The sequence below is a fragment of the Bacteroides nordii genome (assembly GCF_019930665.1).
In the GTDB taxonomy this organism is placed as follows: Bacteria; Bacteroidota; Bacteroidia; order Bacteroidales; family Bacteroidaceae; genus Bacteroides; species Bacteroides nordii.
This window is the reverse complement of the sequence record NZ_CP082886.1, coordinates 3748646-3806316: the sequence shown is the minus strand read 5'-3', so window position 1 is coordinate 3806316 and position 57671 is coordinate 3748646. Positions and strand designations below refer to the sequence as shown.

The following is a 57671-nucleotide window of genomic DNA, read 5'->3' as shown; positions in this document are numbered from 1 at the left end:
AGTATTGATGTTCCCGAAAGTGAGGTTATCCAACGTGTAGATGCTATGACAAATCACTGGATACAGATGTTGGGCTCAAGGGAGAAAATGGAGGAATATTTCTTCGAACAGCAGAATAAAACTCCGTCACAGATACGTGAAACTTTGCGTGAGAATGCGCGTGAAGGACTTACTGTGCAAAAAATGCAACAAAAACTTGTAGGTGATATCAAAGTGACTCCTTCTGAAGTACGCCGCTACTTTAAAGATTTGCCACAGGATAGTATTCCCTATGTACCAACTCAGGTGGAGGTTCAAATAGTTACTTTGCAGCCCAAGATTCCTATCGCTGAAATAGAGGATGTAAAAAGTAGGTTACGTGAATATACGGATCGTGTAAATAAGGGAGAAACAGAGTTTTCTACTTTGGCTCGTATGTACTCGGAGGACCGTGGCTCTGCTATGCGGGGTGGTGAAACGGACTTCATGGGTAAAGGTATGATGGACCCAGCTTATGCAGCGGTTGCCTTCAGCCTGCAAGATCCTAAGAAAGTATCTAAGATTGTAGAGTCTGAATATGGTTATCACATTATTCAGTTGATTGAAAAACGTGGCGACCGTGTGAATACTCGTCATATACTGTTACGTCCCAAAGTTTCAGAGAAGGAACTAATAGAGGCTTGTGCACGTTTGGACTCCATTGCTGATGATATTCGTGTTGGTAAGTTCTCCTTTGATGATGCTGCAGCAGCACTTTCTCATGATAAGGATACAAGAAACAATCATGGATTGATGGTGAATACTAATTCTAATGACGCCATGGCTACTTCTAAGTTTGAAATGCAGGAATTGCCACAGGACGTGGCTAAGGTGGTAGATAAATTGAACGTGGGTGAGATTTCGAAGGCATTTACAATGGTTAATGAGAAAGATGGAAAAGAGATTTGTGCTATTGTAAAGTTGAAAACCCGTATCAATGGTCATAAAGCAACGATTACAGAAGATTATCAGAACCTGAAAGAGATTGTTATTGCTAAACGCCGGGAGGAGATGTTACATAAGTGGATTCTGGAAAAACAGAAACATACGTATGTTCGTATCGATGAAAACTGGAAGAATTGCGATTTCAAATATCCAGGTTGGATTAAAGATTAATGAGAACTAACAACTTCTTTTTTAAATGCATCCTCACGGGGATGCTATGCTTGTTTGGTGTATACCTTCTTTGGGCACAGGGGCAGAAACCACAACAGAAGCCTCAGAAGAAAAAAACGAAAGTGGATCTTCTGCATGCTGATGAGGGGAGGGCAGACAAATTGGCCCGTCCGGATGTGCAGGTGCTTATCGGTTCAGTAAAGCTGCGTCATGATAGTATGTATATGTATTGTGACAGTGCATTGATCTATGAAAATACGAACTCATTTGAAGCATTCAACAATGTACGTATGGAGCAGGGGGATACCTTGTTTATTTATGGTGATTATCTGTATTATGATGGAATATCCCAGTTAGCCCAGCTTCGTGAAAACGTAAAGATGATTAATCGGAATACAACTTTGTTGACTGATAGTCTGAATTATGATCGTATTTATGATCTTGGATATTATTTCGAAGGTGGTACATTGATGGATGAAGAAAATGTACTTACCTCTGACTGGGGTGAGTACAGTCCTGCTACGAAGCAATCTGTTTTTAATCACGATGTAAAGTTGGTAAATCCACAGTTTATTCTTACCTCAGACACTTTAAAGTATAATACTTTGTCTAAAGTGGCCACTATTCTCGGTCCGTCTGAAATAGTAAATGAAAAGAATCATATTTATTCGGAACGGGGTATTTATAATACCTTGACGGAACAGGCTGAGTTGCTTGATCGTTCTGTGCTGACCAATGAAGGGAAACGAATGACCGGAGACAGTTTGTTCTATGACCGTAAGTTAGGTTATGGAGAAGCTTTTGACAACGTGATAATGAATGACAGCATTAATAGAAATATGCTGACTGGTGATTATTGTTTCTATAATGAATTGACTGACAGTGCTTTTGCTACAAAACGTGCAGTCGCTATTGACTATTCACAAGGAGATAGTCTTTTCATGCATGCTGATACTTTGATGATGGTTACATCTTATCTGAATACTGATTCTATGTTTCGTGAGATGCGGGCTTATCATAAAGTTCGTATGTATAGAACTGATGTTCAGGGCGTTTGTGATTCATTGGTTTATAATTCAAAAGACTCTTGTGTGACAATGTACCGTGACCCTATTCTTTGGAATGAAGGACAGCAGTTACTGGGAGAAGAAATTAAAATCTACCTGAATGACAGTACGATTGACTGGGCACATATTATCAACCAGGCATTGACGGTAGAGATGAAAGATTCGTTGCACTATAACCAGGTGTCCGGAAAAGAAATTAAAGCGTATTTTGATGAAGGGGAAATGCGGAAAGTCGATGTTATAGCCAATGTGCTTGTGATTTTCTATCCGCAAGAGGAGGATAGTACTATGATTGGTATGAATACTTCGCAAACCAGTTTGTTAACAATGCATTTGAAAGACCGTAAAATGAAAAGGATGGTCATGAGTCCGAAATCGGATGGAGTGCTTTACCCGATGGATCAGATCCCTCCGGACAAGATGAGGTTGCCTACATTTGTATGGTTTGATTATATACGTCCTCAAAATAAAGAGGATATATTTGAATGGAGAGGTAAAAAAGAGGGTGAAACATTGCGTAAATCTACCCGAAAACCATTAAATTCGCCCAAGCGTGAATTAATTAATATGAAATAGCTCTATGGGAATGTTTAACAGTGGTATGAGAAAGCCGCGTCGCTTTAATCATCAGTACATTTACGTGAATGAGCGGAAAGAGAAGCTTGATAAAATGGAAGAGCAGGCCAAGCGCGAATTGGGTATGCTATCTGAAAAAGAGTTCTCTCCGGAGGATATTCGTGGGAAGTTTGTGGAAGGAACTACTCATCTGAAACGTCGTAAGGAAAGTGGACGAAAACCCGTACATCTGGGAGTGATCCTTTTGATTATTGCCCTGTTGCTTTTTCTTTGGCATTATTTGCAAACCGGTAGTTGGGCGTTCTGATTAATGAGGAAGGTATGAATAATGATTTATAAAGTGAGTGTTTTCTATCTCCTAATTCCTGAATTCTAACTCCTAACTCCTAAATTCTAACTACTAAATATTATGAGTGATATCATTCATTTGTTGCCAGATTCAGTTGCTAATCAGATTGCAGCTGGTGAGGTGATACAACGTCCGGCATCTGTCATTAAAGAGTTGGTAGAAAATGCGATTGATGCTGAGGCTTGCAATATACATGTATTAGTGACTGATGCAGGCAAGACCTGTATACAGGTTATTGACGATGGGAAGGGGATGTCTGAAACGGATGCCCGTTTGTCTTTCGAACGTCATGCAACTTCCAAAATTCGTGAAGCATCCGATCTTTTTGCTTTGCGTACAATGGGATTTCGTGGTGAGGCGCTGGCATCTATCGCGGCTGTAGCACAAGTAGAACTTAAAACCCGCCTTGAGGCTGAAGAACTCGGAACGAAATTGGTTATTGCAGGTTCTAAAGTTGAAAGTCAGGAAGCGGTGTCCTGTCCTAAAGGGAGTAACTTCTCTATTAAGAACCTTTTCTTCAATATCCCGGCACGTCGAAAATTTCTGAAAGCCAATTCTACAGAGCTTAGTAATATACTTACTGAATTTGAACGTATTGCTCTTGTACACCCCGAAGTGGCTTTTTCACTTTATAGTAATGATTCGGAACTATTCAATCTTCCGGTGAGTTCTTTGCGGCAACGTATTCTCGCAGTTTTTGGTAAAAAGCTTAATCAGCAATTACTGAGTGTGGATGTGAATACAACGATGATAAAAATTTCGGGTTATGTAGCCAAACCTGAAACTGCTCGTAAGAAAGGTGCCCACCAGTATTTCTTTGTAAACGGGCGCTATATGCGGCATCCCTATTTCCATAAGGCCGTGATGGATGCCTATGAACAGTTGATTCCGATAGGCGAACAGATCTCTTATTTCCTTTATTTTGAGGTGGATCCTGCTAATATTGATGTAAATATTCACCCTACAAAGACCGAAATCAAGTTTGAGAATGAACAGGCTATCTGGCAGATTATTTCAGCAGCTGTCAAAGAATCATTAGGTAAGTTTAATGCTGTTCCTTCTATTGATTTTGATACGGAGGATATGCCTGACATTCCGGCTTTTGAACAGAATCTTCCACCGGAACCGCCGCGTGTACAATATAATTCGGACTTTAATCCTTTCAAAACTTCTTCTTCCGGATCGGGAGGAGGCGTTGCGGGGTATTCTCGTCAAAAAGTAGAGTGGGAAGATCTTTATGGCGGATTAGAAAAGGCCAGTAAAATGAATCGACCTGTTATCAATGAACCAGAGGCAGAACCTGACTATTTTTCCCCGGCAGAGCCAGAGGCTCCGGCAGTGGTTCCTTCGACTTTGTATGCTAATGAACCTATTGTGGAAAAGGGAAATTTGCATTTACAGTTTAAAGGGCGGTTTATTCTTACTTCTGTAAAATCCGGGCTCATGCTTATTGATCAGCATCGTGCTCATATCCGGGTGTTATTTGATCGCTATATGATGCAGATCAGACAGAAACAAGGAATGTCTCAGGGAGTTCTTTTCCCGGAAATATTGCAATTGCCTGTTTCAGAGGCTGCCGTATTGCAAAGTATTATGGACGATCTTTCTGCTGTGGGCTTTGAACTTAGTGACCTGGGTGGAGGAAGTTACGCTATTAATGGTATTCCTGCTGGTATTGAGGGGCTGAATCCGGTAGAACTGGTGCGTAGTATGTTGCACACGGCAATGGAAAAAGGTAACGATGTGAAAGAAGAAGTACAGAGTATTCTGGCACTGACTTTGTCTCGGGCTGCTGCTATTGTTTACGGTCAGGTTTTGTCAAACGAAGAGATGGTGAATCTTGTAGATAATCTGTTTGCCTGCGTGGCCCCTAACTATACTCCCGATGGCAAAGTGGTACTTTCCACAATAAAAGAAGAAGAGATAGAGAAACTCTTCAGATAGTGCTTCCCGCACGGGGAGGTACGCCAAGCGGTGGTTAATTGATAAAAAAATGAGCTAAATAGATTTGTGTTTTCTATGTGGCACACGGATGAGCCAGATCAGGCAGATGACGACGGATCAAATTTTCTTTTCCCTGATTACCAATAAATGAAAAGACCTGTTGTCATCTGCCTGATCTGGCTTATCTGTGTGCCATAGAAATAGAACGCAGTTTTACTTAAAGCTGATTAATAATGTGTCAATATGCCAATTCATCAATTAGATTAAAGCTAATCATAAAGTAGTATGCCGACTGCTTCATCAGGCTCTTCACTCTCCTTTTCTCACAAGAAAAAACATAAAATCATCTATTTTCAGAACCTTTTATTTCCCTTGGTGTTATTTAAACAGTTTCAATAGGAAAAATAATAACCACTTTAACTATTTAGGTATATGAAAAAGATTCTAATGTTGCTGGCATTTGCCGGCGTTACTGCTGTAGCTTCTGCTCAGCAAGTTACTGTAACTGAATTCGAAGAAATTCAGGTTCAAGACAAATATCAAGTGTTGACCAACCCGTTCTGGAGTAACTGGTTCTTCTCTGTTGGCGGAGGTGCTCAGGTGCTTTATGGAAATGGTGATAAAGCCGGAGCGTTCAAAGACCGTATCAGTCCTGTATTAAATGTTGCAATTGGTAAATGGTTTACTCCCGGATTGGGATTGCGTTTGCAATATAGCGGACTTGAAGCTAAAGGTTTTACATACGATAAAACTGCTCCTTACGTAACCGGTAATGAACTGGGTGACGGATATTACAAACAGAAATTTGACTACATGAATCTGCATGGTGATATCATGTTCAATCTGAATGCCCTTTTTGGCGGTTACAATTCACACCGTGTATATGAGTTGATACCTTATTTAGGAGCTGGTTTCACTCATGCTTACACAAGACCTCACGTAAATGCATTAACAATAAATGCAGGTTTGATAAACCGTTTCCGTATTTCGAGTGCAGTTGATATCAATCTTGAGTTAAGTGCTACGGGAGTAGAAGGCAAATTTGATGGTGAACATGGTGGCAAGCACGACTACGATGGTATTTTCGGAGCTTCTATAGGTTTGACTTATCGTTTCCCGAACCGTGGATTCCAACGTCCGTTCCCGCAGATTATCTCTGAATTGGAATTGAGAAATATGCGCGAACAGATGAATGCAATGGCTGCTGCCAATCTTACATTGCAACAGCAACTACAGGAAGCAGAAAGTCAGCCAACAACAGAAGTTGTGGAACAAGAGGTTATCGTAGATGCTAATATCGCTCCTCGTACCGTATTCTTTAATATTGGTTCTGCCGAGATATCTCCTCGTGAAGCAATGAACTTGTCTTATCTGGCTGAACAGATGAAGAAATTCCCGGATACTAAATATGTTGTAAACGGATATGCAGACTCTGCAACAGGTACTCCAAGCTTCAATAAAGAATTGAGTATGAAACGTGCACAAGCCGTTGTGAATGTATTGGTTAAACAATATGGTATTTCAGCAAACCGTCTGAGCGTTGATGGTAATGGTGGTGTAGATAAATTCGGACAACCTATCCTGAACCGTGTTGTATTGGTGAAATCTAACAATTAAAAGATAGGATTATATAAAAAAAAGAAAGCCCCGCTACCGGTTTACCGGTAGCGGGGTATTTTCATAAACGATACTTGACGTTTGTTTATTTTTCAGGAGTACTGAACTTCTTTACTTGTTCCGCTATCAGATCCGCATCGTCAAAGTAATTGATCTTCATAGATCTGCGAACGTCTGCCAGTGTATCGGCAGCGGCGGCTCTTGCCACTTCGCATCCTTGTTTCAGCATCTCATAGATGGCAGGGATATCTTTCTCAAACTCTTTCCGGCGGTTACGGATCGGCTCCAGTGTCTCCTGCATAATGGCATTTAAGAAGCGTTTTACTTTCACATCTCCCAGTCCACCACGTTGATAGTGGGCTTTCAGCTCATTCAGGTTCGGATAATCCGGCAGATAACGCTCGAAATGTTCCGGACGACAGAATGCATCAAGATATGTGAATACAGTGTTACCTTCTATCTTACCCGGGTCCTGTACACGCAGATGGTCGGGATCGGTGAACATGCTCATTACCTTTTTCTGTATTTCGTCGGCACTTTCGGAGAGGTAGATACAATTACCCAATGATTTACTCATTTTAGCCTTACCATCGGTGCCCGGTAGGCGCAGACAAGCAGCATTATCGGGTAACAGGATTTCCGGTTCTACCAAAGTTTCACCATAGATATAATTGAAGCGGCGTACAATTTCTCTTGCCTGCTCAATCATCGGTTCCTGATCTTCACCTACCGGAACAGTTGTTGCGCGGAATGCAGTGATATCAGCAGCCTGACTGATGGGATAAGTAAAGAAACCTACTGGGATACTCGTCTCAAAGTTACGCATTTGGATTTCCGTCTTTACCGTCGGATTGCGTTGCAAACGTGACACGGTCACCAGATCCATGAAATAGAAAGACAATTCACAAAGTTCCGGAATCTGTGACTGGATGAAAATAGTAGCTTTGGCCGGATCGAGTCCGCAAGCCAGATAATCGAGAGCTACTTCGATAACATTTTGACGTACCTTTTCGGGATTATCAATATTGTCCGTCAAAGCTTGCGCATCAGCAATGAAAACAAACATCTTACTGAAGTCGCCGGAGTTTTGGAGGTCTACCCTTCTTTTCAAAGAGCCCACGTAGTGTCCGATGTGAAGTCTACCTGTCGGGCGGTCGCCCGTTAATATGATCTTTTCTTTTCCCATTTTCTTTATACTTTTATATATTAGGTGCAGCTTATTTTCGCTTTGGCAAAGATACGAATAAAAAAGGATAAAATAAAAAGGTGGCTATTGCATCGTTTAGAAAGTCCAACCCAATCGGAGAACCGGTTCTATATAAGTCTTAACCTTTGTTGTAATAGCTTTATCGGTCGTTTCTTCGAGATAATTGGTCTTATCTGCCACTGCTCTGTAAGTCATTTTGCTTGATTTACGGTTTTCCAGTTTCAGCCCAAGCTCTGTACCTACATAGAGTCCTTTGTATACGTAAAAATCCAGACCGGTGAAAATTGCTGCATTGATTCCCCAGTAAGCTCTGTCATTCACGGCTGGCAACATATTTTCAATATCCAGTTCGTCTGCTTTTGAGTCAGGGGTAATGGCCCCATTGGTGATTTCACCTTTGAATGTAGTTGAGAGTTCATTAGAAACAGTTTCTAACTTAGTGGAGGCGAAATGACGGGTGAACCCAAAAGAACCTCCAACATAGACATTTACTCTTTTGCTGATATCGAAATGGCGTTCGTAACCTGCATCCAGACGGAAGTCTCCCACATTATATTTAAATTTGGTCGAAGTGTAATCCGCCTGTGTTTCGCCTTCTTCTTTATTTGTAAAGTTAGAATGGTCCAGATTGAATCCCAGTTTCAGGCGAATAGCGTCTTTGTCTGTTACGAAGTAGCGGAACTTTAGTCCGTCCAATTTGAACGTTTCTCCGTTTTGATCAAATGGGTTAAACTGAACTTCAGTACCAAATGAACCTTTACCTGGTTTGTTTTGAGCAGATAGGTTTGCTGCAATACATAATGCGGCAAACAGAATAAGTGTAAGTCTTTTCATGTTTTGAAATTATTGATGTTTACGAGGTGCAAATATAGGAAACAAAATGATGTCGAATACTACTTTGTAGGAAATATTCTTTCCCGAATCTTTTGTATTTATAGAAATAAGTCGTTACTTTGCACAAATTTTAAAAATAGCAATGAATCAACAGGAAATAAGAAGTAAGCAATATCTTCGTTCGGATGTTTTCCATCCGGAATCTGTATACTTCTTCTATTTTCTCCAAAAACGATATTTTAGTTCTTTGGTAATGCGTTAGTCCTTTTGTTAGGGTAACGCATTTTTTTTATGTGGTAACTTTAAGAAACAACAACATTATAACAACAAGAGAAATGGAAAAGGAAATGAAGAAAGTCCTGGTTCTGGGTTCAGGAGCACTCAAAATCGGACAAGCCGGGGAGTTTGACTACTCTGGTTCGCAGGCACTGAAGGCCTTGAAAGAAGAAGGTATCAGTTCGGTATTGGTTAATCCGAACATTGCAACCATTCAGACTTCTGAAGGAATTGCTGATAAAGTGTATTTCCTTCCCGTGACAACCTACTTTGTAGAAGAGATTATAAAGAAGGAACGTCCTGATGGAATTCTCCTTGCATTTGGTGGTCAAACGGCGCTGAATTGTGGTGCTGAACTTTACACAAATGGTATTCTCGACAAATATGGCGTGAAAGTATTAGGTACTTCTGTTGAAGCTATCATGTATACAGAAGACCGCGACTTGTTCGTGAAGAAGCTCAATGAAATTGAAATGAAGACTCCTATCAGCCAGGCGGTGGAGAATATGGAAGATGCCATTGCTGCTGCACGTCGCATCGGATATCCGGTAATGGTTCGTTCGGCTTATGCATTGGGAGGTCTTGGAAGCGGTATTTGTGCCGACGAAGAAGAATTCCTGAAACTGGCTGAAAGCTCATTTGCATTCTCCAAACAAATTCTTGTAGAAGAGTCTCTGAAGGGATGGAAAGAAATTGAGTTTGAGGTAATTCGTGATGCCAACGATCACTGTTTCACAGTGGCAAGCATGGAAAACTTCGACCCGTTGGGCATCCATACAGGTGAGTCTATCGTGGTAGCTCCTACCTGCTCGCTGGATGATAAGGAACTTACATTATTGAAAGAACTTTCTACAAAATGTATTCGTCATTTGGGCATTGTAGGCGAATGTAACATTCAATATGCTTTCAATTCCGAAACGGATGACTATCGCGTTATCGAAGTTAATGCCCGTCTGAGTCGTTCTTCTGCCTTGGCTTCCAAAGCTACCGGTTATCCGTTGGCATTTGTTGCTGCCAAAGTTGCTTTAGGCTATACACTCGATCAGATTGGTGAAATGGGAACTCCGAATTCTGCTTATCTGGCTCCGCAACTTGACTACTATATCTGTAAGATTCCCCGTTGGGACCTTACTAAGTTTGCCGGTGTATCCCGTGAAATCGGTTCGAGTATGAAGTCGGTGGGTGAAATCATGTCTATCGGTCGTTCTTTTGAAGAGATCATCCAGAAAGGACTTCGTATGATCGGGCAAGGTATGCACGGATTTGTAGGTAATGATGACGTGACTTTTGATGACCTCGACAAAGAACTGGCTAATCCTACTGACCTGCGCGTATTTGCTATTGCACAGGCTTTGGAGCAAGGATATACGATTGACCGTATCCACGATCTGACTAAGATTGATCCGTGGTTCCTTGGTAAATTGAAAAATATTGTTGACTATAAAGTGAAACTTTCTACTTATAGTAAAGTAGAGGATATTCCTGCTGATGTGATGCGCGAAGCGAAGATTCTCGGTTTCTCTGACTTCCAGATAGCTCGTTTCGTATTGAATCCGACCGGCAATATGGAGAAAGAAAACCTGGCTGTTCGTGCACATCGTAAATCGTTGGGTGTTCTTCCGGCTGTAAAACGTATCAACACAATTGCTTCTGAACATCCGGAACTGACCAATTATCTCTACATGACGTATGCTGTAGAAGGGTATGATGTAAACTATTATAAGAATGAGAAATCAGTAGTCGTTCTCGGTTCGGGTGCATATCGTATCGGTAGCTCGGTAGAGTTTGACTGGTGTTCGGTAAATGCTGTACAGACAGCTCGTAAGTTAGGTTACAAATCTATCATGATCAACTATAACCCCGAAACGGTATCAACTGACTATGATATGTGCGACCGTCTGTACTTTGACGAGCTTTCCTTTGAGCGTGTACTCGATGTGATCGACCTCGAACAGCCTCGTGGTGTTATTGTTTCCGTGGGCGGACAGATTCCGAACAACTTAGCAATGAAACTTTATCGTCAGTCGGTTCCCGTACTGGGTACTTCTCCGGTTTCTATCGATCGTGCCGAGAACCGTAATAAATTCTCTGCTATGCTCGATCAGCTGGGCATTGACCAACCGGCATGGATGGAGCTCACCAGTCTTGAAGAAGTGAAAGGCTTCGTTGAAAAGGTAGGTTATCCGGTGTTGGTTCGTCCGTCTTACGTACTTTCGGGTGCGGCAATGAATGTTTGCTATGACGATGAAGAGTTGGAGAACTTCCTGAAGATGGCTGCTGAGGTTTCAAAAGAATATCCGGTAGTTGTTTCTCAGTTCCTCGAAAACACGAAAGAGATAGAATTTGATGCAGTAGCTCAGAATGGTGAAGTGGTGGAATATGCCATCTCTGAACATGTTGAGTTTGCAGGTGTTCATTCCGGTGATGCTACATTGGTATTCCCTGCACAAAAGATCTACTTTGCAACAGCTCGCCGCATTAAGAAAATCAGTCGCCAGATTGCAAAAGAACTTAATATTTCCGGTCCGTTCAACATCCAGTTCCTGGCTCGCAACAACGAGGTGAAAGTAATTGAATGTAACCTGCGTGCCTCACGTAGTTTCCCATTCGTGTCTAAAGTACTGAAACGTAACTTTATCGAAACAGCTACCCGTATCATGCTTGACGCTCCGTACAGCCGTCCGGACAAGTCTGCCTTTGATATCGACTGGATTGGTGTGAAGGCTTCTCAGTTCTCATTCTCTCGTCTGCATAAGGCCGACCCTGTTTTGGGTGTAGATATGTCTTCTACCGGTGAGGTGGGTTGTATCGGTGATGACTTCTCCGAAGCCCTGCTGAATGCAATGATTTCTACCGGATTCAAGATACCTTCAAAAGAGAAAGGTGTTATGTTCTCTTCCGGTGCCATGAAATCAAAAGTTGATTTGCTGGATGCCAGCCGTGCTCTGTTTGCACAAGGATATAAGATTTATGCTACTGCCGGAACGGCTGCTTTCCTCAATGCACACGGTGTAGATACCACTCCGGTGTACTGGCCCGATGAAAAGCCGGGAGCAGAAAACAACGTGATGAAGATGATTGCCGACCACAAGTTCGACCTGATTGTCAATATCCCGAAGAATCATAGCAAGCGTGAGCTGACGAACGGTTATCGTATCCGCCGCGGTGCTATCGACCACAATATTCCGTTGATCACCAATGCCCGTCTGGCAAGTGCATTTATTGAAGCATTCTGCGAGTTGAAACTCGAAGATATCCAGATAAAGAGCTGGCAGGAATATAAATAAGCTTTTCTTGCTATAAAGAGTTCAGGGTGGTAATGCGTGGCATTATCACCCTGTTTTTTTCTTATGTGGAGGTACGTTGGGCAATCAAAGGGAAGGTAATTTATTTAAGTCGTAGTCGAACTCACAGAGAGTCGTAATGAAGCGTTGTTAAACATGTAGATGTTTAACAACGTCCCTCATCGGGAAAGATAGACTTCCTTTGCTTGGTAGAGATCGTTCATCGGTGAAGGATAAATAACAGCATTAGACTGGTACACCTTCCTTATCTTTTAGATGTACCTTCTTGAAAGAGGATTTGTTTGTAAAATAGTATGTTAATACTATATACACTATCATTGCGGGGCTTCATCTTCCTCCGAAAGGGTGAGGGTAAAGGGTAGAGGAGATATACTGACACAACATATTCATTTTTGAATTCATAGTAGATCGAAATTCGTATGAATTCTGAAGAAGAAACAAGGGTTTTTGAGGTGGATAAAGTACGTGAAATTTATGGGCCAAATGTAATTGTAGAAATGATTTTCTTTTCCCCTGTAGAATGACTGCCTATTGATATTCTTTTGCAGTGGTTACTTTCTACAAAAAGCGTAAGCGGTTTATTTATATAATTTAGCCGTAATAGTATTTTGCCTTCTTTGTCTGCTGAAGCACTTTGATCCGGAAATATAGTTTTTCCCTCTTTTGTTAATTTCCCATCTTGGAAGGAATAACCTGTAAAACCTGTAAAATGCTGATCGTAATATATATACAGTTTAGAATAAGAATCGGGCATTAAAATATTAGGATTTTCTTTTGTTGTATAGAAAACACTAACTTCAACGAGTCCGCTCTCATCTTCAGTCTCTATATCTATGCTTTCCTTATTGCAGGATATGCATAATAAAAATAGGGTGGTCAATAGTAATAACAGCTGTTTCATAATTTCATCAAATAAAGCAAATTATTAATCTTGTTCTGTTATTTTGATTAAGGTGTAGAATTCTTCCTAACCTCGTTTGTTTACAAAGTTATAAAAAAAAATGAGTTTAGCTTTAGTTTGATAAAAATATTATTGTTTTAAATGAATATTCTCTGTTGTTTCTTAAATAAATCTGATGTCTAAAGTTTGCATTCTTCTTCATCCTCCGAAAGAACAACCGGGTTGGTTACTTTCTTAGATACCTCCTTAAATTCTTCTTTCTGTTGTTCTCTATATTGCCGTGGAGGCATATTATACTTCTGTGAGAATATCTTATAGAAAGTTCCGCGATTTATAAATCCCGATTTGTCCATGATTTCTTCTATTGACAAATTAGTAGTAAGCAATAGATTTTTCGCTATGGCCAATCGATATTCTTTGATGATATCGGCAGGAGTCTTTTCTGTAATCTCCTTCAGCTTTCGGTAAAAATGCCGGGTACTATACCCTAAGGAACTGCTTAAAAATTCAACAGACAATTCATCGTTGGTAATATTCTTATCAATCAATTGCATCATTTTCTCAAAAAACACCTTATTCTCTTTGTGTAAGAATTGCCCGTCGTCCAGCTTGAAAGTACTGAGTATTGAATTATAATACTCCTTCAATTCTTTTTCCCGCAGGATAAGCCGTTCTGCCAGTTTCATCAGATACTCCGCATTGAAAGGTTTGGTGACGTAGGCTTCTGCTCCGGACTCAATGCCCTTCATCTGATCGTTCACACTATTGAGCGCCGATAATAAGATTAATGGGATATGTGTAAGCAGCTTGTTCGATTTCACTCTTTTTGCGAATGATATTCCGTCTATATCCGGCATCATTACATCTGAGATAATCAGATCGGCAGATTTGAGTTCCAGTTGTTCTATCGCTTTTGTTGCATTATCGAATGAAAGCACATTGTATTTGCCTGCAAACAAATCGGAAATAAACCATAACATAGAAGGATCGTCATCGATAATGACTACCGTTTGTTTGGAAGGGTCATAAGTTGCCGGTATATTTTCTAATTCAACCGGTTTGTTATCTGCCTGTACAGGTGGTTCTGTGAGTATACTTTCTTCGGGAACAGAAGCTGTTGTAACAGCCAATGCCGGCAGAGTAACTTCAAAGGTGGTGATCTGACCGGGGATACTTGTTACCTGAATCTGCCCGTTCAGAAGGTTTACCATGCTATGGCAAATGGCGAGTCCCAATCCGTTTCGGGGGGAAATACCATTCTTGTTTTGCACTTCAAAATTGTCCAGTATCTTGTAGCGGTCGAATATCTTGGTTAGATTCTCCTTAGCAATTCCCTTCCCCGTATTTGAGATACGAATGCAAAGCTGTCCTTCTGCTATACGTTGTTCTACGATTATGCTTCCATTCTCCGGCGTATATTTGAAGGCATTGGACAATAGATTATTTACTATCTTATTGAAGCAACTGGCATCCGAATTCCAGTAAACATCTTCTTCTATTTTCAATTGATAGTTTATCTTTTGACTCTCGGCCAGTTCACAGAAAGATTCGGCTATGTCCTTCGTCTGTTCGGATATAGGGAGCTGTTTTATTTCAAGTGTTTTATTTCCGGTTTCCAAACGACGGAATTCTATTAACTCCAGAATCAATGCATTCAGCTTCTGAGCGTTCTGTAGAATCATCGTGGCATATTTGTGAACATAATTATCCGCTTCCGTATGTGATAATATCTTCTGGCAGGGACCATAGATCAAGGTTAACGGAGTGCAGAACTCATGAGTGACATTGGTAAAAAAACGAAGTTTAGACTCATACAATTCATTGCGTTGTTGGCGGTTCATTTGCTCGATCATGCGATCCCTTTTGTGCCGATACCGCTTAATTAACATGTAAATACACCCGGATACGAATCCGATAAATAGTATAAAGTAAATAGAGTAAGCAATAGTTGTTCTATACCAGGGAGGGATGATACGGATAATGAGGGATTGGGGCGTGCTTTCTTCTCCCGTGATATTGCTCCGGTATTTTACTAATAGCGTATACTGCCCGGGGGAGAGATTAGAAAAGACAGCTGTGGTAGAAAGTCCATTCTCTATCCAGTTTTCACTCAAACCGTCAATCTTGTAAGAGTAAGTGTAATTATTTCCATTGACATAGTCGATAGCTATGAATGACAGGCTGAAGAAGTTCTGGCTATAGTCCAGCTCGAGTACCTTCTGTTTGTTGTCTTCCCTGAAGAAATCATATATATCATATTCCTTGCCAAAGATAGACAAACGATTGAATTGCAGGGCAGGCATATATTCTATGGCAGTGGAGTTGTTCTCATTAATCGTTATAAAACCGTTCGTACCACCAAAGAAAAGAGTATTCGTACGTTTGTCTTTAAAATAAGCTCCGTCACTGAACTCCGTTACTTTCAGATCATTTCGCTGATGATAAGTCTGCACAGCATTGGTTTGGATATTAAATCTCACCAGACCTTGGTTGGTACTGATCCAAAGATTCTGTTCCCTGTCTTCAAGAATACCATGAATGGTGTTATTGAGAAAACCGTTGTTCTCATTATATATATAATAATCACCTTTATAAATGCGTGTCAGTCCGAAGCTTGTACCGAACCAATATCCCGCATCATTTTTCAGAATAGCAAAGATATCATTTACAGTCTGGCTTTTTATCGCCTGATCAAACAGATAGGTTTTCATTTGCCCCGTATGTGTATTGATCCGATAGGCTCCGTATCCGCGGTTGCCAAACCACATGACGGAATCACTTTCCTGGAAAGAGACAAAAAAGTAGTTGGATGCGCGTTTTCCTTTATCCAGGACAATTCTCTCCGCACGCTTCACAGCGAGGGAACTACCGGAACCGTTTAAGGACACTTTCACAATACCTTCTCCTACTGTGGCAATCCAGAGGGTACTATCGTTTTGTTCGCAGATAGAATGGACATACTTTACTGTTTTTCCTTCTGCCAGAACGGGGAACTGTTTTATTTTCCGGTCCGGATACGAATAGTAGTTTATACCGTTCTCGGTTCCTATCCAGAGTCTTTTCCAATGACTCGGAGCAAAACAATAGACAGAGTTGTCTGTAAGTGTACTGTTATTGGTCAGCAGTTGTTCTGTTTTGAGGCTTATATCCGTCTCTGCCTCCGGATGATAGTTGAACATGCGTAATATCCCATTTCCTTTCGTTCCGATCCATAGCGTTTGTTCATCATCAAGATAGAGTGCGCGAACCGGATTGTTTATCTGATAGGCCGGTGTATTTAGCAGTGTATTCTTTATCGAAAATGTATCGGCAAAATACATGTACAATCCTTGTCCGTCTGTACCTATCCAGATGATGTCCTGGAATTTATCTTTCAGCAGACAAAATATTCCGGTCCGGATATCGGTAGGTTGTATGATATACTTTATTTTCTGGTCGGGCTGATACTTCAGTTGGATCAGGCCGCTACTCTTAAATCCGATATAGTAATCATTCTGTTTCTTTATGATAGAGGATACTTCTCCACGTTGATGTATCTCGGACTCAAGGTCGACAATATAATATTTCTTTTGGCTGTTCAAGTCATATTCATAGAAAGCGTAAGTATTATCAATGAAGTAGAGCAGATTATTTTCGGCTGAAGCCCAGAGTAACTTCTCCGGGTGATTGAAATGATTGTGTGGTGAGAGTTTTATTTCGTCCTTCTCTTTTTCTATCGCATAACTTTGGTTGCTACCGTCTGATGAGAAAATCCAAAGAATGTCTGAACTGTCTGCAACTATTTGCAGGACATTCTCAAAAACAACCGTTCCTACATCTAACTTCCGGAACTCATTGTCGCGCCGGTTGAAATAATAGATGTTGCCGTCATCTTTGATGATATATACATCTCCCGCGGCACTTTTTGTCATTTTATTGATGTCTTTGAACTCCTTGAAGCTCTGAATTGTCTGCTGGTGAGAGTCGAAACGGTCAAGACCATAATTGGTCTGTATCCATAATACATCTTTTTCGGTCTCCATTATGTTGCCTATAATGTTGCCGGAGAAACCAATGCGGGAATTTGTAGGTTTGTACAGTCGTGGGGTAGTACCATCGAAAATGTTTAATCCGTCACAGGTTCCTATCCACATTAAGCCATTGTTATCCTGGCAAAGGGATAGAATTGCACTGTTTGACAACCCGTTCTGACTGGAATATTGCCGCAGGTTGTATGCGTTGATTTCACTCGTTATACTAAGTAGGAATAGTAGAAGTGAAAAGGTATAGTATAGATAGGAGGTTCTCATAAAATGTAGTTGTGTGTCACGATTAATATAAAGAGTTCCTGTACTTGCTGCAAAATTAAATAAAAAAGAGTGATAATGGCAGAAAGGGAATTTAAAAAGTATACGATTTTATGACATATATGTTTATTTCTCTGTCTTTCGGCTCTTTAAGTACACTAATGTCATAAAATTGTATACTGATAATCTAGTCTGAGCCATAGTTTTGTGACATCTGATTAGAATAACAATAGGGTATAGTATAAAGGGGTAAAAAAGATTGTTGCCGGGATAACAATTCTGTAATAAGGTGGGTATGATGATACCCCGTTTTTTTTAGATTTAATATACTGGTTTAATAACATGAAGAACATTCTTTTCTTTATCGGTCTTATTTCGCTGATAACTTGCCGACTTTCGGTACAAGAGTTAAAATCATCGGATTGCAATTGGTAGCGGATTTGCCATCAGCTTATTCGAAATAATGGATAGCAAACAGAAGAAATGAATTATTTAATGAATATCAATACTATTAATTAATAAAGTAAATATGAAGGCAGGATATTTTTTAGTAGGCTTGTTATGTGCTGCTTCTTTGGTAGGTTGTGTCCACAAAGAGCAGGTAAATATGAATCCTAATTTAGCCAGAGCGCAGGAAGCATTAGATTCTATCTATCAGTGTTATTCACGGCCGGGTGTTAATCTGTTGCGGGAGAATTACCCTTTTGATGAGCAAAGTAATGTTACTTATTTAGCATCCGAAGAGCAGGCAAATCTACCCAACCAGTATTCTTATCTTTGGCCTTACTCCGGCATGTTCTCTGCGGTAAATGCGATGTATGAGGCAAGTGGTAAAAAAGAATATAAGGAATTGTTGGATGAAAGGATTTTGCCCGGATTGGAAGAGTATTTTGATATAAAAAGAAAGCCTCACGCTTATTCATCTTATATTCGCACCTCTTCTCCTTCAGATCGGTTTTATGATGACAATGTATGGTTGGGTATTGACTTCACGGATATTTATCAAATGACCCAAGAGGCTGCATACCTTGAGAAAGCTCAGTTGATATGGAGATTTATCCAGAGTGGAATGGATGATCAGCTGGGTGGAGGTATCTACTGGTGCGAGCAGAAAAAAGAAGCTAAACATACGTGCTCCAATGCACCGGGATCTGTTTTGGCATTGAAACTTTTTAAAGCAACAAAAGATAGTATCTACTATACGCAGGGAAAAGAATTGTATGAATGGACGAAAGCCCATTTGCAGGACTCTACAGATTATCTCTATTTTGATAACATTCGTCTTGATGGTAAGATAGGAAGAGCGAAGTATGCATACAACAGCGGACAAATGATGCAGTCTGCCGCTTTACTTTATCAGTTGACCGGACAACTGGAGTATCTGGCTGATGCGCAGAATATTGCTAAAGAATGCTATAACTATTTCTTTATGGACTTTACACCTGCTACCGGTGAATCTTTCAAGCTACTGAAAAAAGGAGATATCTGGTTCAGTGCTGTCATGCTGAGAGGTTTCATCGAACTCTACCAACAGGATCAAAATAAAACGTATCTGGATGCATTTAATAAGAGCCTGGAATATGCCTGGAACAATGCCCGTGATGATAAGGGGTTGTTTAGCGTAGATTTGAGTGGAAACGACAAAGATGATAAAAAGTGGTTGCTGACACAGGCCGCTATGGTAGAAATGTATGGTCGGCTCGCTGGTATTAAAGAATTGATTAACTAAAATATAAAGACGAATGAAAAAGAAAAACATCAGTTTGTGTGCTATCACAGCCGCTCTATTTTTCGGAAACCATGCAAATGCAGCCGACTTTGTTGTGGCAAAAGACAATACAGTTGTAATCAACCAGGCATGTCTGGCGGCCGCTTATAAGAGTAACCGCCCGGAGATGAAGAAGCGATTGTTTACCTCTAAAGCGGTAGAGGCTGAAATTGTGCGGGTTAAGAAGTTGTTGACTAACCGGAAATTGTCCTGGATGTTTGAAAACTGTTTCCCAAATACGCTCGAAACGACTGTACATTACCGTACAACGGATGGTCAACCCGATACTTTTGTATATACGGGAGATATTCATGCCATGTGGTTGCGTGATTCCGGGGCACAGGTTTGGCCTTATATACAGTTGGTAAACAAAGATCCGGAACTGAAAAAAATGCTTGAAGGAGTCATTCGCCGTCAGTTTAAGTGTATCATTATTGATCCGTATGCAAATGCTTTCAATGATGGAGCGAAAGGTGGCGATTGGATGAGTGACCTGACGGATATGAAACCGGAACTCCATGAACGTAAATGGGAGATTGATTCTCTTTGTTATCCGCTTCGATTGGCCTATCAATACTGGAAAGAGACAGGAGATGCCAGCGTCTTTGATAACGAATGGATACAGGCCATCACCAATATTCTGAGAACATTTAAAGAGCAGCAGCGTAAGGATAAGGTGGATTATTACAAATTCCAGCGTAAAACGGAGCGTGCGCTCGACACGCTGAATAATAATGGGTTGGGAGCTCCTGTAAATCCGGTAGGATTGATAGTCTCTTCTTTCCGTCCGTCGGATGATGCTACAACACTGCAATTTCTTGTTCCGTCAAACTTCTTTGCCGTATCTTCACTTAGAAAAGCTGCAGAGATATTGACTGCGGTAAATCAGAGAACTGATCTGGCTCAGCAATGTACGGACCTTGCGCAGGAAGTGAAAGGTGCACTGAAGAAATATGCAACCTATAATCATCCCAAATACGGAACAATTTATGCTTTTGAAGTAGATGGTTTCGGAAATCAGCTGTTGATGGATGATGCGAATGTACCCAGTCTGATAGCTATGCCTTATCTGGGCGATATGGATGTGAATGATCCGATCTATCAGAATACGCGTCGTTTTGTATGGAGCAAAGACAATCCGTATTTCTTCAAAGGAAAAGCCGGAGAAGGTATCGGAGGTCCACATATCGGTTATGATATGATCTGGCCGATGAGTATTATGATGAAAGCTTTCACAAGCCAGAATGACGAAGAGATAAAGACTTGTGTGAAGATGCTTATGGATACGGATGCAGGTACAGGGTTTATGCATGAATCCTTCCATAAAGATGATCCTGCCAATTTTACCCGTGCCTGGTTTGCATGGCAAAATACACTGTTTGGTGAATTGATATTGAAATTGGTTAATGAGGGGAAAATTGATTTATTGAACAGTATACAATAATTTTCTCTTTGTACTATTTTACCTTTGATAAAGAGATAGAATATATAAACTGTTTTTTTACATAATTTCCTATCTCTTTATCATACTTTTGATTTATTGTGTTGAATAAGAAGCGTAATTAAAAGACTTTTTCCTGCTTCAACACATACAAATCAGCAAGTGCTCCTGTGATGGGCTGTTTGTCTGCATCCAGCATTACTATCCGGCCTTCTTCCACCTTATAATAAGATTTATCTCCTTCTTTGGAAGTCGTAGTCAATATATTGCCTTCTACTATGAAAGTACCTGCTTCATCAAATTCCGCATCTTTTCTTTCCTGGTAAATATATTTCTGTGTATACGTATGATCCTTGTTGAAAACCAAAGTAACATCTATCCCCGGACAGTCAGCTGCGGGAATTGTTCCTTTATACTCTCCAAAATAATCAAGTGAGGTTTCTGCATTGTGCATATCTGCTACCTGTGTAGTATCTGCACTCATACTGTCGGCATTGTTTGTTTTTTTACTGTTTGTACACCCTGTCATAATAAAAGCACAGAGTATTGCTGCAAAATAAAACTTCTTTCCCATACTGATTGTTATTTTTATTAAATGAACAACAAAGGTACAACTAAAAAGTTTAACTTTGCTCTAAACTAATATCAATCGTAAATCCTCATTTGTGATTTGCCAATTATCATTTATCAATCGTAAATCGTAAATTATTAAATCGTAAATCCTCCATTTATGCTTATACTTTTATCCTGCGCCAAAACCATGAGTGATGTTTCAAAAGTGAAAGTCCCTTTTACTACTATACCTTGTTTTCAGAAAGAAGCGGCAGAAATTGCTTTAGAGATGTCGCAGTTTTCTGTAGAAGAGTTAGAGCATTTGTTGCGTGTGAATCCTAAGATTGCTGTCGAGAATTACAAACGTTATCAGGCTTTTCATTCAGAGGATACTCGTGCGCTTCCGGCCCTGCTTGCCTATACAGGTATTGTTTTTAAGCGGTTGAATCCGAAAGATTTTTCAGACGACGATTTTCGCTATGCACAGGAACATCTTCGGTTCACTTCATTTTGCTACGGTTTACTTCGTCCGTTAGATCTAATCCGTTTGTATCGTCTTGAAGGAGATGTAAGACTCCCTGAGCAAGGTGGTAAAACTCTGTTTTCTTATTGGCAGTCCCGGCTTACCGATTCATTTCTTAAAGAGATCAAAGCCACCGGAGGCGTGCTATGTAATCTGGCAAGTGATGAAATGCGTGGTTTGTTTGACTGGAAGCGTATAGAACAGGAAGTGACGATTGTTACCCCCGAATTTCATGTATGGAAGAATGGCAAACTTTCTACTATTGTAGTTTACACCAAAATGTCTCGTGGGGAGATGACACGTTTTATTCTGAAAAACCGGATAGAATCTCCGCAGGATTTGAAAGCTTTTCACTGGGAGGGATTTGAGTTTAATGAACGATTATCAAACGAAAAGAAATTAATATTCACTAATGGAGCAACAGAATAAGATGAGTGAAGTAGACAAAATGCGTAATGGGCAACTGGCTGATATGTCTGTGCCGGAAATGCAGGTACGTTTTGAGAAAGCTAAAAAGTTATTGGCCCGTATGCGTGGGTTGAGTACTTATGACGAGGAATATCGTCCCTTGCTCGAGGAACTGATACCGGATATCCCTGTTACATCTGTTATTTGCCCGCCTTTTCACTGTGATCACGGTGATGGTATCCGGCTAGGCGAATATGTATTTGTCAATGCTAACTGTACTTTTCTGGATGGTGGATATATAACGATCGGAGCCCATACATTGGTGGGCCCTTGTGTGCAGATTTATACCCCTCATCATCCGGTGGATTATATAGAACGGCGTGAACCGAAAGAATATGCTTATCCGGTCACGATCGGTAAAGATTGCTGGATTGGTGGTGGCGCTGTTATCTGTCCCGGAGTGACGATTGGAGATCGTTGTATCATTGGAGCAGGGAGTGTAGTAACTAAAGATATACCGGCTGATAGTGTTGCGGTGGGCAATCCGGCACGGGTTGTAAAGAAAGTAAAATAGCCGGGCAACTTATCAGATTGTAAGAAATAAGAGAGGTGAAAAGGTGATTTATTATCTTTCCATCTCTTTTTGTGTATATTAGTGCAATCTTTTGAGAAAATACTTCAATTTCTTCTATAAAAAAAGAGGTTAATTTGTAATCGTTAATCTATCATTAATATATAAAGACGAATGCAATGGGAAAGACACTACTTCTTTTTAAATCTCTTTTGATGAGCGTGTGCACGCTCACACTGACCACTCAGGCACAAAGTTTATCTGATGTAACCAATATCAATGTAGACGAATGCTATATTTATGATTCATTTTTATCAGCGGACTGGGGAAATGAGTCCATGGCGCCCGGCAACGGAAGTACTGCGAATGATTATTGGGCTAAAAGTTGGATTACAGGAACCCGCAAGGTCTACAAGGGGGCAGAGGTGGCAAATATTGGTGGAACTGAACTTGAATATATAGTGAAACAAGTGCGTCCAGGAAATTATAATAGCTCTATCGGCATGCTGAATATGAAAAATTTATATAGAGCCGATGCATCGGAAGTATTTAGAGAATCTCATATAACCAGTAGTTTGATTTTACCGGAATTGCCCAGTGTCGGTAAGGTGGCCCTGTTTCTGTTGAAACCTTATAAATCAGGCGTATCAGATGGCATTGCACTCGATAAAAAAAACGCGGATGGTTCCTGGACAGAGGTGATACAGGTGAAACACCCTTCGGCAGATGGCTGGGTCTATCTGCATTATATTAATAAAGAAGCTATTATCTCTCAGGTTCCGGTGACGTATCGGATTCGTTCTTATTCATATAACTCAAGAACCGCAGAAGGGTATGGCCCTATTTTGGGAGGCCTGATTGTTCAGAAATATCTGGAGAATGACAATTATACCAAACCGCTTACCCGGCCTTATTATCCGTTAGGAAATAACTCATCTACTTTGTCGAATGCCAAAAAACTGGTAGATACTTATACGGAAGCTGAATGGTTGGGATTAGTTCCCACACAAGCTCCCCGTAGTTTGCAGCATAGTCCGGCTTCTGTTAATAGTACGGATTGGACATGGGATCCCGCCCAGCCGGATCAAATAACCTGTAAGGCTACCGGTACTGTGTTTCCAAACAGTAATTATACGGTTTTATATGCCAATGCAGAGGTTATGACCGGAAAGATCATTAAAGTCCCGTATTATAAAACGTCCAAAGGCAACACCTATGTACAGGCTCAGATTGATTATGGAAAAACAGCTTTTATGACCAAGAACTTACCCATTTTGGGAGCCGCCTACCAACTGACAAAAGATGAAAAGTATGCCCGTTATGTGGCTTTGGCTTTAGACAAGTGGGCAAATGCGGTGCCTGATTTCTTTATGACCGAAGGTTGGAATAAAGACCGGATTGTGAATAAGAGTGACCTTTCGAAATATCAGAACGTACAACGTGCTTCGGATCATAACGGGTTGACTCATGAATTTCATGAGGGAGAACTACTATCGTTTGATCGTATTTATGAAAGTCAGGCGCTAAAGGAGCTTTCGGCAGAGAGAGGCTACGATGTACGCCGGCATATTGTTGATGATCTGTTCCTTAATATAGGATTATGGGTGATTGACCAGCCGATGTCTACTCATCAATCTACCAATCTGGTGGGACATATTGGTGTACTGATTCAGGTGGCTGCTATTATTGAAGACGAAGTAATGAAAGAAAAAATCATTGATTTTGTCGATCGTTATTATACGTTGTGTATTGCAAACAACTTCAAGCGTGACGGTATGTATCCTGAGTCCTTCTCTTACCACAGAGGATATGCCGATGAGAACTATGCAAACGTTAAGCTGTTGGAAGATTATTTCAGTATGTTTGAACCGAAAACTGACGCGATGCGCCGTATTGCTGCAAAATCCCTTACACGTAAGGAGTTTACTCAGCGTACGACGTTGGTTCATAAACAGGTTGGATTTCCGAATGGAGATATGGCTCCGTTTGATGATACCACGGCCGGATACAGTGATAAGCGAACTTCTACCAAATCTTATTTATTGCCAGCTTACTATCATGCCATGTTGGGAGCAGGTACGGGCGATCAGCAGATTCAATCGAATATCGGAGCGAATGATAAAGCCAATCATGTGGGCAATAGTGTGATGTCTATGACCCTTTATGCCAATGGAGAAGAGCAGATTGGTGATATCCGTTACTCCCGGCTTCCAGGACGCGATTATACGAATAGTGTGACGGCTCATAACCTGGTTGCCGTTGACGAAGAACTGACCCAGTATTTTACATCAGGCCGCCAGGTTCTTGGCAATAGTGGACACGTATTTACAAATGGTTACTTCACCTTGTTTGAACCGGGGCTCGATGGGGTTGCTGCAACAGAGGTTTATAGTAAAACGATCCGTCCGGGAAAAGTAGAACGTTATCAGCGTATTCATGTTTTGAATACGATTGATCCGTCTCGTCCTTATCTGCTCGACTTATTTGTGGTAAAGGGAGGAACGAAGCACGACTACCTGTTACACGGCTCTACACAGTATGATCAGACGATTGAAACCAGCCTGTCTATGACGAAAATTAACAGCCAATACCCACTCTTGCCAACCGGAGTAACCTATAAAGATCCGGTGGTAGAAGGTGATAAAACAAACTGGTATGGTGCTTTTCGTGAAATGTCAAAAGCGCAATCTCCCGGAGAATGGAACGTGACTTATGTACAGGATGCCTCCAGAGGTGTTAAGATTTTTGCTGTGGATGATGCCCGGTCTACGGTATATTTAGGTAAGTCGCCTAATTCCTATCGTCGTGCTACCGGAACAACGATGTATGAATATTGGCGTCCGGCTTTGGTGGAACGCCGCACCGGAAACAGCGGTATGCGTAGTTTGTTTACCCATGTGATGGAGGCGTATAATGGTGGTTCTAAGATTGTTTCGGTAAAACAAGTTCCGTTAAATCAGAATAGTGAAGAATATGTGGGAGTGTCTGTCACCTTTACCGATGGTCGTGAAGATGTGATTCTTGTGAATCTGAACAATGCGCTGATTACAGGTATTGATCCGGCTGAGAAAATATCGACAGCCGATGGGCGCTATGCAATGGAAGGTAAGATAGCTGTTTTTTCAAAGAGTAAAGACGCAGAGAAGGCGAAGAGTATTTTGATTAACGGTTCCCAGTTATCCGTAGGAGAAGAATCGGTAGAAATAGAGAACTACAAATATTCCGGAACTATCACCTCTACTGTACGCAAGGAAGACGGCGCTTCCTGCAATGCTTTTGTTACCGATGCTATGATTCCTGCCGGTGATGAGTTAAAGGGGCGCTGGATGTCGGTTAAATTTGGATCTTATAAAGTGATTAACCCACCTTCGGGTGCTGTGAAAACACAGGAAGATATGAATGAATTGTTTCAAATAGACCATATAGAGCAGGTGGGCGGCCAAACTTATATTGTAACCGCCGAAGACCATTGTTTGAAGGTGGATGGTGCAATGGCTGAGGAGATAATGCGTCCGCAACGTCAGTTTACAGGGGCTACGACATTTACAATCTTAAAGAGCCAGTCCGGCCTGTTTGGAGGAGGTACAGGATTGTCTGCCGTGCCCGCCGAGAAGAACGTACAAATCTATCCGAATCCGGTAAAAGATGTCCTGCATGTGCGTGCCGATCAGGAAATTAAGCGTGTGATCATCTATTCACTGACCGGTTTTGCTGTGCGTGAACTTTTGTTTGCGGGACAAACAGAAGTTACTGTTCAGGCAATGGATCTGGCAGAGGGCAACTATATTGTGACAATTGAGTTACAGGATGGTTCTGTAAAAAATGAACGGCTGATGATTACGCGTTAGCTTCTTAATTAATAAGTTGTTATAAGAGGGCCAAAAGTAGAATTCGCTATTATTAAAACGCAGGTTAACGCTAATTTACGCAGATTTAATTTAATTTTTGCGTAACTTAGCGTTAATCTGCGTTTCTAAATTTATATATTAATAGCTTTCTCAGTTTTTTGACACCTTCTTGTTATTTATACTGTTTTTGAATAAGAGTAGTCGTATGTTATATGATTAAATCTTCTGCAAAACCTTGCATATGATTGTAAATCTTGCTAATATTGCATGTAGACTTCTCTGGTGAGTTGAATATAAACAGACTCTTATAATCTATTTTTATCATATCATAGAACTATGACTAACCAAAATCTGATAGCGCAATGCAATGAGGCAGTCATTCATTTTGCGGACGAATGTATAAAATGGCAGGAACAAATAGAAGTACTTTCTTCTACTATGGACGAATCTCTTGCAGTTCCATTGGGAAAGAAACTGTGTGCTTTGTCTGCATCCCGGGAAGAAATGGATATTTACCGTCGGATGTTTGCTGCCAACGAAGAGTGTAGTCCTATGAATGTCGGAGAGATATGCAGAAAATACATTAATGATTATAATAGTGATAAGAATCACAAAAAATATCATAATATGTATCGGAAAAAAGACGCTCGCGAAGTAAGAACAAGAAGGTTGAATCAGATTCTGATAGCTCCGGATATAGAGACACCCGAACAAAAACGAGAAGCCTGGACTTTGTATAATTATTCGCCTTTATTTAGGTTGGTATTTACGCAAATACTGGATAATGCTGTTAAATATAGTATGCCAAACACTACTATTGATATGCAGATGGAAGTGCATGATGAATATAAACAGATTACTTTTTCTAATTTTGGCCCCCGGCTGGAAGAGGACGAAGCAAAGCGTGTTTTAGAACATGAATATCGTGGGATTAATGCTCAGTATTTGACAACTGAAGGACATGGATTGGGGTTAAGCATAGTGAAAGAAATAGCCGATTCGCAGGAGGTACAGGTAATAGTGGAAAGCGGTGAAGAAGCCAGCAACAGTTACGATAATGTACCTTATGAACTTTTTTCGATTATCTTAGTGTTCCCTCATCGTGATACCCCTGCTTCAGCTCCTGCATTTCTGCAGGATATTTCAGATAATACAGCGATAGGTATCTATCTTCATGAAATGAATCGTGTGATACGTACCTGCTATCGGAAATTATCGGATATCTGCAATTGGGCTACTTCTAACCGTCAGGAATTGCCCGAAGAGATGTTTTTTATATGCAATTGTATGCGGGTCTCCTATTTGCATATGCAGGCATTATTTTTTTATATTGATTATCTTCTGCTGCCACCAGACATGTGTGTGTATGGCAATCCGTTGGAAAAGACGGTTTCGCTGGATACAATTCTGAATAATATATGTGTGGCCTATCGGGATGAGCTAGAATATGATAAAGACTTTTTGCCTTCTTTTTCTTTTCCGGCCAAAGAACTTCTTTTATATATTTATTTGAATGGCATTGTATATCATTTGTTGGAACATCGTAAGGTGAAAGAAGAAAAGTTGGAAATGAATATTGATATTGAAACAAGTTCTGTTGTTTTCCGGGTGAAAAGTGGCTTTAATGATTTAGGAAGGAATGAAAAGCCCGTTTCTCTGGCAGAAATGGAACATCTGGACTGTCATAGATGGGGCTTTTATAATTCCATATTGCAAAACACAACAAGCGGATTTACATCAGTTATTAATAAAACAGTAATCTTGTATATAAAATAGATATGAAAAATTTCTTAAAGGAAGTTCTGAAAACAACGCTTAGCACTTATTTTGCATCTGTTGTCACAGGTGTAGGTGGTGTGTCATCTTTGATTGCATTATTTCATGATGTATCAGGATATTATGTTATCTATTTATGTGCTTTATTGCTATTTCTTAGTGGGTATTGCTTTTATTTGTCAAAGCAGAATAAGGCAAATACAAAGCGGGAGGAGACTAATATCAAAGTAACCAAATGTTCTTCTGTAACTTCTTTAAAAGAGAGAACATTCAATATTCTTGCTATTGATGACCAATATAAAACGCGGCAGTATTTGAAAGAAAATTTTCAGAGCGAATGCCTCACAGTGATAGAAGCTATTCCTACCCCTTTGTTTGCTGAGGGGTTTGATATTATTATATCCGATTTGATAGGTGCCGGTCCCGGTAAAAAAGAGAATGCAACGCAAATATTACAGGGAATACGAAAACGTTATCCTTATAAATATCTGATAATCATGTCGTCTGAACCGTTGCTTCTTGTAGAAGTTGCCCAATGGGCGGATGCAACTATAACAAAGACTGAGACGGACAGTTTGTATGAGAAACTTTCAGTTGCATTGCTAAAAGCAAAGGAAGAGTTATCCAACCCCCAAAAGCGTTGGGAGAATCTAAAGGTACAGGGAGCGATTTTGCAGGACTCCTATAATAAAGAAGAGGAATATAGTCTATTTCTTGCTTCACATCACCCTTCTACCCTAATTAAATGATACCATCATTGAAACGCAAATGATCGCAGATTAAATGGCTGTGCTATACGTAAGCTATGATACTCTTTGCGTGAATCTGCGAGTTTCTGCGTTTCAACAATTAAAACTCAGTGAAACTCTTTGGTGAGTCTTATTTTACTTTTTTCTTTCTTCCTCCACTCTCTTTTTCCATCTTTGAAATGATTTCATGAGGGCATCTTCGTGTTTGTCTTCAATGTGATATTTATCCATAAATAGTAACAGTGATTTTTTATACATGATTCCGTTACGGAATTTATTTTTCAGCATGATACTGTGTAACTCAGTCTTCAGCATTGTTTCTATTTCCTCTTCGATGATGATGACACTGTTGTGCCCCAGGTAATTGTATGTTTCGGGTTCTTTCCCATATCTTGGGGCGGGGATTATGAGAGTCAGATTCCCGGTTTCCCGCCATGATACGTCTCGTGGACGTTTAACTGTGAGGTTTTTGATGACATGATACAAGTTTTCGATACTTTTTAACCTGATAGCATTGAGCTCCGTGACTACGCTGTTTTGATAGCGTACATACATGTAAGCCGCCAGATAGGGCTTTACATAGATGGTTGTTGTGACCATTTTGATTAGATTTTATGTAACAATTCTTTTATCTTCATGGCCGTCTTCGACGGTTGAATTCAGTGCCATTGTGTTGAGAAAAAATCAACACTTTTTGGAGCTTTTTGGCACTTCTGTAAGAAGTTGTATATCAAATGGTTACAAGGTCTATTTCTTTCTCGTAGAGAAATATTGTTTTTCTCTACGAGGAACGGGGCTTTTCTCTACGAGGAATCGATTAAATCTCGTAGAGAAATATGTGCTTTCATAAAATCCAAACCACAAAAGTAAAATAAAATCTATTTCATGTATTTTCTTGTTTTTGATTGGTTTAGTTGTTTTGTAATAAAATATGAGTGTGTGGTTGCGTGTTGGTTTATATCGTACATATGTATGAACGAATGTTGGTAAATGAGATGGTTTTTCTCGTTTAATCTATTAACTAAATTTAAACAAGAGGATTTGAAATGGGAGTGAACTCATTTAGCTGGGAAAGTATATTTTCTATTTATACTTGTTGTCAGAAAAATGCGAGTATTTGGAGTGTTTTTCGGAATATTATTATCAGTACAAAGTAAGAGTGAAATAGGGGATTCTTAATTGTTGATTAATAGTCGTTTGATATTATTCTTTTATTTGAATAGTGTTTCAATAAACGTTCGTTTATTGGCACAAAAATATGTCCTTTTTTTTAATGTACAAAATATTTTTCAATAAAAATGATCTGATCATATCTTAACCTGAATGTATCTTATTGATTCATAGTAAATTGTGTGTATATACATAAGAATAATTAGTTTATTATTAATTTAACCTGAATAGGAATAAAGGTCTTTCTAAAATAGTGTGCCAATAAACGAACGTCTATTGAAACGCTGTTTGGTGTTAAATATCTTGTTTATAGTTATTTATGTGCTAATAAGTATAAAATAGTGCATAATACATATCTCCCCTCTTTATGTTTTGTCTCCTGTGATAGGGAAACTATTGAGGGCTAGTGTATTTTAAGAATTGATAATCCATTTTATACACGTTTGACCGGAAGGAGTTTTATTACCCCGGTGTCCCCAAAGAATATCCAATTGTGAACAAATCCACAGACATCTGTTGGTATCCACTTCGTGTCACTTATAGTCGTGAGCTACAGTTGAAAGAAGTACTTGATGCCGAGCGTATAGAGAATTTCATTCCGATGCATTATGAATACGTGAAACAGGGAGAACGTAAGATACGAAAATTGGTTCCTGTTGTACATAACCTTGTGTTTGTTCACAGTTCCTTTGTTTGTATTGATCGTATCAAACGCTCTCTTGGTTCTTCTTTATCTGTACGCTATATCATTGATCGTGAAACGAATCGTCCACTTATTGTTCCGGATTCGCAGATGCGCAGTTTTATTGCAGTTTCTGGTAATTACGATGAACAGATTGTTTACCTTGATCCTGCCCTTACCTCTTTACGGAAAGGGGATCGTGTACGTATTGTCGGTGGTATTTTCGAAGGGGTGGAAGGAGTTGTTATCCGTGTAAAAGGCGATCGCCGTGTCTCTGTTTGTATCAAAGGCATTATGGCTGTGGCTACTGCATATATTCATCCTTCTTTGATAGAACTAATTCCCGATACTATTTGTGAATAAAAGAAATTGATTCGTTCCGTATTTTCTTATCAATTGTCACCTGTATAAATAACTAAACTGTAAATCTATCTATATGTTGTCTTTTCAATCACAAGTTGATACGTTGTACCGTACGACCCGTGACCTTCTTAACATGGGTTTTGACGGGACTCCTCTTTATTCCAATGAATTTTGTGCGCTTAATACAGAAGTATACCGTCAAGCTGAGGCTCTATTTGTATTGAGAGGTTCCAACATTGAAGAGGAAGCGCAACGCTGTTATGTTTTATTGACTGCTTATCATGCAACTATCTACGATCATGGTAATAAGAATCTGAAAATTCAGTCCTTACTTGATCGTAGTTGGCAATTGTTCGAACAACTCCCTGCTTCCTTGCTGAAGTGCCAGCTTTTAGTGGCCTGTTATAGCGAAGTTTTTGATGAAGATTTAGCTCAGGAAGCACATGCTATTATGAATAGTTGGACCGGACGTGAATGGACTAAGGCGGAATGTGAAGTTTCCGATTATTTGGATAGTCTGGAAACTAATCCTTGGCCTGATTGGGAAATTGTAGAATGAGTCATATTGTAATTTTATGGAATTGTTTAATAGCTAATTTATGAGAATAAAATTTCTGAATAATTGTTTGCTGTGTCTGTTGACGTTTTTGGTATCTTGTTCTGCTCCCAAAGAGGTGCTTTACTTGCAGGATATAACTTCTTTAAAGGAAGAAAATATTGATAAGAATTATGAAGTTATCATTCATAAGGATGATTTGTTGGCTATTCTAGTGAACAGTAAGGATCCTGAGTTGGCTTTGCCTTTTAATATGCCTTTAGTAAGTTATCAGATTGGGAGTCAAAATCCCGGTCAACAACGTCTTTTGGGTTATCTTGTCGATCAGAACGGTGATATCGACTTTCCAATCTTAGGACGGCTTCATGTGGAGGGACTGACCCGTATGCAGGTTACCGAACTGATCAAACAAAAACTCATCAGTGAAGATTTGATCAAAGATCCTATTGTCACTGTCCAGTTCTTGAACTTTAAAGTATCTGTGATGGGTGAAGTAGCCCGTCCCGGTACATTCGATATTTCCGGTGACCGGATAACTCTGTTGGAAGCGTTGAGTATGGCAGGCGATTTGACTATTTATGGCCGTCGTGACCGCGTAGCCGTTATTCGCGAAAAAGATGGTAAACGCCGTATTCTGTATCACGACCTTCGTTCTTCTGATATTTTTCAATCACCCTGCTACTACCTACAACAGAATGATATCGTGTACGTGGAGCCTAATAAAGCCAAGACTGGCCAGAGTCGTATTAACTCCAATAATTCGGTGGGTGTTTGGTTGTCTGCCGTTTCGGTATTGGCGTCTATCACTTCTTTGATGGTAACTATGTTTAAATAATTCCGGATATTAAGAAAAAATCAATGAATACTGAATACAAAAACAATGATGTCCGCAAACAAGAGCCGGAAATTAATATCACCGATATTCTCCATCTTATATGGGTTAATTGGTATTGGTTTGTATTGTCTGTTTTGGTTTGTGGTGGGATAGCTTTCTTTTATTTAAAGTCTTCTTCCAAAGTATACAGTCGGAAAGCATCCGTTTTGATTCGTGACGACTCCAAAGGTGGTGGAATGAGTGAATCGGCGGCTTTCTCTGACCTATCTCTTTTCGGTGGTAAACGTAATGTGGATAATGAGGTACTTGTTTTTCAATCCCGTCATTTGATGGAGGAGGTTGCGCGGCGTTTGCATTTGGATATGAGCTATAAGGTGAAGAATGGTCTGCGCAATGATGAACTTTATACCCATGCTCCGGTAACCGTTTCTTTTCCGGAAGCGGAGGAACGGCAGGTTATAAAAGTCATGGTTACTCCTGTTGATTCTGCTACGGTGCGTCTTTCCGGATTCTCTTTAGCTGTAGGGGGTGGGGGCGTTCATTCGGAAGAGGTTTTGGATGTACATCTGAATGATACCGTTTCTACTCCGATTGGCCCGATGGTTGTTACTCCTACGTTGTACTATACGGATGTATTTTACGGTAAGCCCGTAAATGTAGTCAAATCCAATTTGGAGAGTGTTATCGAAGGGTATCGTGCCAGATTGAAAGTGTCTCTTGCCAGCAAGACGGCCACCATTATCAATCTTGTCTTGGATGACGTCTCTACTGCCCGTGCGGAAGACATTCTGAACATGCTTATTGCTGTTTATAATGAGGATGTTATCAATGATAAGAACCAGATAGCCGTAAATACTTCCAAGTTTATCAATGAGCGTCTGATCATCATCGAACGTGAATTGGGAAGTGTGGATGCCAATATCGAAAGCTTTAAACGTGAAAATCAACTGACGGATATTACTTCCGAAACTGGCATGTATCTTGCCAATACGAGTCGTTATCAGCAGGAAGGTCTCAGCTTGGAGAATCAGTTGAGTATAGCCAGATACATTAAAGAGTATTTGACGGATCCTCAGAAAAGTTCGGACCTGATTCCTGCCAATACGGGTATATCGGATAACAGTGTCGAATTCCAGATCAAGGAATACAATGATATCCTCTTGAAACGTGATAAATTGGTGGTGGGTAGTAGCAGTAAGAACCCGATTGTGATGGATCTGAACAACTCTCTGAGTGCAATGAAGCAGACGATTATTCGTTCGGTGGATAATCTGATTGTCGGCCTGAATATCCAGTTAAAGAATATCCGTGAACAGGAAGAGCAGACCACGAAGCGAATTGAGGCCGTTCCTGCCCAGCAGAAATATGTGCTTACAGTAGAACGCCAGCAGAAGATCAAGGAGGAACTTTACCTTTACTTGTTGAATAAGCGTGAGGAGAATGCCTTGACACAGGCTATTACGGAGAGTAATGCCCGTATCATAGATGCTGCTTCGGGTAGCAGTGCTCCGGTGGCACCTAAAACAATGACAATTTTCTTGGCTTCCATTGTTTTAGGTTTAGGTATTCCCATGGGTGTATTCTGGTTGTTGAATGTGACGGATACGAAAGTCCGTACCCGTAAGGAATTGGATGAAGTTTTAACCATTCCTTTCTTAGGTAATATTCCCCGCCATGGCAATAATAATAAGAGTGAAGATTCGGATGGTATTGTTGTCCGTGAGAACAGTCGTGATTCGGTTTCCGAGGCTTTCCGTATCATTCGTACGAACATGGACTTTATGCGTATGAAGTCTGATAAATTGCAGGTTGTTATGTTTACTTCCGCCAATCCGGGTGCAGGTAAAACCTTTGTCTCGAGTAATCTGGCCATGAGTATCGCCCAGACGAATAAAAAAGTTGTTCTGGTTGACGTTGATATCCGTAAGGGAACATTAAGTGGTATTTTCTCTAACTCTTCCAACCGTATGGGACTGACACATTATCTTTCGGGAAGTACGGATAAGTTGGATGATATCATTGGTAGGAGTGAGGAGTATGATAAGCTGGATGTCATTTTCTCCGGTCCCGTACCTCCCAATCCTGCCGAATTGTTGTTGAGTGAGCGTTTCGACCGTCTGATAACGGAACTTCGTAAACGTTATGATTATATCATTGTGGATAATGTTCCTGCGGGTATGGTTGCCGATGCTTCCATTGTGAACCGTGTGGCCGACCTAACTATTTTCGTAGTCCGTTCGGGTGTGATGGATCGTCGTCAGTTGCCTGAATTGGAGAATATGTACCGTCAGGAACAACTTCGCAATATGTCGGTGATATTGAATGGAGTTCCTTCAGATCATAAGGGCTACGGTTATGGCTATGGTTATGGCTACGGCTATGGTTATGGGTATGGTTACGGTAATGAAGATCATAAACACAAAAAAGGGAAAAAAATACGAAACTTTTTTTCCCATTTTCTAAAATGATAAACAGTATTTTTTTATTCATACAATTCAAGAAAAGCATAATATCATTTCTGAATCCTCATACATTTGAATAGATCGGTCTGGATTAAACTCACATGCATGTAGAGAAGATTGCGGATAGACTCAAATGAGACTCAACGAAGGACTCACGTTTCGCTCTAATCTTAATTAAAAGGAACAAAAGAGAAAACTTTATTTTTCCCCTTTAGACAGAGAGGTTTTCAAAAGTAAATTAAGGATCAAGAGTATATAAAAGGAAAACAATATTATATGTTTAACTTAGAAAAATTCATAGCTGACTCAGTAACGTCTCGTTCAGTCAGTATGTTTGCAGCAGATATTGAGGCAAACAAGGGAACTCTTACTACTGAAATTAAAGGTAAGAAAGTATGTGTGATTGGTGGTGCCGGTAGCATCGGTTCATCATTCATCAAAGCAACTCTTCGGTTCGAACCTGCTTCGGTTGTAGTCGTTGACCTCAACGAGAACGGACTTGCAGAGCTTGTTCGTGATGTTCGTTCGACTGAAGGTCTCTTCGTACCAGAGGAATTTCGTTGCTACACACTCAACTTCGCAGATCCTATTTTCGAGCGCATTTTTTGTGAGGAGAAGGGTTTTGACATCGTTGCCAACTTCTCTGCTCATAAACACGTACGTTCTGAAAAAGATAAATACTCAGTTCAGGCGCTGATCGAAAACAACGATATCAAGGCTAAGAAGTTGATGGATCTTCTTACTATCTATCCCCCTAAACACTTCTTTTGTGTGTCAACCGATAAGGCTGCAAATCCTGTGAATATCATGGGTGCCAGCAAGCGTATCATGGAGGATCTCGTAATGGCTTATAATAAGTTTTTTAAGGTTACTACAGCTCGCTTTGCTAATGTAGCATTCTCTAACGGTTCGCTTCCTGATGGTTGGATACATCGTTTACAGAAGAAACAACCTCTTGCAGCACCTTCTGATGTAAAGCGTTATTTCGTATCTCCAGAGGAGTCTGGCCAAATCTGTATGCTCGCATGCATTCTTGGTAAGGGCGGTGAGGTGTTCTTCCCTAAATTGGGCGAAGACCAGATGCTCACATTCTCATCTATTTGTGATGATTTCATAAAGGCGGAGGGCTTTAAGAAGGTTGAATGCGATAATGATCTTTCCGCAAAGAAGTATGCAGCTGATATGGACTACGAATCAGACGCATACCCTGTTGTTTATTTCAAAAGCGATACCACTGGCGAGAAAGCATACGAGGAATTCTATGTACCAGGCGAGAAGATCAATATGGAACGTTTCATGGCGCTTGGTGTTGTTGAACAAAGCACACATCGTAATATGGACGAAATTAATCAGTTCTTCATTGACTTGGAGAAGCTCTTTGTAAATGTAGATTTCACCAAGGCTCAGGTTGTTCATGCTATTAAGAAGTTTATTCCTAATTTCGAACATGAAGAGAAAGGAAAGAATCTTGATCAAAAAATGTAAAATGAATAAATAGATAATAGTCATGGTTGATTATAAAAATACAATTGACTTTATTAAGTCTATATATGGCAACCAAGAGTTTATTCCTTTGGCTGTTCCTGTTTTCGTGGGTAATGAAAAGAAATACCTCAACGAGTGTATTGATGCTACCTTTGTTTCTTCTGTAGGTAAGTTTGTTGATCGTTTCGAGGAGGATATGGCAAAATATACAGGTGCTAAGAAGGCTGTAGTTTGTGTGAGTGGTACTAATGCGCTTCACATGGCTTTACAGCTTGTTGGCGTAAAGAAAGATGATGAAGTGCTTACACAGGCTTTGACTTTTATTGCAACCTGTAACGCATTGAGCTACATTGGCGCTCATGCAGTATTCTTGGATGTTGAGCATTCTACAATGGGGCTTTCCCCTGAGGCAATGAAAGAATGGCTCCAGAAGAACGCTGAGGTTCGCAAGAACACCCGCCTTGGTGAAGTTGACAAGAGCTGTGACTTCGCATACCATGAAGATAACCTTGCATGTTACAATAAGAATACAGGTCGCAGAATCAAAGCTTGTGTGCCAATGCATTCATTTGGCCATCCAGTTCGCATTGAGGAGATTGCTGCTCTTTGTGAGGAATGGCACATTGAACTTGTTGAGGATGCAGCTGAATCAATCGGCTCAACATATAAAGGCAAGCATACTGGTACCTTTGGTAAGGTTGGTGCTATCAGTTTCAATGGCAACAAGACCATAACCACTGGTGGTGGTGGAATGATGCTCTTCAATGATGAGGAGTTTGGTGCTTATGCAAAGCATATCACTACTCAGGCTAAAATCCCACATCGTTGGGAGTTTCGTCATGATCATATTGGATATAACTATCGTATGCCAAACGTGAATGCAGCTTTGGGCTGTGCTCAGTTGGAGAATCTTGATAAGTATATAGCAAGCAAGCGCAAGATTGCAGCTGAATACGAAGCCTATTTCAAGGATGTACCTGAGATCGAGTTCTTTGTTGACTCACCTGATACCTTCTCTAACTATTGGCTCAATGCAGTTATTTTGAAAGACAAAAAGGCGCAAATCGACTTCCTCACACAGACAAACGATAATGGTGTGATGACGCGTCCCATTTGGGAGCTCATGAACCGTCTACCAATGTTTGAGAAATGCGAGAATGACGGCTTGAGGAATACTATCTTCTTTGCGGATCGTGTTGTCAATATCCCAAGTTCCGTACGCCTTTCTGATTTACCAAATAAATAATGCACAAGCCTTTAATTTTTATTGGAGGTGGTGGTCACTGCAAATCAGTGATAGAAGTTGCAGAGAGTGCAGGATATAGCATTCTTGGCATTCTTGATATGCCAGAAAATGTGGGTAATGAAGTACTCCCCGACCATAGGGTTATTGGTACTGATGATGACATATCTACTTATGTTGATAAAGCAGAATTTGTCATTACTGTTGGTTTTATCAAGAATCCGGCTATCCGCATTAAACTATTCAATAAGGTGATAGAGGTTGGAGGCAAGTTGGCAACAATTATTGCTTCAACTGCACATGTTTCAAAATACGCTACATTAGGTAAGGGTACCGTTGTGATGCATCATGCATTTGTGAATGCTGGTGCTCAGATTGGCAACAATGTCATTATCAACACCTTTGTAAATATTGAGCATGATGCATATATTGGTAGCCAATGTCATATTTCTACAGGCACAATGATAAATGGTGACTGTAAGATAGGTAAACGTGTATTTATTGGCAGTCAGTCAGTTCTTGCCAATGGTATTACTATTGGCGATGATATTATCGTTGGTGCAGGTTCTGCTGTTAGAAAATCAATATCAGAAAAAGGTATTTATGCAGGTAATCCTGCTATCATTAAAGTAAGGACTAAATAATGGCACATACATTAATTATTGCTGAAGCAGGTGTCAATCACAATGGCTCTATACAGATCGCTAAGAAATTGGTAGATGCTGCTGTAGAAGCAGGTGTTGATATCATCAAGTTTCAGACATTCAAGGCTGATAAATTGGTGTCTAAGGATGCTAAGAAGGCTGAATATCAGAAGCGGAATATTGGGGATGGCAATGATTCCCAATATGACATGCTCAAAAAATTGGAGTTGTCTCATGAGGATCATCAGACGCTCATTGCTTATTGCAAGGAGAAAGGTATCCGCTTCTGGTCAACTGCTTTTGATTTTGATAGCATTGATTACTTGCATTCGTTGGGATTGAACCTTTGGAAGATTCCTTCAGGCGAAATCACCAATTATCCTTTCATCCGCAAGATTGCCAAATACAGGGAAAATGTTATCATGTCAACTGGTATGTGTGTTGGAGAAGATATTCATAAAGCTATCAATGTTTTGAACGAATTCGGCGTAGGTAAGGATCAGATTACCGTTCTGCATTGCAATACACAATATCCAACACCTTTTGAGGACGTAAACCTCAAGGCTATGTTGACTATCAAAAAGGACTTTGATGTGAATGTAGGTTATTCTGACCACACCCGTGGTATTGAGGTGCCTATAGCAGCTGTAGCTCTTGGGGCATCTGTCATCGAGAAACATTTCACTCTCGACCGTAATCTTCCTGGTCCTGATCATAAGGCATCACTTGAACCGGCAGAATTGAAGGTTATGGTTGGTGCTATTCGCAATATTGAAAAGGTTTTGGGTGATGGAGAGAAGAAAGTAACTGTTTCTGAACGAGCAAACATTACTGTTGCCCGTAAGAGTATTGTGGCTGCTTGTCCTATCAAGAAAGGGGAGTTGCTGACTGAAGATAATATTACTGTTAAACGTCCTGGTACTGGTATTTCTCCAATGCGCTGGAATGAGGTTATTGGAACTGCTGCCACAAAAGATTATTCAGAAGAAGAGCAAATTTCGTTATGAGAAAAATATGCTTTGTAACAGGTAGTCGTGCAGAATACGGACTTCTGAGCGGTTTGATGAAATCCGTTAAGAATGATTCTAAATTACAACTTCAGATTGTTGCAACCAACATGCACCTTTCTCCTGAGTTTGGGTTTACTTATCGTGAAATCGAGAAAGAGGGTTTCACAATAGATAAGAAAGTGGAAATGCTGCTTTCTTCCGATACTGCTGTTGGTACTGCTAAATCAGTGGGACTTGGAATGATCAGTTTCGCTGATGTTTTCGAGGATATCAATCCGGATTTGATAGTAATCCTCGGAGATCGCTATGAAATGATTGCAGTAGCATCTGCTGCATTATTCCATAAGATTCCTATTGCTCACCTTCATGGAGGTGAAATTACAGAAGGCGCGTATGACGATTGTATTCGTCACGCTATCAGTAAAATGAGTCATCTACACTTCACTTCAACTGAAGCTTATCGCAACAGAGTTATTCAGTTGGGTGAACAGCCGGAGCGTGTATTCAATGTGGGAGCTATCGGAGTTGAAAATATTAAACATGTACCTGTGATGAGCAAGCACGAACTTGAAGCAAGTCTTGATTTCAAGATGAGTGATAAATGCATTATTGTAACTTATCATCCTGTGACTCTTGAAGATAATTCTGCAGAACAACAAAGTAAGGCACTACTCAGTGCCCTCGATTCCCTTGAGGATTATAAGATTATATTTACTTATCCCAATTCGGATACTAATGGTCGTGTCATCATTGAGAAGATCAATGAATATGCTACTACACATCCAGAGAAAGTTAAGGCTTGGCCTTCATTGGGCTTAAAGCGATATCTTTCAGCACTGCATTATGCAACAGCTGCAGTTGGCAATTCATCAAGCGGAATCATTGAGGTTCCTTCCTTCGGCATTCCTACGCTTAATATTGGTGATCGTCAGAAAGGTCGTATTGCTGCAGATAGTGTTTTTAATTGTGAAGCAACTGAATCAGCAATTAAGGAAGGTTTATATATAATTCTGAGCGATAATTTCATTGCGAAAGCAAAGCAAACTCGTAATCCTTATGAAAGAGAGAATACTACTGAGAATATTTTGAATGTCATCAAGACATATCCTCTTGATAACATAATTGAAAAGCATTTTTATGATATAAATCAATGGAATCATTAGTCATTATTCCAGCACGTGGTGGCAGTAAGGGAATTCCACATAAGAATATTAAACCATTAGCAGGTAAATCGCTTATTTGTTATACTATAGATGTAGCTCGTTCTATCTGTCATGATGAGGATATTTGTGTTTCTACCGATGATCCTGAAATTATTAAAGTGGTAGAAGATTATGGTTTAAAAGTACCTTTTGTTCGTCCTGCAGAATTGGCTACAGATAAGGCTGGTACTTACGGAGTACTACTTCATGCTCTAAAATTCTATGAGGATAAAGGCAAGCATTATGACAACATAGTGCTTCTTCAAAATACTTCACCTTTTCGTAAAGTAGAACATCTTAAAGATGCGATAAAACTCTATTCTCCTGATATTGATATGGTCGTATCTGTAGTTGAAACATCATCCAATCCTTATTATAACTGTTTTGAGGAGGATGATAATGGTTATCTTCATATCTCTAAAGGCGATGGTAAGTTCGTTCGCAGACAGGATGTTCCTACAACATATGCGTATAATGGTGCCATCTACATTATTAATCCTGAGAGTTTAAAGCGTGAATCGCTTGGAGAATTCAAAAGGAGAGTAAAATATGTGATGGATGAGACTTCTTCTGTAGATCTTGATACAATGCTCGATTGGAGTTATGCTGAATTTTTGATCAAAGAAAATATAGTCGTACTATGATAGATAATCGTCATTTTATTACAAAGGATAAGACACTGCTTGATGCGCTTAAGCAGATTAATTCCTTAGGTTCTGGTCCGCTCGTACTTTTTGTTCTAAATGAGAGTGAACAGATGGTTGGTACCCTTACCGATGGAGATGCTCGTAGAGCACAGATTGCGGGTGTCTGTATTAACGATACACTTGATAAGGTGATGCATCGCAAATTCAATTTCCTTCGTCAAGCTGTTAATGATGATGTGGCACACATTCGTGAGCAGAAGGCACTCAAAATGAAGCTTGTTCCTATATTAGACAAGCAGGATCATATAGTCGAAATTATCAATATAGACAAGTATCGTACTAGGTTACCTATCGATGCTGTCCTTATGGCTGGAGGAAAGGGAGAACGCCTTCGACCATTTACAGAGAAGACGCCGAAACCATTACTTAAAATGCAGGGTAAGCCTATCATTGATTATATAGTTGAGCATATTATCAGTTTTGGTGTCAAGAATATCTCTGTTACTGTTAATTATCTTAAGGAACAGATTGAGGAACATTTTGCTGAGCCAAAAGATGGTATTCAGGTAAAATGTTTTAGTGAGCCTAGATTCTTGGGCACCATTGGCAGTATCGTCTATGTAGAGAATCTTGAGAGTGATACAATTCTTCTAATGAACTCAGATGCAATCACAGATTTGGATCTCGAGGAATTCTATCTTCACTTTCAAGAGCATAATGCAGATATGAGCATAGCTGCTATTCCTTATACTATCTCGGTTCCATATGGTATTCTCGATCTTGAAGGGCGTAATGTAAAGAGAGTGTTTGAGAAACCAACATATAATTATTATGCAAATACTGGTATCTATTTTATCAAACGCGAATTATTAAAACTAATTCCACCAGGTGAGTTTTTTAACGCTACTGACTTTATGGAAATACTTATGAATAATGGTTATAAAGTTGTTCGTTTCCCACTCAATGGAACATGGATAGATATTGGAAATCCGCAGGAATACCAGAAAGCAAAGGAAATAGTCAAGCATATGAGATTTGAATAGACACAGTAATCTATTTCTTGCTTAATAATAAATATATGAATGAAAATTAGTCTTACTCATAAATAAGGAATGAAGAGAAATAATTCGCATAATAAGTTTAAAATATCAGATTTTTTTGGTGTAAAAGAATTATTAATTTCTTTTTTTCCAATATTATGTGCCTACAATTTGGGGGCCTTTCCTTTGGGGCTATTGATTATTGTGCTCTTGATGTTTTTATGTATTATAAAGCCTGGTAAAACCGACTATCACCTTTATAAGCCGTTAATTATCTTTTTGGCTTTCTATTTAATACATGATTTAGTATTATCAGTATTTGTAACTGCCTCTGGTTCATATTTTATTAATTCGATTGTCGAGCAAGTAATTTATTTAGCTTCTATTGTGATAATATCTCCCAAATTAAATGCGAATAAATTTAAATGGTGCCTATATTTAGTTAGCTTAGTAAGTATTATTGGCTTGACATACCAAATGAATGAAATATTGTCTTCTGGTTTCGCTCATCCACTTGAGGTACCTGGTTTAGATATGCCTATAAAACGATTGGAAAATTTATCTGCTCGTCCTTCTTCTTATTTTATGGAACCTGCGGCTTATGTGAATTTTATGTTCGCTCCAATTGCGCTTTCACTTATTGAGAAAAAATATGTATGGAGTGCAATCATAATTATCTCAATGTTTATAACCACTTCCACAACTGGTATTATTTCTGCCTTTATTCTTCTTACTGCTTATGTCTTAACTCAAAATATAGGTTGGAAGAAGAATATTATTTTACTCATTTTTGGAAGTGTGTTATTCTATAGCTTAATAAATTTGTCTATTTTTGATGCAGGTGTGGAAAAACTTGATACAGTTAATACAGAAACCAATATGAGAATTCGTCAAGGTCCTAGTATTGTAAGTACAATGGAACCTTTTGATTTCGTTTTAGGTGTACCTTATGCAAATCCTGCAGATTATTGTCGTGCAGGAAAAGCTGCAGGTGCTAATTATATATTTCTTGGAGATAGTATATACATGTCAACATTTTGGCTTGTAATTTTTAGATTTGGTATTGTTGGATTACTATTCTATTTGTTAATATTCTATAAATTATACAGAAGCTGTAAAGTTGTTCGTCCTTATATAGTTGGTTTGTTAGCTACAATATTTACTGGGTCCTTTTTTATTGGACCTTTATTTGTATTTCCAATGATTGTTATGTATAATATGTCACAAGAAAAGTATACGGAATGAAAAAAATAGGAATAATAACATATTTTTACTATTATAATTATGGTACTATGCTTCAGGGTTATGCACTTCATAAAGCCTTGGAGAAGATAGGGGATAGCAAATATCACGTAGAAATTATTGATTGCCGATTTGGAGAAAAAGAATTCACTAAGTGGGAAGTTTTAAAAATAAGAATCAAGCGACTGCTTGTTTATCTTAGGGAGTTTGAAAGAATAAGAAAACAAACATATTACAAACATGAGTTTTTATTAAGAAAACCTGCATTTGATGATTTTGCTAAGAGTGAATGCTGTTTGAGTAGGAATATGTATCCTACTACTTTAGACTTGATTAATAATCCACCTTCTTATGATATTTATTTTACAGGTTCAGATCAGACTTGGAGTCCAAAGATAGGTTTTAGAGATTCTTTGTTTCTTACCTTTGCCAAGCCAGGAGCTGTGCGAGCAGCTTATGCTCCAAGTATTGGAGTAACATCATTCTCAGATATAGAGTGTACTTATGTAAAAGAAAGACTGCAGCATTATCATTTTGTTTCATGTCGTGAGCGATATGGGTCAGAAATACTACAGCACTTGTCACCCATCGAAGTTACAACAGTAGTTGATCCAACTTTACTTTTAACAGCCGAAGAGTGGCGCCAAATTACCGTGAGGCCAAAATGTGCAGGTAAATATATTCTATGTTATTTCTTGGGACATCGTACTTATTATCGTGCTTTCGCGAAACAGTTATCCAAGCAACTTGGCCTTCCATTGGTTTTTCTTCCTGTTTCTTATGTTGATTTTTCACAAGATAAATCTTTGCAGTGGGAAGCTGGTCCTAAAGAATTCCTTGGATTAATAGATAATGCAGAGGTTATTCTTACAGATTCCTTTCATGGTTCTATTTTTAGCATAAACTTCAATAAAAATTTTTATAGTTTTGTAAAGCATACAGGTCTAAGGGCTATGGATAATATGCGTATTTTCGATATTCTCGAACGTATGGATCTCATTGATAGATTTATATCGGAATACAATGATGGTATTATTGATTACCAGCCAATCGATTATTCACATACGAATGAGTTACTTACTGTAGAGCGAAAAGTGTCCAAAGAATATCTGATGACGATATTAAATTCTGTGAAATGATAATATGTCCACATGATCAATGTACAGGATGTGCAGCTTGTTTAAATAGTTGTAGTCATAATGCTATTAAAATGGTGCAAGGTATTAATGGCCATTTGTATCCTGAAGTGAATGATGATGTATGTGTGGGATGTAAGCTTTGTGTGAATATATGCCCCAATAATCATCTTCCAGAATATCATAAGAATATGGCTGCATATATTGCAACAGCCATAGATAGTGATGAGGCAAAGACTTCTACAAGTGCTGGAATTGCTACTGTTTTTTCTCGCTTCATTATTAGGCAGGGAGGTGTTGTCTATGGTAGCTCAGGTATTGATTGCACACACATTCATCATATCAGAGTTAACTCTGAACATGAACTGTATAAAATCAAAGGCTCTAAATATGTCCATAGTGCAATAGAGGATATTCTTCTTAAAGTTAAAACAGATTTAAAGATAGGATTGAAGGTTTTGTTTATTGGAACACCATGTCAAGTCTCAGGATTATTAAGTTACTTACGTAAGCCATATGATAATCTTTATACAATAGATTTTGTATGTCATGGTGTCCCAAGTCAACAGATTCTTACAGATTGTATTATTGCATGTTTGCCGAATGAAAATCCATCTAAAATAGATTTGAAATTTCGCATAAAAGAAAAGGGTAAAAGTAGATACGGCTTATTTGCTTTTGATAAAGACGGTAAAACATTATATCGCTCTTTGTTTCCAGACAATGGATATATTACAGGTTTTCTATATGGGTTGTTCTATCGTGAAAGTTGTTATCAATGTCATTTTACTCGTCCTGAGCGAGTTTCAGATTTAACAGTAGGTGATTATTGGGATCGAGAACATCAAATTAATCTTGTAAATAGTTCAGAAGGCCTATCCATGTTGGCAATTAATACCGAAAAAGGGAGTGCTTTAGTTAATAAATGCGATGGAATGATTATGAAAAATCCTTATGATTATTCGCAATTAGTAATTAGAAATGGTCAATTATCACATCCAATTAAGAAACATTCAAGGTATGAAACGTTTAAGAGAGATTATATTGAAAAAGGGGCGCTCTTGGCTATCAATGGGAATATAAAAAATGATGTTAAGAGAATTAAAAGGAATTTATTCCTTATTAAGATATCACATATTGTATATCAGATTCCTGGATTAAATAAATTATACAGAATATTAAGAAGTTTGTAGATATGAAAGTTATCACATTAACAACGCAATATGCGAACAATATGGGGGCACAATTACAATGCTATGCATTATCAAGATATTTGATAGAAGAAGAACATGTAGATTGTGAGGTTCTTGACTATTACCCAGATGGTGCAAGTCGCAGTTGGTCATATTTTCCCACTCCAAGATCTTTTAGAGATTTTCTAAAGAATATTTATTGTTTAGTAAACTTCAAACTTCTTTTCTTCAAAATGAAGAAGCAAAGATTGATGAAAAAGTTTATTATTAAGAATGTCCCTTTAACTCACAAAAGATATCATAGAATAGATTTAAGAAAAAATCCTCCTTTGGCTGATGCTTTTATCGTAGGTAGTGATCAAGTATGGAATTTTATATATAGATGTGATGAAACTTATTTTTTTGATTTTGTTGATAAGTCGAAGTCGAGAATAATAGCTTATGCTCCAAGTATTGCAGATCCATGGAATGACGAACAGGCTAAGCATATTCAACCTTATCTTGAACGTTTTAATTCTTTATCTGTTAGGGAGGAAGGTAATTTAGAACAAGTAAAAAGTTTGTCACCCCAAAATAATCCTGTAGTTGTTGCAGATCCAGTTTTCTTGTTAAAGAAAGATCAATGGGATACTATGGCAAATCATCAATTTTGTATTGACGAGCCATATATTCTTTGTTATTTCCTTAGTGTTACATCTCTTGCAATCGAAACTGTTGCAAAAATTAGAGAACTTACTGGATTGAAAGTAATACATTATAACCTTTGTGCATTGGATAAATTCAATAGTGAGCGTGATATACATTATGGTGATCCTGCAGATTTTGTTGGGTTGATCTCTCGTGCATCTTATGTGTGCACAAACTCTTTTCATTGTTCTGCTTTCTCTATAATTTATAAAAGGGATTTTATGTTCGTTCCAAAACATATGGCGAATGAACGTGTTTCAAATCTAGTTGAAAATTTCGGATTATCAGATGTTTTTTCAACTTCAGACAAGTTAAAAACTTTAAAGAAAGAAGATCTAAAAGTCGATTATAGTCATGTTGATGAAAAAGGGAAAGCATATATAGATTTCTCAAGAAATTATTTGCATAATTCTTTACTTTAAAATATGAAAAACAAGATAGAATTAGCGTCTATTTCTTCGTGTACAGGTTGTAGTGCTTGTGTAGATATTTGTCCTACTCAAAGTATCACTATGAAGCTGAATGGGGCACTTCATTATTTTCCTCATATAAATGATGATACGTGTATATCTTGCGGGAAGTGTATGAAAATTTGTCCAATACTCTCTCCTCTTACTGCAGAAGAGAGTGTACAGAGATACTATGCAGCTTGGAGTACAAATGATGATATTAGAAAAGGAGGAACATCAGGAGGAATTGGTACCGCATTTGCAAGCAATGCTATTGAGAAAGGATGGGCAGTTATTGGTGCAGCATTCGATGAAGAATGGAATTTGATTCAATGTCTTGCAACATCATTAGATGACATAAAGAGGTTTAAAGGGTCAAAATATCTTCAAAGTAAATCAGATCAATGTTATAAAGATATTGTAAGATTGATTTCACAAGATCAGCATGTTTTATTCATTGGAACTCCATGCCAAGTGGAAGCTGTTAAGAAAATAATACCTGTTTCTAAACGCAATCTTCTTCTTACTTGTGGAATTATTTGCCATGGAGTTAATTCGCCTGTTGTTTGGTCTGCTTATGTAGATTCATTAGAAAAAAAGTACAAGTCGAAATTAATTAGTTATAATTTTAGAAGTAAATTGAAAGGGTGGGGACAAGATCAGCGAGGCAATGTAAGATTAAATGTTACATATCATTTTGCAAATGGAAAAGTAGTTAATGAGCCTGCTTGGAAAAATCAATTTCATTATTGGTTTGGATTGCATTTAATGATGCGAGAGAGTTGTTTTCATTGTTTATATAGAAAAGAACAAAGAAATTCAGACTTAACAATTGGAGATTTTTGGGGGGTACAACGAATACTGCCTAATCTTCAGAATGCTCATGATGGAGTTTCTGTTGTAGTAACAAGTACATCTCGGGGTGAAGAGTTTTTCTCGCAGTGTTCTGATATAGAGAAATATGTTGTTGATTCAAATTCCACCCAAAAAGTATTAAAAGGATATTTAGATACTCGAAGCGAAAGCGTGAAAAAAGAAGAGGTAGAAAGAATGAAACTTTTCGATCTTGATTACGGAAAATGTGGTTTCAACAAACTTAAAAAGAAATATTCAGCCCCTACATTTGTTGGTAGGTTTTTTGAGTCAGTTAAATTTTATTTAGGCATAAAATCATGAATTTAGCCAAAACTTCATTTTGGATTACACTACTTTTAGTAGTTGGCTATATAATAGCTTTTGTAAAGGAAAGTTTTATTGCCAACTATTTTGGCGTTTCCAATTTCGTCGATGCATATAATATTGCAATTCAGATTCCAGTTATTATTTTTTCCTTTGTCTCTGTTGCGATAAAATCTGTAGTTATTCCTGTTTATTCGGATATATATTATAACAAAAGTATTCAAGAAGCAAATAAGTTTGCAAGTAGTTTCATAACACTAAATATTTTAATAGCTTGTGCTATCTTTTTTATTGGAGAAACTTTAGCGGGACCATGTATATATTTGTTTGCTCCTGGTTTTGATGCTAGTACTCATGATATTGCTGTTAGTTTGCTAAGGATTACTTTTCCTACAATAGTTTTTACTGTAGTAACAGATATTATTACAGGTATATTGAATGTTCACAAGAAACTTGTTTTACCTTGCGCCGCTGTTTATTTGTTGCAACTTTCTGTAATTTTGATGATAGTATTCTTTCATGCAAAATGGGGAATTTCTGCAGCATGTATAGGTCAGGTTGTAGGGAGTATTCTTCAGATGACCTATTTGTATGTTATTGCTAGAAAAATATATCAATATAGAATCCAAACAAATTTCAAGAATGTTGAGGTTGTTAAAGCTTTAAAGATGAGTGGACCTGTTATTTGGGGTATCAGTATTGCGGAGGTCAATGCGATGATAAATAGAATGGTTGGATCTTTTTTATTTGTTGGATCAATTTCTGCATTAGGCTATGCCGGAAAAATAAATTCTGTATTTCTTGCATTTTGTGTAAACGCGATATCTATTGTAGTTTTCCCTTTATATGCAGAGGCATCCGCAAAAAATGATATGGCACAATTGAACCGTCGAGTTAATTTTACTCTTACGGTAAATGTTCTTTTACTTATGCCATTAATGTGTTTGGTTTTTTGCCTTCGAGAAGAAATTATTGAAGTTGCCTTTGCAAGAGGAGCCTTTGACAAAAATGCTGTAACTCTTACCCAAGGTATTCTTGGATGTTATACTATAGGACTTTTATTTAGCGCGTTCCGAGAAACACTTACAAAGGTTTTTTATTCAATGAAAAATACATCAGTGGTTGCTAAAAATGCGACAATGGGGGTTTTGTTGAATATAGCCCTTAATTTATCATTGCCTTGGTTTCTTGGAGTTAAAGGGTTGGCCTTAGGTGCGAGTTGTTCTGTAATGTTTATTTCTATTCGTTTATTATGGTTGTTAACCCAAAAAGTAGAAAATATTAAATTGAGCTATTTTTATAAGAATTTGAAAGTATTGCTTTTTGCATCAACTTTGGTTTTTATTATTCTTTTCTTCTTTAGGAATTATGCGCTAAATATGACTGCGATTATAAGGTTAGGTTTGGCAACTGTTATTACTGTTTTTGTTTATTCAAGTGTACTTCTTTTTGCAAAGCCAGATGTAGTTTGTGATATATTGAAGTACGTAAAAAAATAATCTCTAACATATTTTGTAATGGTTAAACTGGCAATTAGAGATGATGATACTAATTACTTTACAAAAGTGTCTGATCTTGAGGGTCTTATAAATGATTTGGGTGGTTTCCCTGTTTCTTTTGCTGTAATTCCAACTGTTACCGATGTGTCGACATTTGGGGCATGTTCTGATACAAAAGGTAATACAGAACCTAAGTTTGTTGGTGAAAACAAAGAATTGGTGAGCTGGTTAAAGAATATGGTTTCTGCAAAGAAATGCGACATACTTTTACATGGTATTACTCATGGCTATAAATTTGCAGGTGGAACTAGGTTACCAGAGATGGTTTGGAGAGCAGATGATGTCGATATCTCTAAAGAAATCGGTTACTGGAAAGCGAATTTTACTCAGCTATTCGAGTATGAAGTTTCATGTTTTGTTGCTCCTAGTAATATTATTGTCAAGAAATGTATTGATGCAGTTGTAAATAATAATTTAAATTTCTCAGGTATTATACCTATTAACTTTCAAAGGAAATTTACTTTTCGTAATATAGCTAATTATTTTGCTCGTTGGTATTATAGGGTAAAAGATAAAGTGCCTTATCCTGGGGTGCTGACATATTCTGACCATAAAGAAATTAATGCATGTACATTAAGAAATGTAGATTATCTTATCAAGATGTATGACTATTGTGATGCTCACAATTTGCCAATGGTTATTAACACACATTATTGGAGTTTGCGTGATAATGATAAACAGCGAACTATACTTTTATCTTTTATGAAATATGCCAAAGATAAAGGCATGGAACCAATTCTTGTTTCTGACTTAATGAAATAAACATGAAGATACTTGAAGTTACTACACATGTAACCATAGATGATGATTCACGGTTTACGAGAAATAGAACAGGATTCGGATATATGGTTTATGATATTGCAAAATACATTGCAAAAAAAGAGCAAGTTGACCTTTTTTGCACTACCATTATGACCGAGGGAGTTTCTCGAGACAATCTCAGAATATTGAGGTGGAATTGGTATCTTCTTTTATCTTCTTTTAGATTTGGCAATATTATATCAGGTCTAAAGTTTATTAATAAATATCCAGTTCCTGGGTTGTTTTTGAGGTTTAGGATTCTATTTTTTTATTTGTTAAATGGATATTTATCTAAGATAATTAACGATTATGATGTTATTCATATTCATGGATGTACACCATTGACAGAGGTCGTTTTAGATGTCTGTAGAAAAATAGGTAAAAAATGCCTCGTCACTCTTCACGGATTAAATAGTATTGGTGATAGTGTAAACTTAAGCGGTTCTTTGAAACAATATGAACGTGATTTCTTGAAGAAAGCTGTTGTTGAAAAAATCCCCCTTTCTTTTATAAGTTCTGGAGATTGTAAGAATGCTTCTACTATCGGTGAGTGCGACGTCATTCCTCAAAATTGGTATGTGATTTCAAATGGATGTAATATAGTTAGGTCAGCTAATAACCAAAGTATAAGATCAAAATATAATATTGATGACTCTGACTTTCTTTATGTTTATGTTGGGAACATATCAAAAAATAAGAACCAAATTGCGGTTGCTAAAGCATATAGCATGTTGCCTATAGAAGAACAGAAGAGAATTAAGGTGATTTTTGTTGGAAATGAAGCAGATCAAGGAGAATTATCACATTTTATTAATAGCAAAAAATTAAATTCAAAGCTTTTACTTGCAGGTTTTGTACCCAAAGAGGAGGTTCATAACTATTATTATTCATCTAACGCAACGATTTTGGTTAGTATTCAAGAAGGTTTTGGTTTAAGTATTATTGAAGGATTTGTATATGGAAAACCCAATGTTACATATACCGATTTGTCATCAGTTCCAGATGTATATAATGATAAAGTCATGTTAACGATTCTTGATAGATCTCCCAAATCTCTTGCGAAGGCATTAATTGATGCATCTCATATTGAGTGGAATATAGATTTTATTTCTCAATATTCTAAACAATTTTCTTTGGATGCCATGGCGGATAAATACCTCAATGTTATTAAGAATTTATAAAGTATGAATACATCTAAAATAATGGAAATGTTTGAATGGGGGAGAAAAACTTTATTTGAAATTCCTCCTGAAGAACAAGAAAAATATATTGAAAATATAGGAAAGCCAAAAGGTGATTGGGATAGGTCGTTTAAGCAGTATTGTTGTATTGAGTTTTTCTCTAATTGGCAAAGAACTTTGTTGCTGAACTTGCTGGCAATTATTCTGATTATTATTTATATTCCTTATGCTTTTGTGAAGTATTTTTTTAATAAACGAATTCCGAAAAGAAAAGTAGATGCTATAGGAGAATTCAAGGGGTTAACAGAAATTATTCCTGTATCCTTATCTAAGAAATATGAGATTAATAATGATTATTGGTTTGTAGGCTCTGAACTTTCTCCTTCTGATTTGAACTATGTTTGCAAATTAATTTGTGAGTATTTCTTTTACCCGTATTTCTTATTTAAGAATGTAGCTAAAGTTGCTCGTTATAGTTATACAATTAGTCACTTTTCTCCGAAAGCTATAATTGTTCATGATGAGTATTCATTTACATCTTCATTGCTTACTGATTATTGTGAGAGAAATAATGTTATGCATATTAATGTAATGCATGGAGAGAAATTCTATACCATAGGTACTGGCTATTTTAGATTTCACAAATGTTATGCATGGGGAGAGCATTATGTTAAACTTTTTACTGATTTATATGCAGATGAAAAGCAATTTGTTATTGAATTACCTCCTAGCTTGAAGATTGATGTCAAAAAATATTTTGATAGTAAGCAGTTTGTAGATTATAAATATTATCTTCAAATTTATACTGAGGACCAGCTAAAAACTATAGTCAATTGCATGGAAATACTTAAGCAAAATGGTTTTTCCATTCTTTATCGTCCCCATCCTAGAGCTAGTAATATGTCATTATTAAAAAAATATGTGGTAGTATCTGAAATTGAAAATCCACTAGACGTAAATATTGAAACTTCTATTTCTAATACAAATCATGTTATAAGTGGTTTTTCTACAGTGATGAATCAAGCATATTATGCTGGAATAGATATACTTTTCGATGATATTACCTATAATGAAATATTTGCAAATTTAAAGAAATATCGTTATATATTAAGTAAGGAAAAATTGTCAACGTTTTCTTCAGTTGTAAATTATTATAAGAATGAGATATAAAGTTTTAATTAAGACATTTCTTGGCTTTCCTCGATTATTGTGGCATTTCTTTCGAAAGAACCGATTTGGTGTTGGTGTGGTTGTAGAAGGTAATGTTTTTATGAGTAATTGTTCGGTTGGAAAATATGCATATATTGGAAAAGATTGCGTTATTAACTATTCGAAAATAGGTAACTATTGTTCTATAGCACCAGGTGTTCAAATAGGAGGTATGGAGCATAATTATTCAGACATGTCTACTTGTGTCCATCTTAATTTAAAGCAGCACTATGGTGTTCAAACAATTATAGAGGAAGATGTGTGGATTGGTGCAGGTGCTATTATTAAACAGGGGATAAAAATTGGCAGGGGGGCAGTAATAGGAGCTAATTCTTTTGTTACAAAAGATGTGCAACCCTACTCTATATGGTTTGGTACTCCTGCAAGATTTTATAAAATGAGATTTGATGCATCAAAAATAACCCTTTTAGAGGATTCTCATTATTGGCAAAAAAAACCTCGTTTTGCGAAAAATATCTTAATGTCTTTGAAGGATGAGTTTTGTAAGTAATTTTTCGGTTTGTATGTCGGTTTATAAAAACGATGATCCGACAGATTTCACAGAAGCTGTATTTAGCGTTTTCAAGCAGTCTTGTCCTCCTGACGAGATTGTACTTGTTATAGATGGTCCTATACCTCAACCCCTAATGGAGGCTATAAAAAAACTTCAGAAAGTTATTCCTATTTTGAAGGTTATCCCTCTTGCTCAGAATATGGGTCATGCTGTAGCTCGACAAACCGGCCTAGAGGCAGCTAAAAATGATCTTTGTGCAGTGATGGATGCTGATGACTTATCTGTACCTAATCGTTTTGAGAAGCAGCTGAAAGTATTTGAAGAGCATCCTGAGGTTAGTGTGGTTGGTGGTATTATTAACGAATTTATTCAAACGACGGAGAATGTAGTTGGTACTCGTATGGTGCCTGAGAATGATGCTGATATAAAAGAGTACCTTAGGAGTCGTTGCCCGATGAATCTTGTTACTGTAATGTTGAAGAAAAGTGATGTGATGAAGGTGGGGGGATATCAAGATTGGTATTGTGAGGAAGACTATTATCTTTGGATTCGACTGACGTTGGCAGGATATAAATTTTATAATATTCAAGATAATTTGGTAAATGTTCGAGTTGGCGAGGAGATGTATCAGCGGAGAGGCGGTAAGAAGTATTTCGATAGCGAAGTTCGCTTGCAGAAGTATATGCTTAACCATAATTTGATTTCATTCCCAAACTATTTGTATAATGTGCTTGTTCGTTTTATAGTTCAAGTAGCATTACCAAACAAGTTGCGAGGTTGGGTATTCCAGACATATGCAAGAAAATAAGTTTATGAATCATATTGTTTTAACAACGACTCATACAGGTTTTAATTATGGTACAAGTTTGCAAGTACTTGCAGGTAAATATATTGTATCAAAACTAGGGTATAAATGTGATTTTGTGCGTCCAAAATCTTTAATTAAGGGTAGAGATATTCGAGTTGGGAAACTACTAAAAATACTCTTCCGTGTTATTTCGCTTGGTGACTTTAAAAAGTTGACTCCGTTTGTTTCATCATACAAAAAAAAGTTTATTGAAGGAACTGATTTAAAATATTTTGAGTTTAATGATAAATATCTTAAGCCTCAGGAACTTTCGTGGAAAGAATTACAAAAATCAGCGGAAGAAGCTGTAGCGTGTTTGGCTGGTAGTGATCAAATATGGATACCAGATGCACTATATGTGGATCCAATTTATTATCTTCGTTTTGCGCCAGAGAATAAACGTATTGCATTTGCTCCTAGCTTTGGTCGTGACAAGATTGCTCGATATAATGTAAAAAAAATCAGTAAATGGATAAATGAAATACCCTACCTTTCTGTAAGAGAGGACAGTGGAATAAAACTCATAAAAGATTTGACGGGTAGAGAGTCAATCCATTTGCTTGATCCCACATTAAGTGTAAGTCGGGAAGAATGGAAGAATATTCTAAATATTACTGAAAAGAAAGATAATTATATCCTTTCTTATTTTCTTGATACACCATCGGAGTTTGCAAAAGCAAAGATGAAAGAACTTCAAGAAGAGTTAGATTGTCCTATCATAAATATACCATATGAATTTGAAGATAATGATTATTTTGATAAGCAAATGAGTGCTGGACCAAAGGAATTTGTATCTTTAATTCTCAATGCACGTCTTGTTTGTACAGATTCATTTCATGGTACAGTTTTTTCTTTAAATCTTCATACTCCTTTTTATATATTTGAAAGAATGTATGGGACTGCAACAAAGCAATCTGTTCGTATAACCTCTCTTCTTTCACAATTCTCTCTAATGGAAAGATATCAACAGGTTAATCCTGTATCAGTTGTGGATAATATCGATTTTGAGGCTGTTGATAAGATCCTTGAGACGGAAAGAGTAAAGACATATAGATATTTGCAGAATGCTATAGCTAATATAAAAAGTAATGAAAAATAATGTTTTAGATAATTCTTCCATCAGAAATTGCACTAGTTGTGGTCTTTGTGTATCCGTTTGCGGAAAGGATGCATTATCTTTACAATTGGATAACGAGGGCTTTTATCGACCTGTAATTGATGAAGAAAAGTGCGTCGAATGCGGCATTTGTAAGATGTCCTGTTATAAATATGATAATAGCTTTCAGATGTCTGATGAAATTGTTAGTAGCTTTGCAGCGACCAATAGAAATGAAAGCCAATTATTAAAATCAAGTAGTGGGGGGATATCGCGACTTTTAATGGAAGAATGCATAACTAGAGGCTATCGTGTTTTTGGTTGCATGTATAATCCACAGTCTGAAGATGCTCATTCTATAGTTACTGATAGTCTAGATGATTTAGATAAGTTTTATGGTTCTAAATATTTTCAGAGTTATACAGTTGATGGATTTAGTGAGATTATTAAAGACAAGAGTAGTCAGAAATATGCTTTGTTTGGTACTCCTTGCCAAATCTATGCTTTTTCCAAAACTAGAAAGTATATAAAAAGTCCTGATAATTATTTATTGGTTGATATATTTTGTCATGGATGCCCTTCAATGAATCTGTGGAAAGCTAATCTTGCGAGTGTAAAGAAGTCCTACAGTCAGAATGTATTTGATGAAATTTTTTTTAGGACAAAAAAATATGGTTGGCATGAATACTGTATTGATTTTAAGTCTGGAACTTCATCTCATTCTAGTAAGAAGATTGATGATCCATTTTTTGATCTTTTCTTCAGTGCAGATATTATGAATGAGGCATGTTATGATTGTAAAGCCAGAAGTACAATGACTTATTCTGATATACGTATTGGGGATTTTTGGGGACCTAGATACGAATTGAATGACAAGGGTGTTTCGGCAGTATTAATCGGTAGTCCTTTAGGAACCAATATTTTTGATACGATAAATGATAAAATTATTGTTGAAGATGCTAACTTTAATGAGATTATTTCTGCCCAATCTTATGGCCGGACATTAACCTTCAATACCGAAAGGCGAAAATTTTTATTGGAGAGTATCGTTAATTGTGACAATTTGAGTTCTGTACATGAAAAATATGTCTCAATGCTTCCTTTTTCTATAAGAATTAAAAAAACACTTAAGGGAGTAGTTAAACACCTTCCTAAAACAATGTACTTTCCAATTCGAAAATTATTACATTTGATATATTTTACTTGTAAGTACCCAATTAGGGCTATAAAATGAAAGGAATTCTTTTGTTGCGAACAAAAAATCATAATTATGTATAGCAGCGAAGATTTAGAGAGGTTTTACTCTCGGTACCAAACCGAGATCTTGTCTCGTGGAAAATCGCTTCAATCATTCTGTGTTAAGAACAAAATTCCTTATCACATCTTTAAGATGGTATAAGAATGCTCGTAAAAAGGTAATCAAAATTGTTGGTATCCCTACTGATTAGTATGAGGTAGGGATCAAATTGGTTACCAAATCTCAGAAAGCATCGGGTAGTACCGATAATCCTGTCCGAATTTGAATTGATATTCGTATAAGTAAGGTCTGCATTTGAGACAAAAGAATGCAAACTATTAGAATTTAGTCTGAATAGTAGAGAAAATGGAGGTTTTATGCAGAGTGTTATCTGTCTAAATCATTTTATTATGTATGTGATTTTACCAATATGTGTTGCAAGCATAGTAGAGTGTTTTCAAAAATATCTTTAACGGGTGAGGGGATTATGTTAATATGGTTCCTGATTAAATAGCTTTGACTGCAAGTCAATGTTGAATTCAAAACGTATTATTTGGCATAACTCAGTTTAGGACATAGTAAAGTGCCCTTTCAAAAGGATGCCATAATTTGAGCGTTTACCGAAAGTTCTGTATGATGCATTTCGATCTCATTGGCACACTTATCATGCCATTCAATCACTTCAAACTGGAGATATAGATGAGAGAGTCAGAATGAAATATAATGTTTGAAAAAATTAAAGAAAATGATATGATACAGAAATGGATTTTTGATCGTTTGGTCGCATTGATTGGTCTGCTGTTTTTGTGGCCTGTATTACTTGTAGTAGCTATTATGATAAAGGTAAAGATGCCTGGAGGTCCTGTGTTC

The 57671-nt window shown here is 38.1% G+C and carries 44 protein-coding genes (2 of these 44 running past the window's edge); 38 read left to right on the top strand and 6 right to left on the bottom strand.

The window, feature by feature from the left end; translation table 11 throughout:
* From K8P02_RS15100 to K8P02_RS15080, 5 genes are all read left to right on the top strand, one after another.
* Positions 1 to 1134, top strand: the 3' portion of a protein-coding gene (locus K8P02_RS15100; protein WP_007487170.1) for a peptidylprolyl isomerase. The gene continues 258 nt to the left of window position 1, outside the view; only the last 1134 of its 1392 coding nucleotides appear in the window; its start codon lies off the left edge, out of view; its stop codon occupies positions 1132 to 1134.
* A 41-nt stretch (positions 1135 to 1175) separates the two neighbouring features.
* Positions 1176 to 2777 (top strand): OstA-like protein, encoded by a 1602-nt coding sequence (locus K8P02_RS15095; RefSeq protein WP_394373214.1) that lies wholly within the window; start codon positions 1176 to 1178, stop codon positions 2775 to 2777.
* A 4-nt stretch (positions 2778 to 2781) separates the two neighbouring features.
* Positions 2782 to 3084 carry a hypothetical protein gene (locus K8P02_RS15090; protein WP_002562348.1) on the top strand — a complete coding sequence of 101 codons (303 nt, stop codon included), beginning with the start codon at positions 2782 to 2784 and terminating at the stop codon, positions 3082 to 3084.
* Positions 3085 to 3186: 102 nt separating this feature from the next.
* Positions 3187 to 5070 (top strand): DNA mismatch repair endonuclease MutL, encoded by a 1884-nt coding sequence (mutL, locus tag K8P02_RS15085; protein WP_002562347.1) that lies wholly within the window; start codon positions 3187 to 3189, stop codon positions 5068 to 5070.
* Positions 5071 to 5502: 432 nt separating this feature from the next.
* Positions 5503 to 6687: an OmpA family protein gene (locus tag K8P02_RS15080; RefSeq protein ID WP_025867898.1), complete on the top strand. Its 1185-nt coding sequence runs from the start codon at positions 5503 to 5505 to the stop codon at positions 6685 to 6687.
* Positions 6688 to 6772: 85 nt separating this feature from the next.
* Here K8P02_RS15080 and trpS read toward each other — a convergent pair whose 3' ends face one another.
* Both trpS and K8P02_RS15070 read right to left on the bottom strand, forming a co-directional pair.
* Positions 6773 to 7873 carry a tryptophan--tRNA ligase gene (gene trpS, locus K8P02_RS15075; protein WP_007487176.1) on the bottom strand — a complete coding sequence of 367 codons (1101 nt, stop codon included), beginning with the start codon at positions 7871 to 7873 and terminating at the stop codon, positions 6773 to 6775.
* Between the two features lie 96 nt (positions 7874 to 7969).
* A complete protein-coding gene (locus K8P02_RS15070) occupies positions 7970 to 8728 on the bottom strand; it encodes an outer membrane beta-barrel protein (protein ID WP_025867899.1) in 759 nt (252 codons plus the stop codon).
* 335 nt (positions 8729 to 9063) lie between these two features.
* Here K8P02_RS15070 and carB point away from each other — a divergent pair, with 335 nt between their 5' ends.
* On the top strand, positions 9064 to 12291 hold the full coding sequence (gene carB / locus K8P02_RS15065; protein WP_025867900.1) for a carbamoyl-phosphate synthase (glutamine-hydrolyzing) large subunit: 3228 nt from the start codon (positions 9064 to 9066) through the stop codon (positions 12289 to 12291).
* Between the two features lie 490 nt (positions 12292 to 12781).
* Here carB and K8P02_RS15060 read toward each other — a convergent pair whose 3' ends face one another.
* A complete protein-coding gene (locus K8P02_RS15060; protein WP_025867901.1) occupies positions 12782 to 13210 on the bottom strand; it encodes a hypothetical protein in 429 nt (142 codons plus the stop codon).
* Between the two features lie 179 nt (positions 13211 to 13389).
* Positions 13390 to 17499, bottom strand: a complete 4110-nt coding sequence (locus K8P02_RS15055) for a two-component regulator propeller domain-containing protein (protein WP_223381492.1) — start codon at positions 17497 to 17499, stop codon at positions 13390 to 13392.
* 526 nt (positions 17500 to 18025) lie between these two features.
* Here K8P02_RS15055 and K8P02_RS15050 point away from each other — a divergent pair.
* Together K8P02_RS15050 and K8P02_RS15045 are read left to right on the top strand one after the other, a co-directional pair.
* Positions 18026 to 19225 (top strand): glycoside hydrolase family 76 protein, encoded by a 1200-nt coding sequence (locus tag K8P02_RS15050; RefSeq protein ID WP_025867902.1) that lies wholly within the window; start codon positions 18026 to 18028, stop codon positions 19223 to 19225.
* A gap of 13 nt (positions 19226 to 19238) precedes the next feature.
* Positions 19239 to 20708 carry a glycoside hydrolase family 125 protein gene (locus K8P02_RS15045; RefSeq protein ID WP_025867903.1) on the top strand — a complete coding sequence of 490 codons (1470 nt, stop codon included), beginning with the start codon at positions 19239 to 19241 and terminating at the stop codon, positions 20706 to 20708.
* Positions 20709 to 20826: 118 nt separating this feature from the next.
* On the opposite strand, the gene K8P02_RS15040 is transcribed toward K8P02_RS15045, so the two are convergent.
* Entirely contained in the window at positions 20827 to 21279 is a 453-nt protein-coding gene (locus K8P02_RS15040; protein WP_025867904.1) for a copper resistance protein NlpE, read from the bottom strand.
* A gap of 156 nt (positions 21280 to 21435) precedes the next feature.
* Between K8P02_RS15040 and yaaA the strand changes: the two genes are divergently transcribed.
* The 5 genes from yaaA (at position 21436) to K8P02_RS15015 (ending at position 29132) form a co-directional block, all read left to right on the top strand.
* Positions 21436 to 22209, top strand: coding sequence for a peroxide stress protein YaaA (yaaA, locus tag K8P02_RS15035; protein WP_025867905.1), 774 nt, complete (start codon positions 21436 to 21438; stop codon positions 22207 to 22209).
* A 1-nt stretch (position 22210) separates the two neighbouring features.
* The gene (locus tag K8P02_RS15030; RefSeq protein WP_025867906.1) at positions 22211 to 22762 is read left to right on the top strand and encodes a sugar O-acetyltransferase; all 552 of its coding nucleotides are present in this window, start codon (positions 22211 to 22213) and stop codon (positions 22760 to 22762) included.
* A 176-nt stretch (positions 22763 to 22938) separates the two neighbouring features.
* Positions 22939 to 26607, top strand: a complete 3669-nt coding sequence (locus K8P02_RS15025; RefSeq protein WP_195450006.1) for a T9SS type A sorting domain-containing protein — start codon at positions 22939 to 22941, stop codon at positions 26605 to 26607.
* A 336-nt stretch (positions 26608 to 26943) separates the two neighbouring features.
* Positions 26944 to 28383, top strand: coding sequence for a sensor histidine kinase (locus K8P02_RS15020; RefSeq protein ID WP_025867907.1), 1440 nt, complete (start codon positions 26944 to 26946; stop codon positions 28381 to 28383).
* 2 nt (positions 28384 to 28385) lie between these two features.
* Positions 28386 to 29132, top strand: coding sequence for a response regulator (locus K8P02_RS15015; protein ID WP_025867908.1), 747 nt, complete (start codon positions 28386 to 28388; stop codon positions 29130 to 29132).
* Between the two features lie 135 nt (positions 29133 to 29267).
* Here K8P02_RS15015 and K8P02_RS15010 read toward each other — a convergent pair whose 3' ends face one another.
* On the bottom strand, positions 29268 to 29732 hold the full coding sequence (locus tag K8P02_RS15010) for a hypothetical protein (RefSeq protein ID WP_025867909.1): 465 nt from the start codon (positions 29730 to 29732) through the stop codon (positions 29268 to 29270).
* Between the two features lie 1063 nt (positions 29733 to 30795).
* Between K8P02_RS15010 and K8P02_RS15005 the strand changes: the two genes are divergently transcribed.
* From K8P02_RS15005 to K8P02_RS14885, 25 genes are all read left to right on the top strand, one after another.
* Positions 30796 to 31347, top strand: a complete 552-nt coding sequence (locus K8P02_RS15005; protein WP_025867910.1) for a UpxY family transcription antiterminator — start codon at positions 30796 to 30798, stop codon at positions 31345 to 31347.
* Between the two features lie 73 nt (positions 31348 to 31420).
* Positions 31421 to 31906: a UpxZ family transcription anti-terminator antagonist gene (locus K8P02_RS15000; RefSeq protein WP_025867911.1), complete on the top strand. Its 486-nt coding sequence runs from the start codon at positions 31421 to 31423 to the stop codon at positions 31904 to 31906.
* A gap of 40 nt (positions 31907 to 31946) precedes the next feature.
* Complete coding sequence (locus K8P02_RS14995; RefSeq protein ID WP_025867912.1) at positions 31947 to 32738, top strand: polysaccharide biosynthesis/export family protein; 792 nt, start codon at positions 31947 to 31949, stop codon at positions 32736 to 32738.
* Between the two features lie 23 nt (positions 32739 to 32761).
* A complete protein-coding gene (locus K8P02_RS14990) occupies positions 32762 to 35206 on the top strand; it encodes a GumC family protein (protein WP_223381490.1) in 2445 nt (814 codons plus the stop codon).
* Between the two features lie 270 nt (positions 35207 to 35476).
* Complete coding sequence (locus K8P02_RS14985) at positions 35477 to 36685, top strand: polysaccharide biosynthesis protein (protein WP_025868194.1); 1209 nt, start codon at positions 35477 to 35479, stop codon at positions 36683 to 36685.
* Between the two features lie 22 nt (positions 36686 to 36707).
* On the top strand, positions 36708 to 37931 hold the full coding sequence (locus K8P02_RS14980; RefSeq protein ID WP_025868193.1) for a LegC family aminotransferase: 1224 nt from the start codon (positions 36708 to 36710) through the stop codon (positions 37929 to 37931).
* A complete protein-coding gene (locus K8P02_RS14975) occupies positions 37931 to 38572 on the top strand; it encodes an acetyltransferase (protein WP_223381488.1) in 642 nt (213 codons plus the stop codon). The genes K8P02_RS14980 and K8P02_RS14975 overlap by 1 nt, the downstream gene beginning before the upstream one ends.
* Positions 38572 to 39579 (top strand): N-acetylneuraminate synthase, encoded by a 1008-nt coding sequence (gene neuB, locus K8P02_RS14970; protein WP_025868192.1) that lies wholly within the window; start codon positions 38572 to 38574, stop codon positions 39577 to 39579. The genes K8P02_RS14975 and neuB overlap by 1 nt, the downstream gene beginning before the upstream one ends.
* A complete protein-coding gene (gene neuC / locus K8P02_RS14965; RefSeq protein ID WP_025868191.1) occupies positions 39576 to 40745 on the top strand; it encodes a UDP-N-acetylglucosamine 2-epimerase in 1170 nt (389 codons plus the stop codon). Before neuB ends, neuC begins: the two co-directional genes overlap by 4 nt.
* A complete protein-coding gene (locus K8P02_RS14960) occupies positions 40733 to 41428 on the top strand; it encodes an acylneuraminate cytidylyltransferase family protein (RefSeq protein WP_025868190.1) in 696 nt (231 codons plus the stop codon). Before neuC ends, K8P02_RS14960 begins: the two co-directional genes overlap by 13 nt.
* Positions 41428 to 42474, top strand: a complete 1047-nt coding sequence (locus K8P02_RS14955; protein WP_025868189.1) for a sugar phosphate nucleotidyltransferase — start codon at positions 41428 to 41430, stop codon at positions 42472 to 42474. The genes K8P02_RS14960 and K8P02_RS14955 overlap by 1 nt, the downstream gene beginning before the upstream one ends.
* A gap of 69 nt (positions 42475 to 42543) precedes the next feature.
* Complete coding sequence (locus K8P02_RS14950) at positions 42544 to 43716, top strand: hypothetical protein (RefSeq protein ID WP_025868188.1); 1173 nt, start codon at positions 42544 to 42546, stop codon at positions 43714 to 43716.
* On the top strand, positions 43713 to 44852 hold the full coding sequence (locus K8P02_RS14945; RefSeq protein WP_025868187.1) for a polysaccharide pyruvyl transferase family protein: 1140 nt from the start codon (positions 43713 to 43715) through the stop codon (positions 44850 to 44852). Before K8P02_RS14950 ends, K8P02_RS14945 begins: the two co-directional genes overlap by 4 nt.
* Before the next feature lie 71 nt (positions 44853 to 44923).
* Positions 44924 to 46042 carry a Coenzyme F420 hydrogenase/dehydrogenase, beta subunit C-terminal domain gene (locus K8P02_RS14940; protein WP_262903042.1) on the top strand — a complete coding sequence of 373 codons (1119 nt, stop codon included), beginning with the start codon at positions 44924 to 44926 and terminating at the stop codon, positions 46040 to 46042.
* 2 nt (positions 46043 to 46044) lie between these two features.
* On the top strand, positions 46045 to 47151 hold the full coding sequence (locus K8P02_RS14935) for a polysaccharide pyruvyl transferase family protein (protein WP_223381486.1): 1107 nt from the start codon (positions 46045 to 46047) through the stop codon (positions 47149 to 47151).
* Positions 47152 to 47154: 3 nt separating this feature from the next.
* Positions 47155 to 48354, top strand: coding sequence for a Coenzyme F420 hydrogenase/dehydrogenase, beta subunit C-terminal domain (locus K8P02_RS14930; RefSeq protein ID WP_081768165.1), 1200 nt, complete (start codon positions 47155 to 47157; stop codon positions 48352 to 48354).
* A complete protein-coding gene (murJ, locus tag K8P02_RS14925; protein WP_025868182.1) occupies positions 48351 to 49856 on the top strand; it encodes a murein biosynthesis integral membrane protein MurJ in 1506 nt (501 codons plus the stop codon). The genes K8P02_RS14930 and murJ overlap by 4 nt, the downstream gene beginning before the upstream one ends.
* Before the next feature lie 18 nt (positions 49857 to 49874).
* Positions 49875 to 50678 (top strand): DUF2334 domain-containing protein, encoded by an 804-nt coding sequence (locus K8P02_RS14920; protein WP_025868181.1) that lies wholly within the window; start codon positions 49875 to 49877, stop codon positions 50676 to 50678.
* A 2-nt stretch (positions 50679 to 50680) separates the two neighbouring features.
* The gene (locus tag K8P02_RS14915; RefSeq protein WP_025868180.1) at positions 50681 to 51898 is read left to right on the top strand and encodes a glycosyltransferase family 4 protein; all 1218 of its coding nucleotides are present in this window, start codon (positions 50681 to 50683) and stop codon (positions 51896 to 51898) included.
* Between the two features lie 3 nt (positions 51899 to 51901).
* Positions 51902 to 53068, top strand: coding sequence for a hypothetical protein (locus tag K8P02_RS14910; RefSeq protein ID WP_025868179.1), 1167 nt, complete (start codon positions 51902 to 51904; stop codon positions 53066 to 53068).
* Entirely contained in the window at positions 53058 to 53618 is a 561-nt protein-coding gene (locus tag K8P02_RS14905; protein WP_025868178.1) for a CatB-related O-acetyltransferase, read from the top strand. The genes K8P02_RS14910 and K8P02_RS14905 overlap by 11 nt, the downstream gene beginning before the upstream one ends.
* Positions 53602 to 54429 carry a glycosyltransferase gene (locus K8P02_RS14900; protein WP_223381483.1) on the top strand — a complete coding sequence of 276 codons (828 nt, stop codon included), beginning with the start codon at positions 53602 to 53604 and terminating at the stop codon, positions 54427 to 54429. The genes K8P02_RS14905 and K8P02_RS14900 overlap by 17 nt, the downstream gene beginning before the upstream one ends.
* Before the next feature lie 4 nt (positions 54430 to 54433).
* Entirely contained in the window at positions 54434 to 55567 is a 1134-nt protein-coding gene (locus tag K8P02_RS14895) for a polysaccharide pyruvyl transferase family protein (RefSeq protein WP_155921497.1), read from the top strand.
* Positions 55557 to 56798 (top strand): Coenzyme F420 hydrogenase/dehydrogenase, beta subunit C-terminal domain, encoded by a 1242-nt coding sequence (locus K8P02_RS14890; protein ID WP_223381481.1) that lies wholly within the window; start codon positions 55557 to 55559, stop codon positions 56796 to 56798. Before K8P02_RS14895 ends, K8P02_RS14890 begins: the two co-directional genes overlap by 11 nt.
* Before the next feature lie 753 nt (positions 56799 to 57551).
* A protein-coding gene (locus tag K8P02_RS14885) for a sugar transferase (RefSeq protein WP_025868306.1) crosses the window boundary here: on the top strand, positions 57552 to 57671 show its 5' end (the start). It continues 534 nt past the right edge of the window; the window shows 120 of its 654 coding nt (coding positions 1-120); its start codon is at positions 57552 to 57554; the stop codon falls past the right edge of the window.

Coding starts and splice junctions, on each gene's coding strand:
- K8P02_RS15060 (WP_025867901.1), bottom strand. CDS start 13,210: ATGAAACAGCTGTTATTACTATTGACCACCCTATTTTTATTATGCATA.
- K8P02_RS14920 (WP_025868181.1), top strand. CDS start 49,875: ATGGTTAAACTGGCAATTAGAGATGATGATACTAATTACTTTACAAAA.
- K8P02_RS15000 (WP_025867911.1), top strand. CDS start 31,421: ATGTTGTCTTTTCAATCACAAGTTGATACGTTGTACCGTACGACCCGT.
- yaaA (WP_025867905.1), top strand. CDS start 21,436: ATGCTTATACTTTTATCCTGCGCCAAAACCATGAGTGATGTTTCAAAA.
- K8P02_RS15055 (WP_223381492.1), bottom strand. CDS start 17,499: ATGAGAACCTCCTATCTATACTATACCTTTTCACTTCTACTATTCCTA.
- trpS (WP_007487176.1), bottom strand. CDS start 7,873: ATGGGAAAAGAAAAGATCATATTAACGGGCGACCGCCCGACAGGTAGA.
- K8P02_RS14930 (WP_081768165.1), top strand. CDS start 47,155: ATGAAAAACAAGATAGAATTAGCGTCTATTTCTTCGTGTACAGGTTGT.
- K8P02_RS15080 (WP_025867898.1), top strand. CDS start 5,503: ATGAAAAAGATTCTAATGTTGCTGGCATTTGCCGGCGTTACTGCTGTA.
- K8P02_RS14940 (WP_262903042.1), top strand. CDS start 44,924: ATGGTGCAAGGTATTAATGGCCATTTGTATCCTGAAGTGAATGATGAT.
- K8P02_RS14975 (WP_223381488.1), top strand. CDS start 37,931: ATGCACAAGCCTTTAATTTTTATTGGAGGTGGTGGTCACTGCAAATCA.
- K8P02_RS15045 (WP_025867903.1), top strand. CDS start 19,239: ATGAAAAAGAAAAACATCAGTTTGTGTGCTATCACAGCCGCTCTATTT.
- carB (WP_025867900.1), top strand. CDS start 9,064: ATGGAAAAGGAAATGAAGAAAGTCCTGGTTCTGGGTTCAGGAGCACTC.
- K8P02_RS14890 (WP_223381481.1), top strand. CDS start 55,557: ATGAAAAATAATGTTTTAGATAATTCTTCCATCAGAAATTGCACTAGT.
- K8P02_RS14985 (WP_025868194.1), top strand. CDS start 35,477: ATGTTTAACTTAGAAAAATTCATAGCTGACTCAGTAACGTCTCGTTCA.
- neuB (WP_025868192.1), top strand. CDS start 38,572: ATGGCACATACATTAATTATTGCTGAAGCAGGTGTCAATCACAATGGC.
- K8P02_RS15095 (WP_394373214.1), top strand. CDS start 1,176: ATGCTATGCTTGTTTGGTGTATACCTTCTTTGGGCACAGGGGCAGAAA.
- K8P02_RS14995 (WP_025867912.1), top strand. CDS start 31,947: ATGAGAATAAAATTTCTGAATAATTGTTTGCTGTGTCTGTTGACGTTT.
- K8P02_RS14895 (WP_155921497.1), top strand. CDS start 54,434: ATGAATCATATTGTTTTAACAACGACTCATACAGGTTTTAATTATGGT.
- K8P02_RS14915 (WP_025868180.1), top strand. CDS start 50,681: ATGAAGATACTTGAAGTTACTACACATGTAACCATAGATGATGATTCA.
- mutL (WP_002562347.1), top strand. CDS start 3,187: ATGAGTGATATCATTCATTTGTTGCCAGATTCAGTTGCTAATCAGATT.
- K8P02_RS15025 (WP_195450006.1), top strand. CDS start 22,939: ATGGGAAAGACACTACTTCTTTTTAAATCTCTTTTGATGAGCGTGTGC.
- K8P02_RS14935 (WP_223381486.1), top strand. CDS start 46,045: ATGAAAGTTATCACATTAACAACGCAATATGCGAACAATATGGGGGCA.
- K8P02_RS15015 (WP_025867908.1), top strand. CDS start 28,386: ATGAAAAATTTCTTAAAGGAAGTTCTGAAAACAACGCTTAGCACTTAT.
- K8P02_RS14905 (WP_025868178.1), top strand. CDS start 53,058: ATGAGATATAAAGTTTTAATTAAGACATTTCTTGGCTTTCCTCGATTA.
- K8P02_RS14945 (WP_025868187.1), top strand. CDS start 43,713: ATGAAAAAAATAGGAATAATAACATATTTTTACTATTATAATTATGGT.
- K8P02_RS14990 (WP_223381490.1), top strand. CDS start 32,762: ATGAATACTGAATACAAAAACAATGATGTCCGCAAACAAGAGCCGGAA.
- K8P02_RS15010 (WP_025867909.1), bottom strand. CDS start 29,732: ATGGTCACAACAACCATCTATGTAAAGCCCTATCTGGCGGCTTACATG.
- K8P02_RS14960 (WP_025868190.1), top strand. CDS start 40,733: ATGGAATCATTAGTCATTATTCCAGCACGTGGTGGCAGTAAGGGAATT.
- murJ (WP_025868182.1), top strand. CDS start 48,351: ATGAATTTAGCCAAAACTTCATTTTGGATTACACTACTTTTAGTAGTT.
- K8P02_RS15020 (WP_025867907.1), top strand. CDS start 26,944: ATGACTAACCAAAATCTGATAGCGCAATGCAATGAGGCAGTCATTCAT.
- K8P02_RS15050 (WP_025867902.1), top strand. CDS start 18,026: ATGAAGGCAGGATATTTTTTAGTAGGCTTGTTATGTGCTGCTTCTTTG.
- K8P02_RS14900 (WP_223381483.1), top strand. CDS start 53,602: ATGAGTTTTGTAAGTAATTTTTCGGTTTGTATGTCGGTTTATAAAAAC.
- K8P02_RS14910 (WP_025868179.1), top strand. CDS start 51,902: ATGAATACATCTAAAATAATGGAAATGTTTGAATGGGGGAGAAAAACT.
- K8P02_RS15040 (WP_025867904.1), bottom strand. CDS start 21,279: ATGGGAAAGAAGTTTTATTTTGCAGCAATACTCTGTGCTTTTATTATG.
- K8P02_RS15030 (WP_025867906.1), top strand. CDS start 22,211: ATGAGTGAAGTAGACAAAATGCGTAATGGGCAACTGGCTGATATGTCT.
- K8P02_RS14980 (WP_025868193.1), top strand. CDS start 36,708: ATGGTTGATTATAAAAATACAATTGACTTTATTAAGTCTATATATGGC.
- K8P02_RS15090 (WP_002562348.1), top strand. CDS start 2,782: ATGGGAATGTTTAACAGTGGTATGAGAAAGCCGCGTCGCTTTAATCAT.
- K8P02_RS15070 (WP_025867899.1), bottom strand. CDS start 8,728: ATGAAAAGACTTACACTTATTCTGTTTGCCGCATTATGTATTGCAGCA.
- K8P02_RS14950 (WP_025868188.1), top strand. CDS start 42,544: ATGAAGAGAAATAATTCGCATAATAAGTTTAAAATATCAGATTTTTTT.
- neuC (WP_025868191.1), top strand. CDS start 39,576: ATGAGAAAAATATGCTTTGTAACAGGTAGTCGTGCAGAATACGGACTT.